This window comes from Paenibacillus glycinis, assembly GCF_009909185.1.
Classification (GTDB): Bacteria; Bacillota; Bacilli; order Paenibacillales; family Paenibacillaceae; genus Paenibacillus_Z; species Paenibacillus_Z glycinis.
Genome location: NZ_JAAAMV010000011.1, coordinates 1 through 57671, shown reverse-complemented (window position 1 = coordinate 57671; position 57671 = coordinate 1). Strand labels below are relative to the sequence as shown.

At 61.0% G+C, this 57671-nt stretch carries 44 protein-coding genes (1 of these 44 running past the window's edge); 15 read left to right on the top strand and 29 right to left on the bottom strand.

Going from position 1 to position 57671, the window contains the following annotated elements:
* Positions 1–905 carry the 3' portion of a FecCD family ABC transporter permease gene (locus GT019_RS15240; protein ID WP_161744052.1) on the top strand. The gene continues 106 nt to the left of window position 1, outside the view, so 905 of the gene's 1011 nt are visible here — the last part of the coding sequence; its start codon lies beyond the left edge, outside the window; the stop codon is at positions 903–905.
* A 478-nt stretch (positions 906–1383) separates the two neighbouring features.
* The gene (locus GT019_RS15235) at positions 1384–1908 is read left to right on the top strand and encodes a cytochrome c biogenesis protein CcdC (RefSeq protein WP_161744051.1); all 525 of its coding nucleotides are present in this window, start codon (positions 1384–1386) and stop codon (positions 1906–1908) included.
* Between the two features lie 339 nt (positions 1909–2247).
* Here the strand turns inward: GT019_RS15235 and GT019_RS15230 are convergent, their stop codons facing one another.
* The 8 genes from GT019_RS15230 to GT019_RS15195 all read right to left on the bottom strand — a co-directional run bounded on the left by GT019_RS15230 (position 2248) and on the right by GT019_RS15195 (position 9823).
* Positions 2248–2925 carry a glycosyltransferase gene (locus tag GT019_RS15230; protein ID WP_161744050.1) on the bottom strand — a complete coding sequence of 226 codons (678 nt, stop codon included), beginning with the start codon at positions 2923–2925 and terminating at the stop codon, positions 2248–2250.
* A 92-nt stretch (positions 2926–3017) separates the two neighbouring features.
* Complete coding sequence (locus GT019_RS15225) at positions 3018–3998, bottom strand: hypothetical protein (protein WP_161744049.1); 981 nt, start codon at positions 3996–3998, stop codon at positions 3018–3020.
* Between the two features lie 83 nt (positions 3999–4081).
* Complete coding sequence (locus tag GT019_RS15220; protein WP_161744048.1) at positions 4082–4741, bottom strand: HAD family hydrolase; 660 nt, start codon at positions 4739–4741, stop codon at positions 4082–4084.
* Positions 4742–4941: 200 nt separating this feature from the next.
* A complete protein-coding gene (locus GT019_RS15215; RefSeq protein WP_161744047.1) occupies positions 4942–5817 on the bottom strand; it encodes a M15 family metallopeptidase in 876 nt (291 codons plus the stop codon).
* Between the two features lie 257 nt (positions 5818–6074).
* Positions 6075–6896 carry an SDR family oxidoreductase gene (locus GT019_RS15210; protein WP_161744046.1) on the bottom strand — a complete coding sequence of 274 codons (822 nt, stop codon included), beginning with the start codon at positions 6894–6896 and terminating at the stop codon, positions 6075–6077.
* 224 nt (positions 6897–7120) lie between these two features.
* The gene (locus tag GT019_RS15205; RefSeq protein ID WP_161744045.1) at positions 7121–7717 is read right to left on the bottom strand and encodes a TetR/AcrR family transcriptional regulator; all 597 of its coding nucleotides are present in this window, start codon (positions 7715–7717) and stop codon (positions 7121–7123) included.
* 272 nt (positions 7718–7989) lie between these two features.
* Positions 7990–9138 carry a sensor histidine kinase gene (locus GT019_RS15200; RefSeq protein ID WP_161744044.1) on the bottom strand — a complete coding sequence of 383 codons (1149 nt, stop codon included), beginning with the start codon at positions 9136–9138 and terminating at the stop codon, positions 7990–7992.
* A complete protein-coding gene (locus GT019_RS15195) occupies positions 9131–9823 on the bottom strand; it encodes a response regulator transcription factor (protein ID WP_161744043.1) in 693 nt (230 codons plus the stop codon). Before GT019_RS15195 ends, GT019_RS15200 begins: the two co-directional genes overlap by 8 nt.
* 229 nt (positions 9824–10052) lie before the next feature.
* Here GT019_RS15195 and GT019_RS15190 point away from each other — a divergent pair, with 229 nt between their 5' ends.
* The 7 genes from GT019_RS15190 to GT019_RS15155 all read left to right on the top strand — a co-directional run bounded on the left by GT019_RS15190 (position 10053) and on the right by GT019_RS15155 (position 20779).
* Positions 10053–11804: a sensor histidine kinase gene (locus tag GT019_RS15190; protein ID WP_161744042.1), complete on the top strand. Its 1752-nt coding sequence runs from the start codon at positions 10053–10055 to the stop codon at positions 11802–11804.
* Positions 11797–13221, top strand: a complete 1425-nt coding sequence (locus GT019_RS15185) for a response regulator (protein ID WP_161744041.1) — start codon at positions 11797–11799, stop codon at positions 13219–13221. The genes GT019_RS15190 and GT019_RS15185 overlap by 8 nt, the downstream gene beginning before the upstream one ends.
* Before the next feature lie 127 nt (positions 13222–13348).
* On the top strand, positions 13349–15061 hold the full coding sequence (locus GT019_RS15180) for an extracellular solute-binding protein (RefSeq protein ID WP_161744040.1): 1713 nt from the start codon (positions 13349–13351) through the stop codon (positions 15059–15061).
* Positions 15062–15144: 83 nt separating this feature from the next.
* On the top strand, positions 15145–16035 hold the full coding sequence (locus tag GT019_RS15175) for an ABC transporter permease (RefSeq protein ID WP_161744039.1): 891 nt from the start codon (positions 15145–15147) through the stop codon (positions 16033–16035).
* Between the two features lie 20 nt (positions 16036–16055).
* Entirely contained in the window at positions 16056–16949 is an 894-nt protein-coding gene (locus GT019_RS15170) for a carbohydrate ABC transporter permease (protein ID WP_161744038.1), read from the top strand.
* 493 nt (positions 16950–17442) lie between these two features.
* Positions 17443–19476: a potassium-transporting ATPase subunit KdpB gene (gene kdpB / locus GT019_RS15160; RefSeq protein ID WP_161744036.1), complete on the top strand. Its 2034-nt coding sequence runs from the start codon at positions 17443–17445 to the stop codon at positions 19474–19476.
* 13 nt (positions 19477–19489) lie between these two features.
* On the top strand, positions 19490–20779 hold the full coding sequence (locus tag GT019_RS15155; protein ID WP_161744035.1) for a methyl-accepting chemotaxis protein: 1290 nt from the start codon (positions 19490–19492) through the stop codon (positions 20777–20779).
* Positions 20780–20852: 73 nt separating this feature from the next.
* Here GT019_RS15155 and GT019_RS15150 read toward each other — a convergent pair whose 3' ends face one another.
* The 12 genes from GT019_RS15150 to GT019_RS15095 form a co-directional block, all read right to left on the bottom strand.
* Positions 20853–21542, bottom strand: coding sequence for an NAD-dependent epimerase/dehydratase family protein (locus GT019_RS15150; RefSeq protein WP_161744034.1), 690 nt, complete (start codon positions 21540–21542; stop codon positions 20853–20855).
* 30 nt (positions 21543–21572) lie between these two features.
* Positions 21573–22043 (bottom strand): heme-degrading domain-containing protein, encoded by a 471-nt coding sequence (locus tag GT019_RS15145; protein ID WP_161744033.1) that lies wholly within the window; start codon positions 22041–22043, stop codon positions 21573–21575.
* Positions 22044–22119: 76 nt separating this feature from the next.
* On the bottom strand, positions 22120–22725 hold the full coding sequence (locus GT019_RS15140) for a pentapeptide repeat-containing protein (protein ID WP_161744032.1): 606 nt from the start codon (positions 22723–22725) through the stop codon (positions 22120–22122).
* 410 nt (positions 22726–23135) lie between these two features.
* Positions 23136–29516 carry a S8 family serine peptidase gene (locus GT019_RS15135; RefSeq protein WP_161744031.1) on the bottom strand — a complete coding sequence of 2127 codons (6381 nt, stop codon included), beginning with the start codon at positions 29514–29516 and terminating at the stop codon, positions 23136–23138.
* Between the two features lie 499 nt (positions 29517–30015).
* Positions 30016–30156 carry a hypothetical protein gene (locus tag GT019_RS15130; protein ID WP_161744030.1) on the bottom strand — a complete coding sequence of 47 codons (141 nt, stop codon included), beginning with the start codon at positions 30154–30156 and terminating at the stop codon, positions 30016–30018.
* 69 nt (positions 30157–30225) lie between these two features.
* Entirely contained in the window at positions 30226–31935 is a 1710-nt protein-coding gene (locus GT019_RS15125) for a M3 family oligoendopeptidase (RefSeq protein WP_161744029.1), read from the bottom strand.
* A gap of 202 nt (positions 31936–32137) precedes the next feature.
* Positions 32138–32776 (bottom strand): DUF2306 domain-containing protein, encoded by a 639-nt coding sequence (locus GT019_RS15120; RefSeq protein ID WP_161744028.1) that lies wholly within the window; start codon positions 32774–32776, stop codon positions 32138–32140.
* A gap of 35 nt (positions 32777–32811) precedes the next feature.
* Positions 32812–33765: a sensor histidine kinase gene (locus GT019_RS15115; RefSeq protein ID WP_161744027.1), complete on the bottom strand. Its 954-nt coding sequence runs from the start codon at positions 33763–33765 to the stop codon at positions 32812–32814.
* 65 nt (positions 33766–33830) lie between these two features.
* Positions 33831–34586, bottom strand: coding sequence for an ABC transporter permease (locus tag GT019_RS15110; RefSeq protein ID WP_161744026.1), 756 nt, complete (start codon positions 34584–34586; stop codon positions 33831–33833).
* Complete coding sequence (locus tag GT019_RS15105; RefSeq protein WP_161744025.1) at positions 34579–35502, bottom strand: ATP-binding cassette domain-containing protein; 924 nt, start codon at positions 35500–35502, stop codon at positions 34579–34581. The genes GT019_RS15110 and GT019_RS15105 overlap by 8 nt, the downstream gene beginning before the upstream one ends.
* A gap of 125 nt (positions 35503–35627) precedes the next feature.
* The gene (locus tag GT019_RS15100) at positions 35628–36320 is read right to left on the bottom strand and encodes a response regulator transcription factor (RefSeq protein WP_161744024.1); all 693 of its coding nucleotides are present in this window, start codon (positions 36318–36320) and stop codon (positions 35628–35630) included.
* 194 nt (positions 36321–36514) lie between these two features.
* A complete protein-coding gene (locus tag GT019_RS15095) occupies positions 36515–38038 on the bottom strand; it encodes an MDR family MFS transporter (protein WP_235948200.1) in 1524 nt (507 codons plus the stop codon).
* Positions 38039–38158: 120 nt separating this feature from the next.
* Here GT019_RS15095 and GT019_RS15090 point away from each other — a divergent pair, with 120 nt between their 5' ends.
* Positions 38159–38698 carry a PadR family transcriptional regulator gene (locus tag GT019_RS15090; protein ID WP_161744022.1) on the top strand — a complete coding sequence of 180 codons (540 nt, stop codon included), beginning with the start codon at positions 38159–38161 and terminating at the stop codon, positions 38696–38698.
* Between the two features lie 270 nt (positions 38699–38968).
* Here the strand turns inward: GT019_RS15090 and chrA are convergent, their stop codons facing one another.
* From chrA to GT019_RS15070, 4 genes are all read right to left on the bottom strand, one after another.
* The gene (gene chrA, locus GT019_RS15085; protein ID WP_161744021.1) at positions 38969–40180 is read right to left on the bottom strand and encodes a chromate efflux transporter; all 1212 of its coding nucleotides are present in this window, start codon (positions 40178–40180) and stop codon (positions 38969–38971) included.
* A gap of 180 nt (positions 40181–40360) precedes the next feature.
* The gene (locus tag GT019_RS15080; protein ID WP_161744020.1) at positions 40361–42292 is read right to left on the bottom strand and encodes an ABC transporter ATP-binding protein; all 1932 of its coding nucleotides are present in this window, start codon (positions 42290–42292) and stop codon (positions 40361–40363) included.
* 51 nt (positions 42293–42343) lie between these two features.
* Positions 42344–43153 (bottom strand): DeoR/GlpR family DNA-binding transcription regulator, encoded by an 810-nt coding sequence (locus GT019_RS15075; protein ID WP_161744019.1) that lies wholly within the window; start codon positions 43151–43153, stop codon positions 42344–42346.
* A gap of 401 nt (positions 43154–43554) precedes the next feature.
* Positions 43555–43944, bottom strand: a complete 390-nt coding sequence (locus GT019_RS15070; protein WP_161744018.1) for a winged helix-turn-helix transcriptional regulator — start codon at positions 43942–43944, stop codon at positions 43555–43557.
* A gap of 134 nt (positions 43945–44078) precedes the next feature.
* Here GT019_RS15070 and GT019_RS15065 point away from each other — a divergent pair, with 134 nt between their 5' ends.
* Positions 44079–45311, top strand: coding sequence for an MFS transporter (locus tag GT019_RS15065; RefSeq protein WP_161744017.1), 1233 nt, complete (start codon positions 44079–44081; stop codon positions 45309–45311).
* Positions 45312–45351: 40 nt separating this feature from the next.
* Complete coding sequence (locus tag GT019_RS15060; protein WP_161744016.1) at positions 45352–46194, top strand: aldo/keto reductase; 843 nt, start codon at positions 45352–45354, stop codon at positions 46192–46194.
* 140 nt (positions 46195–46334) lie between these two features.
* On the opposite strand, the gene GT019_RS15055 is transcribed toward GT019_RS15060, so the two are convergent.
* Entirely contained in the window at positions 46335–47165 is an 831-nt protein-coding gene (locus GT019_RS15055; protein ID WP_161744015.1) for an exosporium glycoprotein BclB-related protein, read from the bottom strand.
* Between the two features lie 203 nt (positions 47166–47368).
* Between GT019_RS15055 and GT019_RS15050 the strand changes: the two genes are divergently transcribed.
* Together GT019_RS15050 and GT019_RS15045 are read left to right on the top strand one after the other, a co-directional pair.
* Entirely contained in the window at positions 47369–48793 is a 1425-nt protein-coding gene (locus tag GT019_RS15050) for a YheC/YheD family endospore coat-associated protein (protein ID WP_161744014.1), read from the top strand.
* 141 nt (positions 48794–48934) lie between these two features.
* The gene (locus tag GT019_RS15045; RefSeq protein WP_161744013.1) at positions 48935–49504 is read left to right on the top strand and encodes a hypothetical protein; all 570 of its coding nucleotides are present in this window, start codon (positions 48935–48937) and stop codon (positions 49502–49504) included.
* Positions 49505–49517: 13 nt separating this feature from the next.
* Here the strand turns inward: GT019_RS15045 and GT019_RS15040 are convergent, their stop codons facing one another.
* The 4 genes from GT019_RS15040 to GT019_RS15025 form a co-directional block, all read right to left on the bottom strand.
* On the bottom strand, positions 49518–51161 hold the full coding sequence (locus GT019_RS15040; protein ID WP_161744012.1) for a thiamine pyrophosphate-binding protein: 1644 nt from the start codon (positions 51159–51161) through the stop codon (positions 49518–49520).
* 74 nt (positions 51162–51235) lie between these two features.
* The gene (locus GT019_RS15035; protein ID WP_201755398.1) at positions 51236–54019 is read right to left on the bottom strand and encodes a sensor domain-containing phosphodiesterase; all 2784 of its coding nucleotides are present in this window, start codon (positions 54017–54019) and stop codon (positions 51236–51238) included.
* A 311-nt stretch (positions 54020–54330) separates the two neighbouring features.
* Positions 54331–55068 (bottom strand): UMP kinase, encoded by a 738-nt coding sequence (gene pyrH, locus GT019_RS15030; RefSeq protein WP_201755401.1) that lies wholly within the window; start codon positions 55066–55068, stop codon positions 54331–54333.
* Between the two features lie 213 nt (positions 55069–55281).
* Positions 55282–56493 (bottom strand): MFS transporter, encoded by a 1212-nt coding sequence (locus GT019_RS15025; RefSeq protein WP_161744009.1) that lies wholly within the window; start codon positions 56491–56493, stop codon positions 55282–55284.
* A 132-nt stretch (positions 56494–56625) separates the two neighbouring features.
* On the opposite strand from GT019_RS15025, the gene GT019_RS15020 reads away from it, so the two are divergent.
* Positions 56626–57501, top strand: a complete 876-nt coding sequence (locus GT019_RS15020) for a LysR family transcriptional regulator (RefSeq protein WP_161744008.1) — start codon at positions 56626–56628, stop codon at positions 57499–57501.
* Positions 57502–57671: the final 170 nt, after the last annotated feature.

Genomic DNA, 57671 nt, shown 5'->3' with positions numbered 1-57671 from the left:
TCTCATACGGCCGCCTGCTGCCGACGCTCTTCGGGCACGGGACGTTCAAGGAGCACTTCGTCCTGTTCGACGTCCGCCTGCCGCGCATCATCATCACGCTGCTCGCGGGCATGGCGCTGGCGCTGGCCGGCTCCATCCTGCAGAGCGTAACGCGCAACGACCTGGCCGATCCCGGCATCATCGGCATCAACTCCGGCGCCGGCGTCGGGGTCGCCCTGTTCTTCCTGTTCATGCCGATCGACGCGGGCTCGTTCGCGTACGTGCTGCCGATGGTCGCGTTCGGCGGGGCGCTGCTCACGTCGGCGCTGATCTACCTCTTCGCCTACAAGCGGCATGCGGGCCTGCAGCCCGTGCGGCTCGTCCTGACCGGCGTCGGCTTCGCGATGGCGCTCGACGGCGTCATGATCGTGCTGATCTCGTCCGCCGATCGCGAGAAGGTCGACTTCATTTCGAAATGGCTGGCTGGCAGCATCTGGGGCACGGACTGGCCGTTCATCTGGGCGCTCGCGCCGTGGCTGGCCGTACTGATTCCGTTCGTGCTCTACAAGGCGAACAAGCTGAATCTGCTCGCCATGGACGATGCCGTCGCCGTCGGCGTCGGCGTCTCGCTGACGAAGGAACGCCTCGTGCTGCTGCTCGCGGCCGTCGCGCTGGCCGCCTCCGCCGTGTCCGTGGCGGGCAGCATCGCGTTCGTCGGACTGATGGCGCCGCATATCGCGAAGGCGCTCGTCGGGCCGCGCAATCAGCTGTTCATTCCCGTCGCCGTGCTGATCGGGGGCTGGCTGCTCGTATCGGCCGACACGATCGGCCGCAACGTGGTCGACCCAAGCGGGTTGCCAGCGGGTATCGTCGTCGCGCTGATCGGCGCGCCGTACTTCGTCTATCTGCTGCTGAAGAAAATATGAGCGGGTTCGCAGCGCGACCGGTATGCCGCGCTGCATGACCATGCGGCTCCGCCAGCCGAACAAGCACTTCGCCTCCGTGGCCGAAGTGCTTGTTCGCGTTTAAAGCGTTGCACGTCGGAGGCAGCAGGTTTAGTCCATCACAATCCGCAGGTGTCCGCTGACGCGCAAACGACGGCTGCCGGGGTGGGTTGAGGAGCCGGCATTGGTTCGCTTCGGCGCCCTACCAAGCGGCTTGCTCTTAACGGCCACTGGCAAGGATGTCCTCGCATCACCACCACTGGATCGTGGCGATACGCGTACCAAGCGGATTGCTCTGAACGGATCAACCGGCGAGCGTGTATCGCATCACCGCCGCCTTCGTCGCCCTGGCCGATACGTGCTGACCGTGCCCGAAAGAAACGCATTCCGGCTGTTCAAACGTCCGGTTATTCCATATCCTTGAAGGACTTGGACTTCACCGACAGGAGGTCGCGGAACCATGGAAGGATCTTCTTTTTATCTCTATATCGTGCTGATCGCGGCGCTCATTCTCTGGCGCCGGACGCGGGCGATGTACCGCCCGATCAAGGGGAACGGACTGCGGCTGCTGCTTCCGGCGGTCTACGTGGCGGCGATCAGCATTCCGATCGCGGCCGGTCCCAAAGTCGACGCCGCCGCCTGGGAGTTCGTCGTCGCGTTCCTCATCGGCGCCGTGCTCTCGATTCCGCTTATCTTGACCACGAACTACGAACGCCGCGAGGACGGACAGATCTACGCCGCGAAGAACCGCAGCTTCGTCATTGCGTTCCTGGCGATCTTCGTCGTGCGTTTCGCGCTTCGGGACTACTTCGCGTTCATCGGGCCCGAGACGGAAGCGGCGCTGTTCGTCATCGTGGCGGCCGGCTACGCGGTGCCATGGCGGATCGTGTCGTACATGAAATTCCGCAAGCTGCTCGCGGAACGCAGCGCCATAGACGCCGACAGACACCAGCGCATGGTGTCTTTTCTTGTTGTCGCATCCTGAGCCGCGCAGCCATCACTCTTAATGATCTCGGGTGTCCTCCGTACGCCAAAAATCCCGGCCTTCGTCCGGCCGGGCGTACTGCATCTCCATCTCCCATGCACTCCCGGGCGTGCTGCGTCTCCCGTCCGCCCGGACCGCCTTGCGCGCCGGGCGGGAACATGCGAGCCCCATAAATCGCGCGCGACGACAAGACCCTCGTATCCATTCTCCAATGGATGCACGAGGGTCTTGTCGCATTCCCTCTGCTTACATGCGTACGTCATCGTCATTCGAACGATTCGTCCGCTCCCGTCATCGCGATCCGCGAAGGGATGCCTCGTACGGATCGTATGCGCGGCTCTATTTGAACCGCCGCGGAAACTGCTTCACGATTCCGTCAGTCAGAAAATCGGCCAGGATGACGATATGGTTCTCGCCCTTGTCGAGCGCCGTCATGTCCCCTGCCCAGTCCTGTTTCAGGCGGGCCGTCAGCGCGTCGGCTACCATGCTCAAATGTCGATAGAACAAATCATGCAGCTCCTTCGCCGACAATTTCGGATTCGCCTTGGTCAGGAATGCCACGATGTCGTCCCCGTTACGGTACCACAGCTTGGTCTGCTTCTCCGCCTCGGCCGCGTCGCCGGCCTTGGAGGCGACCAAAATCTTGCCCGCGAGCTCGATATGCTCCTTCAGCAGCGCCGCCAGCTTATTGCCCGCCTCTTCGCCGTAGAACGGCTTGACGGCGTTGCCGATGTCCTGCTGGTTCTGCAACAACCGCGCCAGTATCGCCTCCTGATCGGGCGTGCCCGCGACGGCGCTGACGATATAATCGCGCGTCAGATTCACGTGATCGAGCCACAATCTGCGCATATCCCCCTGCAGCTTGACGGCTGCGGGACTGAGGCATGGCGCATGCGCCGCCGAATGGTCCAGCTGGCGAGCCTGATGTTCCGTGCCGGCAGCCCCTGCCGGCAGCGGCGCCGCGCCGAGCGCAAGGGTCAAGCCAAGCAAGCTCGCGTTCAGAAATCGACTTCTCATGATAGGTGCTAAGCTCCTTTTACTGCATGATGGTGGGAGAACATTCGTGCATTAGTGTAAACACTCCCGCCGAATTCATGCATGGAAGCCACCTAGCATCCTGCCGGGACGATATACCGGAAATTCTCGACCGCCGCATCCCGCGGAAAGTCGGCCGCGCGGCGCAAATGATCGTAGAAGCTGCAGGGGAATTTGAACGCATGACCGAAATCCCAATCGTCGGCCGCATGGTCCTCGGTCCAGTACGCTTCCTCCGTCGGCAGCCAGTCCGAGCGCGGCGCGAGGCGAAGCGGCAGGCGGTCCACCGGGGAGACGAGCTGCACGTCGCCGTCCATGTCCAGTTCGCGGCTCGCACGCAGCACCTTGACCATCGCCAGCAGCTGAGGCAGGCCGGCCCGGAACAGATCGCCGTAACCGCAATCATGCAGCAGGTTGAGCGCATGCGAGAACGTCAGCGTATGGCCGATCAAATCATGATGCGCTTCCGCCCGGTAGATGCGCTTGAATACGGCGAGCTCCGTCAACACGAGCCCCGAAAGCTGCGTCGGACTGCCGATTCCCTCCGTCTCGGAATCCGCTTCCCGCGCCAGTCGCTTCACCTCGGACACCCGAAAGCCGATCCAGGACCGACCGGGAATCGTGCCTTTGAACGACCGGACCAATGCCGCGATGCCGCCAACATCGTCCGCCGTCCCCCAAGTCCCGAGCTCGCGCAGCGCGGCAATGGCAAGCGCCGAGTAGATGAAGTTATGCCCGACCCAGTGAAGACCGTCCAGCGTACCGCCGAGCGCCTGCACGATCTCGCGCTCCGCGTCCCCGCGGGGCATCTCCCCGGCCGAACCCGTTATCGAGGCATGATCGTCCCCGCGCAGCGCATGCGCGGCGATCATCCTCTCCGTCTGGTTCGCGACGGCCGATTCCGCGGCGGCGGAAAGCCCATTATCGCGCCGGAACAGATAGCTCGCGATCGCGGCCGCGCCGTAATGCGCTTCCCAGATATCGCCCGTCCGCGCCTTGCAGGCGGCGATGATGCCAAGACCCGCCGACAAGTGGCGGGGATCCGGCTTCAACATCGGCTCTCCTCCTTTTCCTTGGATTCTCCAACTCCCTCTCGCTTCTCCGTCCAGCTTCCCGGTCTCTCGCGATCGCTGCCTGCTTACCCTTGAAGCCGCTCAATCAGCGCTTCCAAGCCGATGTCCGCCAATGACGAAAGCCGCAAATCCACGGCTTCGAACGCCAATTCGCGCGTGACGCCGTTTGGCACCGCGACGCAGTGGAGGCCGGCGGCTTTGGCCGCCTTCGCGCCGTTCGGCGAGTCCTCGAACGCGACCGCTTCCCGCGGCTCGATGCCGAAGGCTTGAATCACCTGCAGGTACAGCTCGGGGTCGGGCTTCACCAATTTGACGTCGTCGCTCACCCGGATGCACTCGAAGTACGGCAATAGGTTCAGCTTGGCCAGATGCCCCGTCACCCAAGCGCGGCTGGAGCTCGACGCCAGGCCGATGCGCAAGCCCAGCGTCCGGGCCGTCCGCAAATACGTCTCCACGCCCGGCCGGATCGTCTCCTCGGCCATCAGCCGCTCGAATTTGGCCTTGTGCAGCGCCCGCAGCTCCTCCCGGTCGACGGGCCTGCCCAGACACGACGCCAAATGATCGTACGGATCGAAGCCGCTGTTGTTGGTGCCGACGCACTGTCCCCAGATACCCAGCTCCAGCTCATACCCATGCTCGGCGAAGATTTCCCGGAATGCCGTATATTCGGGTACCTCTGTATCGTAGATCAAGCCGTCAAAATCGAAAATAATCGCTTTTATCAACGCTCGCTGCCTCCCGGAAATCGAATCTCGCTCCTTAACTACTTCTCGCTCCGGCTCCCCAACCCTTCCGAACGCCGCCCTGCCAAACGCGAAAACGGCAAACCCCGCAGGATCCGCCGTTCGCCTAAAGCCGTCCCCAAGTGCAGCGGTACCGGAGGATACGCGCATATAGCAGGCTGGCTTGTCCCGTCCCCGCTCGACTACGCACCGGTCGCCGTTCTCGTCTGAATCGTCACGATGATGCCGCCCCGATTATCGCCCGACACCATATAGGCGCCCGCCGCGGGTACGCGAATCGCCGTATCGCCCGCGGCCGAAGCCGCATAATACGTCACCTCGTACTCAACCCCGTCCATGGCGGTACTCATCGACTTGCGCTGCTTCAGCGCCTCCAGGTATTCTTCCAGCGTCCAGCCGTACCGGTGCATGAGCGCGCTGTGCGGCATGCCGACATAACGCAAATGCCACGGCTCGAACCGGATTCCCGTGACGGCGGTTTTCTCCTGGGGATAACGCAGGATGAATCCGTATTCCCAGGCATGCTTGCTCAGCCATCTTCCCTCCGGCGCCCGATTCATCTCCGCCGCGGCCGAGCCGACGTCGAAGGACAGCCCCAAGCTATGCTCGCCGAAGCCCGGCGGCAGCTCGTATAAAGACCCCTTCTCTTCGTAGAGCCGCGCCTGCTCCGCATCGTTCCGATAGCCGCTCATGATGAAGAAGCGATCGATTCCGTCCTCCCGCGCGGCGTCTGCCAGCAGCTGCCATTTATCCGCCGCCCGCTTCGACAGCGCTATCGCCGTATTCGCCAAGCCGTACCCGTTCCTCAGCTCCGGATGATCGAACAGACGGATGATATCGGTCTGCCTGCCGGCCTCGCGCACGGGATGCGCGCCGTCGATCAGCACCAGGTCCCCCCGGTACGGCTGATCCCGGCCCGCATGCACGGCATGCATCGCCGCCGGCGCGTTCGGCACCGGCACCGCAGCTTCGCGGCTCATCCACGCGTTCGCATGCCGACCGGCTTCCGCGACGATCAGCGCGAGCACGACGAGTCCCGCCAACCGCGCCTTCTTCATGCGCTCCATCCCCCCGCACCGCTTTGCTCTCAAGCGTAAGGCAAGGGGATAAAGAAGAACCGGCGAAATAGTAAACTTTTTCTTAAATCCCGGCCGAATCCGGCAAGAAGTCGCCCGGCACCGAAATGCGCCCGAAGCCAAGAATGTTGCCGCTCGCCCGAATCGATAAAGGCCCCCGATCGCGCCTTTCGGGGCGGAACGGAGGCCGATGAATATGAATGCAGAACTACCGGGCGTTACCGGGCAGAGGCTGCGGATTACTTATAATTGGACGCCATCGTTTCCAGATACTGCTCGATCGGAACCGATTTCCGAAGCGCCATCAAGCTATTCCCCGCCTCGCCGATGACGGTCCGGAATTGCTTGCTTTCCCCGGTCGCCTGCGCCGCGATGGCGTCCACGATCGTTTGCGGATCGTCGAGCTGGCTGGTATCCCGGCTTCCCATCAGCGCCGATAATTTGTTCATCAGATCGTCGTAGGCCGTAATGTTCTCGTCCTTGTTCCAGATGATGCTGTTCACGAAATTATTGCCCGCGGAGCCGCCTTGCTCGATGAGCCGAAGCTCGATGTTCAGCGGCTTGAGCTCGTAATAGAGTCCTTCGGTCAAGCCTTCCAAAGCAAACTTCGACATGTTATACAGCGAACCGAGCGGAACGGCCGTGGTGATGCCCATGAAGGAGCTGATGTTGATGAACATGCCGCCGCCTTCCGCTCTGAAATGAGGCAGGAATTTGCGGATCACGTTGATCGGACCGCGGGTATTCACGGCAAACTGCCAATCGATGGTATCCTCCTCGGCCAATTCCAGCGGTCCGTACGAGCCCATCCCCGCGTTGTTGACGACAACGTCGATTTTACCGAACGCCGCGATCGCATCGTCCACGGCCGTGGCGACCTCCGCCGGCTTCGTAACGTCCAGCTTGAAGATTTTAATGTTGTCGTAACCGGTAAGCTCCGTTTCTTTCTCCGGCGTGCGCATCGTCGCGGCTACGTTCCAGCCCAGCTTCGCGAAATGAATCGCCGTTAATTTTCCGAGTCCCGAGCTTGTGCCGGTAATAAAAATCGTCTTCGTTGCCATGATAGAAATCCCTCCAAAGTGTGGTGTAATGAGTTGTGCAATGGACGTTCTAACACCAACGTTCCGATTGAACGTTCATTCTGTAAATCGCAAATTTTCTATCCGGACAAGGGAACCAGCTTCATTCCTTGGTAGCTTGCCCATGCTTCACGACCGATACTCGCTATCTCGACCAACCTCAATCGAACGTTCGATCTAACTTTGGCAAAAGATTCGGGTCGAACCTACTCGTTCCAACCCTTTTCTTTGCTTACAGAGTTCCAACAGGCGAGAATCGCTTCGTCCTCAAGGTCCTCCGTCAGTTCCATGTAATGCTGCGCATGCCCCTTCAGTATATACACGATCGATCCGTAATGCATCTGCACCATGAATCGGGGCTCCATCCCGATGAACAAGCCCTGTTCGATCGCCTCTCCGTACAGCTTCGCGACCCGTCCGCACCAACCGCCTTTATAAGCCTCGAGCTTGGACTGTTCGTAGATATACGGCGAGAACGAATACTGCTCGATGAACCGAAATCCGTTGGGATACTTCTTGCCGAGCGCGATGACGTTCTTCCACGCCAGCCGAAAACGCGTCTGGATGCTGTCTCCTTCCCTCAAATCGCGGGTCACGAACTCCCCGTTGAACAGCACGATCGCTTTGTACAGCTCGTTGACGATATCTTCCTTGCTGCTGAAATAATGATAAATGTTGCCCGTCGACACGCCGGAGTTTTTGGCGATGAGCGACATGGACGCCGCCTGCAGCTCCTTGTCGACGATCAATTCCAGCGTCGTCTCCAATACGGCTTGCTGAACCTTATTGTACCGGTCGAACATGTGATTCTCGACCTCCTTTCCGCTGTGCCTTGTTTCGATCGAATGATCGTTCTAATCATAAAACAAAATGTTGTGCCCGTCAACCCGACCGCGAAAGCCGCATGTGCCAGCGGCGGGTTTACGCCTACGGGATTCGTCGCCAGGCGACGCCGGAACCGTACTTGACAGGTACGAGCGCGACCGCCCCTTCGCCGCCTTGATCGCTACCCTGGCCGACTTTTTGCCGACCGACGACGACGAACCCGGTCGGACCGTGCCGTGCCGGGTCGGGATTATTTCGCCGTATGGACGGAGTTTCTCGCCGAAGAAGATGCGAGCTCGCCGCTCCGCAGCGGCAGGCGCACCTCGAAGCAGGTCCGCACGACGTCGCTCTGCACCGCAATGGCGCCGCCGTGCTGCTCGACGATATTCCGGACGATGAACAGGCCGAGCCCGGTGCCGCCGCCCTGATGCGTCCGCGCCTTGTCGCCGGTGTAGAACATCTCGAACAAATGCGGCAGCTGCTCCTCCGGGATGGAATCGCCGTAGTTGGCGACCCGCACGACCGCTTCCTCGCCTTCCGCGCTGCAGTAGATATCGATGAAATGCCCGTCCCGCCCGTAGCGCACGGCATTGGTCAGCAGGTTCTCGAACACGCGGGCCAGCAGCTCGCCGTCCCCGAACAGATGCACCTGCGGCTCGACATGCAGGCGTACCGTCAGCTCGTTGTTCTCGAACAACGGGTACAATTCCTCGTGCAGCTGCACCAGCAGCTCGCTCAGGTCCAGATCCGCCGGATGGAGCGTCGCCATGCCGTAATTGACCCTCGTCACCTCGAACAGTTCGTCGATCAGCTTCTCGAGCCGCCGCGACTTCGTGAACGCGATGCGGGTATAGTGCTCGGCCTGTTCCTTGGACAAGCCCTCGTCCCGCAGGATAAAGTCCAAGTACCCCAGCACCGACGTGAGCGGCGTGCGCAGGTCATGGGCCAGATTCAGCACGAGCTGATGCTTGCTGTTCTCCTCGAAATCCCCCCGCTTCACCGCCTTCTGGAGGTTCTCCCCCGCCAGGTTGATGTCGTCGGCGATCTGCCCGAATTCGTCCTGCGAGCGAATGACGACGTTCCCGCTGAAGTCGCCGGCCGCCAGCCGGTGGATGCCCTTCGAGATATCGGAGAAGTACGCCGCGTACGGCTTGGTGAAGAGGTAGAAGAACAGGATCGTCAGCGGAATCATGAGCAGCATGGCGAATTTGAAATCGCCCACGCCGTTCGCGATGATATGCCGCAGCCGGAACAGCGGGTCGTCCGCGAAGCGCGCGTCGGCCATGTAGTAGGATTCCACGGCTTTGTACGCCAGGAAGATCGCAAGCCCGGAGAGCAGCATGCTGAGCCCGAGGAACAGGATCATCTTCAGCCTGAAGCTGATGGCCGGCCTAGCCATTGAACGTATACCCCACGCCCCACACCGTTTTGATCCATTTGTTCTTGTCGTCGCCGAGCTTCTTGCGCAGGGTGCGGATATGCACCATCACGGTGTTGCCGCTCTCGAAGTAGGCTTCGCCCCAGATGCTTTGAAACAGGTGCTCGGCGCTGAATACCTTCTTCGGGTGGCTGGCCAGCAGGTACAAGATGTCGAATTCCTTGGGCGTCAGCTCGACCGGGATGCCGAACTGCGTCACGCTGTGCCTGTCCGGATCGATCACGAGGCCGCCGGACTCCAGCACCGGCGCGGCGCTCGCCCCTCCCTGCTGATTGAATTGCAGCGCCCGCCGCAGCTGGGCGTTGACGCGGGCGACCAGCTCCATCGGATTGAACGGCTTGGTCATGTAATCGTCGGCGCCGATGACGAGCCCCGTGATTTTGTCGAGGTCGCTCGTCTTGGCGCTGAGGAAAATAATCGGCATGGCGGAATGCTCCCGGATCTGCCGGGTCACCTCGTAGCCGTCGAGCCCCGGCATCATGATATCGAGAATGGCCAGATCGACCGTTTGCGTCTGGACGGCCTGCATGGCTTCGAGGCCCGTCGCCGCCTTGATGCAGCGGTAGCCCTCCCTCGCCAGATGCAGCTCGACCAGGTCGGCGATCTCCGCCTCGTCGTCGGCGATCAGAATCGTCATGCGCTTCATCGTTCTCCAGCTCCCGATCGGGGCAAGGCCAGGCTTGCCCGTTTTTCTTTATTTTACCCCATGAAGGCCGGTTTACGGAAATCGGACCTTGGTCCGGCCGGGACTTTTTTGGGCGCCTGCGCCTCCGGACCCGATATCGCGCGCACCGATCTTTATCGCCCTTGCGCATATGCTATAATACGACCGATAACGACGGCAAAATTCGCCGCAGGAAGGAGCAACCCGAGGAATGAAGCGCCGCCTCTTCACGCGCAAGCCGCCCGCGTCCAAGTCCTTGCGACGCAGTCTGGTGATTTATCTGGTGATCGGCAGCCTCCTGCCGCTCGCGCTCGTTGGCGTCATGACGTACTACTCCATCTACTCCATTCTCACGAACAAGATCCAAAGCGGCATCATCGCCAGCCTCGACCAGGAAGCGGCCAGCCTGGAGAACACGATCAACAATCTCGATTTCGCCTCCAAGCAGTTCGCGCTCGACGGGCAGATCGTCGACGAGGTCGGCAGCTACCTGCGCGAGACGCAGGTGTACAAGAAGTCGCAGCTCATGGACAGCATCAACAAGAAAATCAACCTGGTCAATTTCACGAACCCCATTCTCGGGGTGACGGCTTATATCGAGCCCGGCCTGGAGGATCCGGTCCTGTTCACGAACTTCAGCTTGAGCCCGGACTTCGACGCGGACAAGCTGCCGCGCTTCATGAGCTATAACGGCGGAGCGTACTTCGGTCCGCACAAGACGATGAACGGCTCCAGCTCCAACATCGTCTTCTCGTCGCTGCGCGTGGTGCGCCTGCCCGAGGCCCAGAACGTGTACATCTACCTGGAGACGAACTACAACCTGTTCGCCAAGATCCTGAACGAACGCGCCTATGGCATGAAGGTATCCCATCTGCTGATCAACGAAGATGGCGCCGTCACGTACGTGGAAAACAAGGACATGCCCCGCGAGGCCGCGAACGTCGATTGGCGCAGCGACGCCCAGCTGCACGAGGTGAGCGGCGGCTATCATTTCTTCCGGTACAAGAGCCCGCAGGGCTGGCAGCTGGTCACGGCCGTCAAGCAGACCACCTTCAACAGCGAGATCTATACCTGGCTGCTCCGGCTGTTCTTCGTCGCGCTCGCGACGCTCGTGTTCTCCGTCCTGCTCGCCCTGTTCATCTGGAAGCAGGTGTACCGGCCGCTGCGCAAGGTGAATTCCGAGATCGTCCGGATGGCCGAGAACATCGAATCGCCGGTTGCCTATACGCGCGTCGAGGAGTTCGACCTGCTGCTGGGCAACTTCCAAGACATGAAGACGAAGATCAACGGCCTGCTGAACGAGGTCGAGCATAACGAGCAGCAGAAGAGCCGGCTCGAGATCGAGAAGCTGCTCAGCCAGATCAACCCCCATTTCCTGCACAATACCTTGAACACCGTCCAATGGCTCGCCCGGATGAACGGGCAGAAGGAAATCGACAAGCTCGTGACGCTGCTGGTCAAAGTCCTGCAGTACAATCTCGGGAAGAAAAGCATTATCGTGACGATTCAGGACGAAATCGACGCCTTGCAGAATTACATGGAGCTGCAGCGAATCCGCTACGACTATGAGTTCGACTACGTGGTCGACGTCGACGAGTCGGTCGTCGGCGCCGCGATTCCGCGGTTCCTGCTCCAGCCGCTCGTGGAGAACGCGATCTATCACGGCACGGGCGAACGCCACGGCAGGGTCGTGATCACGATTCGGCCCTTGCCGGGCGACGCGATCTCCCTGGAGGTCGCCGACAACGGGGACGGCATCGATCCCGAGACCGCGCACCGTCTGCTGAACGAGGATCCCGCCGGCGCGAGGCGCGGGCTCGGCATCGGGCTGTCGTACGTGAACCGGCTGCTGAAGCAGTTTTTCGGGGAGCAAATGCGGATCGCCATTGCCGGCACCCCCCATGTCGGCACGACGATCACGATTACGATTCCGCATAAAACGAAGGAGGACTTCGATGATTAAGGCAATGGTCGTGGATGACGAAAAGCTCGTGCGCAAAGGCTTCATTTCGATGATCGACTGGGCGGCCTACGGGATCGTGATTACCTCGGAGGCCGCGGACGGCAAGACGGCCATGGAGCAGCTGGCCGGCCAGGAGGTGGATCTGCTGTTCACGGACATCACCATGCCGGGCATGGACGGCTTCGAGCTGCTCGGCCACGTCCGCAAGCGGTTCCCCCGGATGAAATCCGTCGTGCTCACCTGCCACCACGAATTCGATTACGTGCAGGAAGCGCTGCGGCTGGGCGCGATCGATTACATCGTGAAGACGCTGCTCGACATGGAGAGCGTCGACGACGTCATGAACCGGATCGTCGACCGGATCCGGTGGGAAGAGAGCAGCCGCGCGGCCTACTCGCCCGGCTCGGGCACGGAGCAGGAGCGGGTCTCGGCCGGCACCGCCATCGTCTTCTTCCCGTACGACCCCGAACAGGACCCTTCCGAGCTGTTCCGGCTGCCGTTCGCCCAGCGCCACCCGATCATGGACCTGGGCGGCATCCGGATGGCGCCGCTTCCCAGCCTCGGCTGGTCGCCCGAGCTCCGGCGCGAGCTCGAAGGGCTGCATGCCGGCAAATGGCGGACCGCCTTGATCGCCGGCCTGCAGGATCAGCCCTTGGCCGAGGTGAAGCGCGCGCTCGCCGAACGGCTGGCGGGCCATCTATTCTACGCGCCCGAGCCGCCGGACGGCCAGCCGGTATCGATTCCATACGAGGCGCTCGGCGCCGGGCGGCCGAACGCGGACGCGGAGCTGGATGCGTTGTTCGACCGCTGGATGTCCCTGAAGTGGGCGCTCGGCGCGGGCGAATGGGATGCTTTCGCGCGGACGATAGCCGACCTGCGCCCGGCGCCCGGGCGGCTCGAACGCTTCGCCCTGGCGCTCGAGCGGGAGTGGACGGGCCTGCTGCTCGACGAAGAAGCGGTTCGCCGGCTGTACGGCGACCGCAGCCCTCGCCGCTCGTGGGCGCAGTGGCGGGACTGGTTCCGGCTGTTCTCCGACCTCGCGCAGCGCCGGATGCTCGAGCTCTCGCTTTCCCGGGAGGTCATGGCCAGCTTGATCCAAGCCATTCAATACATGCGCCAGCATGCGGGCGAGAAGATCAACCAATCCGACGTCGCCCTGCACATCAACATGAGCCGCAGTTATTTCAGCCAATGCTTCACGCGCTTCGCCGGACAGTCGTTCGGGGAGATGCTCCGCCGCCTGCGGATCGAGCGCGCCAAGACGCTGCTGCTGACATCCGACGCGCCCGTCTACGAGATCGCGTTCATGGCCGGCTTCGAGGACGACAAGTATTTCAGCCGCGTGTTCAAGGAGCGCGTGGGCCTCTTGCCGAGCGAGTTCCGCAGCGAAGGTGGGAAAACGGTCGGACGCCGGTAAGAAAACGGTTCGCCAACTGCGAACGTCCCCGCGGCATCTGCGGCCCGATTTCCCTCCGGGAAAACGGGTTCGCTCGGGTAGAATGAAAGCGTAAACACGAAGGAATCAAACAAACGGGGGGTTCTTTATGAAAGCGAAGCTTCTGCTGACGGCGCTAACGCTGTCCGTCGCCTTGACCGCATGCGGCGATAACGGCGGCAACGGGAATCAGTCTTCCGATTCGAATGCCGGCACCAGCAACGAACAGACATCGGGCGGCAACGCATCCGGAAATACGAAATCGGGCGATGACCTGGCTTACGAGAAAACGGCCGAGCCGGTCACGCTGAGCATCGGGTTCAAGATTCCCGACGACAAGCTGAAGAGCGGCGACACGAACGAGAACAACATCGCCTCGCGTTATTTCGAAGGCCTGACGAACATCAAGGTCGTCCACTCCTGGGAAGCCAAAGGCGACGACGCCTTCAAGCAAAAGGTCAACCTGGCGATCGCGAGCAACGACTTGCCGGACGCCATGGTCGTGGACCGCAACCAGCTCCGCAAGCTGATCGACAACGACATGATCGAGGATCTGTCGGACAGCTACGAGAAATACGGCTCCAAGCTGATCAAGGACATCTACGACACCACCGACGGCATGGCGCTCGCGGACGCGACCTCGGACGGCAAGCTCTACGGCCTGCCTAACGTGGGGATCGAGGCGGATGCGCCGTCGCTCCTGTGGATCCGCCAGGATTGGCTGGACAAGCTGAAGCTGCCGGCTCCGAAAACGATGGACGACCTGGAGAAAATCGCCAAGGCCTTCGTCGAGCAGGATCCCGACGGCAACGGCAAGGCGGATACGGTCGGACTCGAGGGCGACAAAGCGGTCGTCTACGGCCAGAAGCCGAACCCGAACGGCTTCGACGCGATCTTCGGCGCATTCCACGCCTTCCCGAAAAACTGGATCAAGGACGCGAGCGGCAACATCGTTTACGGTTCGACGACGCCGGAGAACAAAGAGGCGCTCGCCAAGCTCGCCGAATGGTACAAAAACGGCCTGATCGATAAACAATTCGCGCTCTACAAGGAAACGCAGGAGCCGATCGTGGCGAATAAAACCGGCCTGTTCTTCGGCCCCTGGTGGATGCCGTACTTCCCGCTGGCCGATTCGGTCACGAACGACACCAAGGCCGATTGGAAAGCCTACGCGGCGCCGCTCGACGCGGACGGCAAGTTCGTCACGCACATGGCGCCGGTCACGGACCGCTACATCGTCGTGCGCAAGGGCTACGACCATCCGGAAGCGGCCGTGAAAATGCTGAACGTCTTCACCCGCTACGAGCGGAGACAGGATCCGAACACCGAGGAAGTGAAGAAGCTGGACGATTATGCCGCCGAGACCGGCGTCCATATCCGCAACTTCTATCCGTTCGACCTGCTGCTCGACTACTCGGACGCCGTCGTCAAACGCTACAACGACGTGCAAAAGGCGATCAAGGGCGAGATCGATCCCGCGACGTTCGATCCCGATACCAAGCAGGTCTATGACTTCACGCTCGCCGAGAAGGAAAATCCGAAGAAGAACATGGACGCCTGGAAGCCGGCCAAGGCGTACGAGGTCGGCGGCGCGATCCTGGCCAATCAGCCGATGGAGAAGGTCTACAGCGTGTTCTACGGCATGACGCGCACCATGGAAACCAAATGGGCCACGCTCGAGAAATTGGAGATCGAAACGTTCCTGAAAATCATCGTCGGCGATCTGCCGGTCAGCGCCTTCGACGATTTCGTGGCGCAATGGAAGAAGCTCGGCGGCGACCAGATCACGAAGGAAGTCACCGAGGCCGTGAACGGCAAGTAAGCCCCTTCTGCAGCAGCGGGCTTCCGGATTTTCGCTCCGGGAGCCCTTCTTTACAAAAATTCAAGAAAAAGCGGTGAGAACCGATGCGCAGGAAAAAGAACGACCTTCACTACAACGTAATGGTTCTGCCGGGCATCGCCTTTCTGGCCTTGTTCAGCATCGTACCGATGTTCTACGCCATCATGGCTTTCCAGAACTTCAAGCCGGGACGCGGCATCTCGGGCTCGGAATGGATCGGCCTCGAGAACTTCACCTACCTGTTCCAACTGCCCGACAGCCGGCAGATCTTCTTCAACACCATCTTCCTCGCGGTCTTGAAAATCATCGCGAACCTGATCGTTCCGCTGTTGTTCGCCCTGCTCCTGAATGAAGTCCGGGTACGCTTCCTGCGGAAATGGATCCAAACCATCGTCTATCTGCCGCACTTTCTCTCGTGGGTGCTGCTTGCGACTATATTCTTCGACGTCTTCTCGCTCGACGGCATCGTGAACAAGCTGTTCGGCGTGTTCGGCATCGATCCCGTGCTGTTCTACGCCAGCAACAAGTGGTTCCCGGCGATCATCGTCGGCACGGACGTCTGGAAGGAATTCGGCTTCAACGCGATCGTCTACCTGGCCGCGCTCACCGGGATCAATCCGGTGCTGTACGAGGCGGCGGACATCGACGGCGCCAGCCGCTTCCGCCAGCTGTGGCACGTGACGCTTCCGGGCGTGCGGACGACGGTCGTCCTGCTCGGCACCTTGGCGCTCGGCAACGTGATGAACGCGAATTTCGACCAAATCTTCAACATGTACAACCCGCTCGTGTACCAATCCGCCGACATCATCGATACCTACGTCTACCGCGTCGGCTTGAACGACCTGCAGTACAGCCTGGCGACCGCGGTCGGCCTGTTCAAGTCGGTAATCAGCTTCATCCTCGTCGTCGTGTCCTACGTGCTGGCGAGCCGCTTCGCGAACTATCGCATCTTCTAACTCGAATGGGGTGATTACCAATGGTGGGAAGGGCCAATCTATCGAACCGGGTGCTGGATACGACGATCCTGATCGCGCTGATCGTCTTCTCGCTCGCCTGCCTCGTCCCGATCTTGCATACCGTCGCCGTCTCCTTCTCCGATAAGGCCGCGGCCGACGCCGGACGGGTACTGCTCACGCCGATCAACGCCACGACGGCCAGCTATACCAAAGTGCTCGACGACAGCCAATTCTTCCATGCGTTCTACATTTCGATCAAACGGGTCGTGCTCGGCGGCCTGCTGAACTTCGTGCTCACGGTCATGATGGCCTACGCGCTGTCGAAGGACAGCAAGCAGTTCGGAATGCGCAACGTCTACATGTGGTTTCTCGTGTTCACCATGCTGTTCAGCGGCGGCATCGTGCCGTGGTTCATGACGATCAAGTCGTACGGCCTGCTCGATTCGATGTGGGCGCTGGTCCTCCCGCACGCCGTGCAGGTGTTCAACGTCATCCTGCTCATGAACTTCTTCCGCAATTTGCCCAAGGAGCTGTCGGAAGCGGCCGAGATCGACGGCGCCGGCCCCTGGTACATCATGGCCCGCCTGTTCGTGCCGCTGTCGCTGCCGGCCATCGCCACCGTCACGCTGTTCAGCATCGTGTTCCACTGGAACTCGTTCTTCGACGGCCTGATCCTGATGAACACGCAGGACCATTATCCGCTGCAAACGTACATTCAGACGCTGGTCGCCCAGCTCAGCGCGCAAGCGATGACCGGCATGTCGCCGGATCAGCTGGCCGAGGCGATGGCGGTATCGAACCGGACGTTCAACGCCGCGAAAATCATCATCTCGATGATTCCGATCCTGCTCATTTACCCGTTCATCCAACGTTTCTTCGTTCACGGCATCACGCTCGGTTCGGTGAAAGAATAGACCGTTCCCGCAAGCGCCACTCCCAAATCGACAAGCCGACCCCGGAATTCCGGGGTCGGCTTGTTTCGTATTGGCGCGGGCGAGGGCGAGAAACGGTGCAACCCGCAGAATTATGCTGGAAAATGAAGGATACGCGAGGATGGGCGCGTTTTCAAGTCCGGTTTTCATCGATTTACACGAGGATAACCTCCGCCAACGGGTTTTACTTCGTCCGCGCGGCTGCCGTATGATTTAGCTCAGCACGCGGAAATGAACCGCCGCATCGCGAGAAAGCCCGAGATTACGCGTAACACAGACGTTCCTTTTGACTGTGGTCGAAGCCCGGGAGACGCGTATTTCCCTTTCCGGGCTTCTTTTCATTGCCGGGAAACGAGGGGGAACTGCATGGTCATCATTTGCGTATTCGCGGCGGCCTATCTCATCTATCTCGTCTATGCGCTGCTGAATAGCGAGAAATTTTAAATGGCCGGTCCGGCTTCTGGGGGGTACATGCATGGCGTCCAATGATTATCGCAATTCAATGACCGGCAAGCTGGTGCGCCGCGCGCTGCTGGACAGCGTACGCAAGCTGAATCCGGTGAGGATGATGAGCAATCCGGTGCTGTTCGTCGTCGAAGGCGCGGCCGTGCTGACGCTGCTTATCCTCGTATTTCCCGCTGCCTTTCACGCGTCCGGCAGGCAGGGCTACACGACGTCGGTCTTCCTCATTCTGCTCTTCACCATCCTGTTCGCCAATTTCGCGGAAGCCTTGGCCGAGGGCAGGGGCCAGGCGCAGGCCGATTTCCTGAGGAAATCGCAAACGGGCACGAAAGCGAAGCGGCTGCGAAAGGACGGCTCCGTGCAGCTCGTGCCGTCCTCGGAGCTTCGCCGCAAGGATCTGATCCTGATCGAGAAGGGCGATCTCGTCCCCGGGGACGGGGAAATCGTGGCGGGCGCCGCGGTCATCGACGAATCCGCCGTCACGGGCGAATCGACCCCGGTGCTCAAGCGGGCGCACGGCGATTCCAGCTCGGTGACCGGAGGCACCTTGGTCGTGAGCGACCGGATCACGGTGCGGATCACCGCCGACCCCGGCGAAAGCTTCCTCGACCGGATGATCCAGCTCGTCGAGGGCGCCAAGCGCCAGAAGTCCCCGAACGAGGTGGCGCTGAACAGCCTGCTCATCGTATTCACGATCATCTTCCTCATCGTCGTCGTCACCCTCGCCCCCATCGCCGGCTACGTCGGCGTGACGATCGAGACCTCTACGCTGATCGCGCTGCTCGTCTGTCTCATCCCGACCACGATCGGCGGCTTGCTGTCGGCGATCGGCATTGCCGGCATGAGCCGGGTGATGCGCTTCAACGTCTTGGCCATGTCGGGCAAGGCCGTGGAAACGGCCGGGGATATCGGCACCGTCATCCTGGACAAGACCGGCACGATTACGTACGGCAACCGCAGGGCGTACCGCTTCATTCCCGCTCCGGGCGCAACAGAGCGCGAGCTGGTTGCCGCAGCCGTCGCCGCGTCGCTTCACGACGAGACCCCGGAAGGCCGATCGGTGCTGGATTATGCCAAGAGCATCCCCTTCGAATGGAACGAGGCCGATTACGCCGGAGGTGCCGTCGTTCCCTTCTCCGCGGAGAACCGCATGAGCGGACTTCTGCTGGAGGACGCGTCCTATTACAAAGGCGCCGCGCAGGAGATCAAGGCGCATGTATTGAGATCGGGCGGGGATTATCCGGCGCTCGCCGACGCGATCGGCGAGGACATCGCGAAGGAAGGCGGCACGCCGCTCGCGGTGTGCCGCGACAACCGGCTGCTCGGGTTCATCTACTTGAAGGATACGATCAAGCCGGGCCTCAAAGAGAAGCTGGACGAATTGCGGCAGATGGGCATCAAGACGATCATGTGCACGGGGGACAACCGGTTGACCGCGGAGACGATCGCCCGGGAGGTCGGCGTCGACGAATGCATCGCCGAGTGCAAGCCGGAGGAGAAGATACGCGTGGTGCTCGCGGAGCAAGCGCAGGGCAAGATGGTCGCCATGACGGGAGACGGCACGAACGACGCGCCGGCGCTGGCCCAGGCCGATGTCGGCATCGCGATGAACAGCGGCACGACCGCGGCCAAGGAAGCGGCCAATATGGTCAATCTGGATTCCGATCCGGCCAAGCTCATCCAGGTTATCTTCACCGGCAAGCAGCTGCTCGTGACGCGCGGCGCCTTGACGGCGTTCAGCCTCGCCAACGACTTCTCCAAGTATTTCGCCATTCTGCCCGCGGCGCTGGCGGGCTTCATGCCGCAGATGGACGCGCTGAACGTCATGCGGCTGCATTCGCCGGAGTCGGCGGTGCTGTCCGCCTTGATCTTCAACGCCTTGATCATTCCGGCGCTCATCCCCGTCGCGATTCGGGGCGTGCGGTTCGCGCCGATGAGCGCGGACAAGCTGCTGCAGCGGAACCTGCTGATCTACGGCGTCGGCGGGATCTTCATCCCGTTCCTCGGCATCAAAGCCGTGGATATGGCGTTACGATTGTTCGATTAAAGGAGGCTTGCCGATGAGATACACCATCCGAACGAAGCTGATGATCGCCTTCACGTCGGCCGGCCTGCTGCTTGGGCTGAACGGGCAATTGTGGTACGGCTTTGCGGAGCGGCTCCATGACCGGCCGCCGGGCGACGCGGCATTCGAATCCGAGCTGCTGCGGCTGCTCGGGATCACCGTCGGCTGCTTCGCGCTTATTATCGGCATCGGGCTGCTGACCTCGCGCCTGGTCGCGAGACCGGCCGCCCGTATCGTGGAAAGGGTGGAAATCATGGCCTTGGGCGACTTGCAGGGCAGCGAGCTGCGGCTGACGCAGCGGGATGAATGGGGCGAGGCCGCCAAAGCGGTCAACCATATGGGCCGGAACCTTCGCGGCCTGATTCGAAGAGTGACCGACTCGTCCGCCGAGCTGATCGCGGGCGTCGACCGGCTGAACGAGACCGCCGAGACGACGGTCCGCGCGGCCAAGCAGATCGGCGAGGCGACGCGCTCCATCTCCATCGGCTCGGAGAAACAGGTCGACCGCGCGGCGGATGCGGCCTCCTCCTTCCAGGACATCGATCACGGGCTGCGGCGCATCGCCGAATATGCCGAGGACGTGAACGGCTCCGCGTCGAATGCCGTGAAGGAAGCCGAGGCGGGCGATGCCGTCATCGCCCGCAACGTCGAACAGATGCGGACGATTCAGCTCGCCTTCGGGCATTCCGGCGATATCGTGCGCAAGCTGGGCGAGCGCTCGCGGGAGATCGGCGAATTCGTCAGCACCATTCGCGCGATCGCCGAGACGACGAACCTGCTCGCGCTGAACGCGTCCATCGAAGCGGCCCGCGCCGGCGAGCACGGCCTTGGCTTCTCGGTCGTGGCGAGCGAAGTGAAGAAGCTCGCGGCCGAAGCCAAGCTGGCCTCCGACCGGATCGCCGCGCTGATCGATTCCGTCCGGTCGGAAGTCCGCCTGGCGATCGAGACGATGCGGGACAGCGGCGAAGAGGTCCAGACCGGCATGAATCTGATGGCGGAAGCCAGCCGGTCCTTCCGGCAAATCGTCCATGCCGTCTACGACGTCAGCCAGCGCGGCCGGCAGGTCCGGGTCATTACGGAGGACGCCACCGCGCAATCGGAACGCCTCGCGGCCATGACCGCGGAGCTGGAATTCATCGCGAAGCTGGCTTGGGCCAGCTCGGTCGAAGCCGCGAACTTCTCCTCCGAGCAGGCGGCCGCGATGGAAGGGCTGTTCCAAGCCGCCGAAACCTTGCAGAGCATGTCCCGCGAGATGAACGAGCTGGTGCAGCGATTCAAAATCTAGCCGAAGCCGCGACGAAAAGCCCGGTTATGCCCGCGATGGGCATAACCGGGCTTTTGCGCCGCCTCTCGGCGGATTAATCGCGCTGGCGGGCCAGCGCCTTGATTTCCTTGCTGCCCAGAATCGCCGGCTCGAACTCCGCCCTTGCGGCGTGGATCATGGCAAGCCCGAGCTCGCGCAGCGAGACGACGGCTCCCGGCAGCAGCGCGCGCGCGACCGGATACAGCCATGTCAGCGCGCGGTAAAACTTGTGCGCGTTCTTCAGCCCGCGCGTCGGGTGGATATAGCCGGGACGGAACATGTACGCGCGCTTGAAGGGCAGGAGAAGCAGCCCGTTCTCGGTCTTTCCTTTCACCCGCGCCCACATGCTTCTGCCCTTCTCGGTGCCGTCCGTGCCCGAGCCCGTGACGTAGCAGAACACCATGTCCGGGTTCGCGCGCGCGAGCAGCTCCGCGGCGTCCAGCGTCAAATCATGCGTGACGCGGGTGTAATTCGCTTCGCTCATGCCGACCGACGAGACGCCCAGGCAGAAATAGCAGGCGTTGTAGCCGGATACCTCCGCGGCGATCGGCGACCAATCGTAGAGATCCGGAAGCACGATCTCCCGCAGCTTGGCATGCGTCACGCCGCACGGCCTGCGGCCGATGACCAGCACCCGCTCCACGTCCGGATGCAGGAGGCATTCATGCAGCACGCCTTCGCCGACCATGCCGGTCGCGCCCGTCAGGATCGCGCGGATCGGATTCTTCGCTCCTTGTCGCGCCATCGTTCGTCCGTCCCCTCTCCCCCGCGCCGCTTATTCTTTGGCGTCCAGGAACTTGCGAATGCCGTCCACCGCCACTTGGTGATCCTCTTCGCCGGCCAGGCCCGATACGGTCACGGTGCCGACCTTGCCCTTGCCGCGCACGAGAATCGGGAACGAGCCGCCCTCGCCCTGGTATTCCTCGAGCGAGAGGCCGGAGGCGTCCTTGAACGTCGTTCCTTCCGCCTTGTACTTCTCGCCGACGTAGAGCGAGCTGTGCCCGTAATGGTGCACGACGTTCTTCTTCGCGTTGATCCAGTAGACGTTATCCTTGGACGTGCCCGTCATGTAGTGCGTGAACAGCGGGTATTCGCCGTTCTCGATATGTACCGCGATGCCTCTGCCGATCACGGCTCTGGCATGCTCGACGATGATGCGGCCCAGCTCGAAGGCATCCTCGTTCGTGAACGACTCGAATTGCAATTCTTCTTCTTGCGACAGCAGCGCTTTCAGGAATTCGCTCATGTAGGGTGGTCCCTCGCTTTCGTAGGTTGTTCCCCTCTATAGTACGACAAAACGGCCGCCAAATAAAATCGCCGCCTTAATCGACCTTCGCGCCGTGCGAGCGCAGGAACAACACGGCCTGCTCGGTATCCATCCGCACGCCCTTCACGTCCACGGACGGCCAATTGACCCCGTCCATCCCCGCGCCGCGGAGATCCGCCCCCTTCAGCTTCGTCTGCGACAGGTTGACCCGCGTCAGGTCGCAGCCCCGGAGGTCGGCCTTCTCGAGATTCGCGTTCGACAAGTCGGCCTCCTTGAAGCAGATGCCCCTCAGATCCTGTTTCGACAGGCGCGCATGCTTCAGGTTCGTGTAGGACCAGTCGCCTCCGACGGCGGTGAAGCCGTCCAGCTGCGCCTTGGAAAAGTCGGAGCCCATCATCTTGCAGCCGGTAAACGCGGAGACGAACAGATTGGCCTCGACGAAATTGCAGTTCAGAAACGCCGATTCGGCATGCGTCGACGCATTCAGCAGCGCCCCGCGAAAGTCGCATTCCACGAACCGGCAGCCGCTCGTGGCGAGCTCCTCCATGGAAGCGCCGACGAAGCTGCAGCGCTCGAACGTGCAGCGAATAAGCTCGCCGTCCCGCAGATCGCGGCCGCCGAAGCTGACGGCTTCGTAATGCTGATCGATGTATTGAAACACCGGATTCCCCCCTGTTCGCGCGGAAGCTTGTCCCGTATCCTGCGTTATCGCGCGTGAATATCCCGTTTATCGTAGCACACTCCCGCCGGCTCGCCTATCGTCCCGGCTCGGGAATCGCGTTCCCCGCGAGCGTCAGGGTTATTGCATAAGCTTTAAGCTCCTTGAGAAGGTTTGTCCAAGATATGCCCGCAATCTCGGCACCTTCCTGCCGCCAACCTTCGGACTTGCATCGATGTCCTATAATAAGGGTGATCACGCGCAAGAAGGAGATAAGCCGAGCTAACGGGAGGCTGTTATGGATGGCGAATTTCTACGCCGAAACAACGCGGTTAGGTGATGCACGGGAAAAGCCGCTCCGCATCCGATTAATCGGATGCGAAGCGGCCCTTTCGGCTAAAATCGTGTACGATTTATGAAAACAACCCGGCAAGCCGAAGCAAACCGTAAATTGCGACCGCCGCTTCTTCGCGCGTGGACGCGGCCTTTGGCAGGAAGAAGAGCTTGCCGCCTTTCTCCGCTCCGGCCATCATGCCGCTATCCGTAACGGCTTGGACGCTGTTTTTCGCATAGTCGGCAATGTCCTTGCCGTCCGCGTAGGTGACGTGGCTCGATACGGCATCCAGTTTCAGATGGAGCAGCGCGGCGGCCCTCTCCAGCATCATCGCCAAATCCTGATGCGTGATGATCCCGTCCGGATCGAATGTTCCGTTCCCCAGTCCATTGATCAGACCAGCCTGATACGCGGCCCCCACTTCGTCCGCATACCATTTATCTGACGGTACGTCACGGAACGGCTTCTCGGCGTTGTTCGGCAAGCCAAGCGCGCGGCTGAGCATCGCCGCGAATTGCGCGCGCGTCACCTGGACGGTTGGCGAGAACGCCGTAGTCGACGTTCCTTCGACCAAGAGCCTGTTCGCCAGGGCGAAAATCCGATCCTTCGCCGATCGGCCCGCCATGTCCTGGAACGCGACCGCTCTGGCCGCTACCGCGTAGGTAGCGTAGCCGGGACGAACGATCGTAACCGTGGTGGTGCCGTCGGCATTGCTCGTAAAGGCTGCGGGCGCAGGGTTAACCAGCTGATTCGCAAGGTAGAGCGCGCCGGCTGCCTTCGGATCGGCGTCCTTCGGAAGGACGAAGGACTGCTTCACCACATCCTTGCCCGAAAGCGGCAACGGCCGTACATCCGAGCCCGTTATGCTGCTCACGTCGAACGCGACCGGCGTTCCGATCACCGTGATGCCAGGCACAGCGCTTGAAAACGAAGCGCTTTGCGCGGCTGCGTTTGCCATCGCAATCAGCAGATCCGCGTTGGCCGGCGCCTTGGCGAGCGCCGCCGCCGGCAGCGCCAGAGCGGAGGCTCCGTTGGTGAACACGACGGAGTTGTCCGCGTTGGACTTGAGCAGCAGCGCGACTTGGCTTGCGGACAAGCGAAGCAGCGATTGCTGCGAAGCCGTTGCCGCGACCGCGACGACGACGGCTGCCGGAGCTTTGCTCAAGGCTTGCCGCAAGTCGGCATCGGCGATGACGGCCGTCACGCGGTTACCGTCCGTTTTCACCGTTGGCGTAACCGCTCGCTTCGTTTGTCCATGGCCGATGACGGCCTCCAATGCGTAATCCGCGCTTGGCGCAGACGGAGCGATAACAATGCCGCCTGTTCCTCCGCCATTTCCTCCTCCGCCGCTGGCATTGCCGACAAACAATTTGCCCTCCGCGGCTGCTTGCGATTCATTGCCGCTTTCATCCCAAGCGCGGACTACAATAAGGCCGCCATTAACAGGCGAAGAATCCGGTACCAAATAACTTCCTTCATAGTGCCCCGGAGTCGATGCGCTTTCCTTCATCGCGATCTCGCTTGCTTTCGCGCTGTTCAGTGCCATTGGATACTTGATCCAGAACGAAGCGTTCAGACCGGGATCGCTGTCGAAAGATACGCGCAGCGTGTCGCCAGGCTTCAAATTCAAATCCCTCGCCGGCTCAAGGCTTGCGATATCCGGCGCGTCCATATCCAAATGCACGTTGCGCGTGACCGTGGTTTCATTGCCCGCAAGGTCTTTCGCGGTGACGCGGATTACGTTATCGCCTTCATCCAGCAGACTGCGGTGCGTGAATGAGCCGTCGGAATCGACCTCTGCCGGTTCGCCGTTCACGGTTAATTCGTCGAAGTATTCGTCGCCGGTCGTTCCCGTGACGGTCAGCGCTTCTTTATTCGTTCTAAAATCGTCCACCGGCGCATCCAGCGACAGACTCGGGCCCGTAATGTCCAGGATGACATCCGCAGGTTCGGAGCGATCCGTTATTTTGCCGTTCATCGCGAACTCGGCGGTCAAACGGTTCAGTCCGGGAAGCAGCCGGGCGGTTAAGCTGAACTTGCCGTCCCGCGTCGTGCCGGTCGCGGCCAGATCCGCGCCGTTATACAAGTTGACAGTGGCTCCGTCGGCAGGCGCCAATCCCTCGACGTCAACGCTGTCCTTATTCGTATGGTAGTTTGCGGCGGGGGAATCGATAACGGGCGGATGCAACGGATCGTTCACAAGTGCCCGGATCATCCAATTGCCGTCCCCGAATACGCGCCACGTTCCATCGACCGTTTGCCAACTGCGGCCTGCCTGCGGTTCGTCGAGATCCACGGACATGCTGATTTGATTCGGATTGTCACCGACTTGAATGCCCGCGATATAGAAATCGTCGTGCATCATTATCGGCGTAGGCAGCGATACGCTGGTCCACTCCCCGTTCCTTAAGCCCGTTCCCGGGAATGGACCCGCCAACAGCTTGCCTGGAGAACCTCCCGGTCCGTGCGCGTCATAAATCGCATATTGAAACTGATCCGATCCGGGATCCGGCCAGTTCGCGTCCCAGAACCGGAACAGCGCGCCCGTCAGCAGCACGTTGTCCGATCCCGGCGTCATGCGAACCGCATAGCCGTTTCCGCCCTCGTAATAAGCGAATCCGTCTTCGCCCGTTCCGTCGTCGTAACCGATCGAATTGGGATAGCCGACGAAGGGTTTGAGCGCCACGTTTACTTCCGCCGTACCGCCCGGAGGGGCCTTTACGGTCACGCGTTTTAACTGATATTCCTCGGAAGAGACAGACAACGTGTAGTCGCCTTCGAGCACGTCCAGCTGGAAGGCTCCGTTCTCGTCCGTGCGGACGGGCGCGATATGGGCGTCCTCCATCGCCATGACGACCGCATCCGCGACCGGCTGCTTGGTTCGCTCATCGGTAACGACGCCGGCGATTCGACCTTGCGGTATGGCTTCCAAGTTGAAATCCACCTCGCTGGCCCCATCCTTCGCGATCGTCACGGGCTTTGTTTGCGGATAATAACCGTAGGCCTCCGCCAGCAGATGATAATTTCCGGCTAGATAATGGAACGCGTATTCGCCCGTTTGACGGTTCGTGGGGACGGAAAGACCGGTTTCAAGCAGCGTCACGGTTCCGTTGGCCGGCAAACCTTGCGGCTTGGCCATGACAGCCGGTACGGGCGCGTTTTCTTCCACCGTATCCGTCGCCGCTAAGGAGAATAACGGTTGCGCGGGAGCCGGCTGCGAAAGCTGCGTACCGGCATAGGCTTGATCGGCTTGCATGATGGCTTCAGGCGCATCGACGTCCAGCACGCGGAAATTATCGATATACCAGCCCGCAAAACTAACGCCCAAGTCGCTTTCCATGCGGAAACGGAATTGAACTTGTTGGTGCAGATAAGGAGCGAGATCGTAGCTGAACGTTTCCCAATGCTCGTCCGCGTTATTCCAATAGCCGTTGAAGGAGGCGATTTCCGTCCAGGTCGCACCCCCGTCGGCGGTAATTTCGAAACGGCCGAAATCATAATCGTCGATCTCGTAAAACTGGTGGAAAAGCACGGCCGGATGCTCGGCCTGTCCCAAGTCGATAACGGGCGAGACCAAGGAATAATCGCCTTGATTCGCGTATCTGCCGGCTAGGTTGGTTCCCCATACATTCGGGGGCGACATGGCGCTCTTAGGTCCGATCGAAGTCGGGATCCCCCGCGCCCAATCGTCGTTTTGTCCGCCGTGCGTCCAGCCGTTATCCGTCGATCCGTCGAAATTATCCTCGAACAAAGGGATAAAATGGGGAATCTCGACGGTATGCGCCTGCGATGGCTCGCCCGTATTCCCGCTGTAATCGAAAGCGGCGACTTGATAATGGGCGGTCGTATCGTGAACCGCGGCGAAGTCCGTAAATGCGGCCGATCCGGTCGTTCCGATCCTCTCGGGCGGTCCGTCTCCGGACGCGCGATACACATCGTATCCGGCCACGTCTTCGTCGGCCGGGGCTTCCCACGTCAAGCTTACGTTCCCGACGGCGTCGGATACTCCCGTTAGACCCGTAGGCGCGGCAGGCGGAAGGGAGTCCGGAGGCTGCACGGATAAATCGTCGATATACCAGCCTTCTTCCAATCCGCCATTTTCTGCAACGGCTAGATTAAACAGGAGATCGATTCGCTGACCGGCGTACGGCCGCAGGTCGATGAATTGCGTTCCCCAACCGCCGCTCTCCCCGGTGAATTTGGCCATTTCGTAGCTGCCGTTACCGGTTGTCACGTATACAATGCCGTAATCGTAATCCGGGACGACTTTATACCAGTTCTTAAAAGATAAAATGGCGCCTTCCGGACTCTCCGTCAAATCGATCGGCGGCGTCAACAGAAAGGAATTCGTTCCCACTTGATAAGGCGTCTCCAGATTGGAGGCGGCGGCTTTGCTTCCGGAATAAGCGGCTTTCGGTCCTAATTGAGGGGTGCCTATTCCCCACGTATTATTTTGGCCGCCCGTCATGTAGCCCGTGGTGTCTCCTTCGAAATCCTGCAGATAGCCCGGTTTGATGCCGTTCGAGACCTCCACGGAATATACGGGGGATTCGACGCGGTTGTCCCCGTAGTCGGTCGCCGCGATGTAATATTCCATGCCCGCTTCCGGCTTCATCTCTTCGACGGGGAGGGGGGATTCGTATTGACCGGATTTAAAATCGCCGGACACCCTGTTCAATGGCACTTCGATGTATTCGTCCGCATCTTTGCTTCTTACATAGGCTGTTACTTGCTCGACGCTGATATTGTCGGAGACTTGGGCAGACAGCTTCGCGTCTCGGCCCTTATAAACGACCGATACAGGCCGATGCTCGATGGCCGGGGCCAGTTCATCCTCGCCTCCCGTCAGAACCTTCCCGGACACGGCGCCCGTGCCGGAATCGCCAACGACCGAACGGACGGCCGCGTACGCGTTAATGATCCCGTATCCATACGCTTGGTTCGGGGTATCGGGATAGTCCCCGTCCGTTCGAGGCGTAGCCGTGTCCTCCAAGACTTGTTCGATTTGGTCGACCGTCAGGGAATGATTGGCCTGCATGAGCAATGCCGCGACGCCGGCCGTTAGCGGGGAAGCCATGGAAGTGCCATCCGCATACAGATACTGGCCGCCCGGAAAAGAGGAGCGGATGCTTACGCCAGGCGCGGAAACCTCCGGCTTCAGCTCGCCGTAGGGAGACGGGCCGCGCAAGGAGAAATAGGCAATCTCGCCATTGCTGTCGGTTGCGCCCGTGGCGAACGATTCCGGATAATTCCCCGGGCTCGTCACGGAGCCCGATCCGCCTGGATTGCTCGGCGTCATATTGCCCGCCGCAAATGCCGGAAATATGCCCGCGGCACGCCATGCCTGCACAATCGAACGATAGAACTCGTTCTTGCCGGCTTGCTCGTTGCCCCAAGAGTTGTTCACGACGTCCGGCGCCATCTCCGGGTGCAGCTCGCCACTGCTGTCCGTCGGCGCAAGCAGCCACTGGCCGGCGGCAAGTATAACGGCATCCGTCGACGAAGGATTGAATATCCGGACGGCTATCCATTTCGCGCCGGGCGCGGCGCCGATCCGGTTGCTTCCGTCTTCTTCCGAGCCTACCATGGTTCCCACCGTATGCGTACCATGGCCATCGTTGTCTTGCGGGAGCGGCGCGCCGCTGTGGGCATCATACCAGCTTAGCTCGGGATGGACGATTATGCCGTCCTCGTACGCGCGCCATTTCCGCTTCAATGCCGGGTGCGTATAATCCACGCCCGAATCGATGCTGGCTACGACGATCCCGGTGCCGTCGATGCCCATCTCCCATGCTTTAGGAGCTTGCACGTAGTCGATGTTCCACTCCACGTTATCCGCGGCGGGCGCTGCCGCTTCGGATGAAACGTCGGCCTCCGCGGCGTTCCCGGAGGCCGGTCCTTTTGCCTGCCGGGCATCGTCGAGAAAATATTCCTGATTGGGAAGGATGCTTGCAACCTCCGGCCGAGCGGCCAGCTGTTCCATCACCTTCTTGGTGGAGGTGACGGCCATGGCATTGACGATAAAGAAGCTCTTATAGTCTTTGACGCCGCCGTTGGCGGACTTGGCTTTATCCAAAACGGCTTCAATGGAACCCTGCGTCTTGAATGCCGTTTCCCGCAAAGAACCGATCACGGCATTGCGCACGGAAAGTTTGGCGGCGGCGGGGGTGATTTTCTTCTTAAGCGCTTGGTCTTGCGCAAGCCGGGACGCCTGGACAGCGTCCGCCTGCTCCTTCATTTTAATTAAGTAGGTAACGTATTCGGCCTCGCCGAACGCTTTGACCACTTGGGCATCGATTTTGGTAATCGCGGAGGAGGAGAACAGTGAACCGGAGTCCGTATGTACAGCTTCGTTATGTATAAGTTCGTCCGCGGCCGCCGACGTCGGAAGCGTGAGGGCGAGTACGAGAAGGGCAGCGACCCAGACGGATAGTTTTTGCTTCCAGGCTTTCCAAATCACAGTGCTTGTCAGCTCCTTGTCAAATGAAATAGAACCTTCGCATATGCATTTCTTGTTGGATTTTGCATGGATAATTTGACAGAAAGCCTCCTTCCCAGTCGAAAAACGAGCCTTTATAGAAGATTCCGGTAATGATACAAGGCCTATTATAGAGTCGAAGCCAAAAATAATAGTAGAGACTTCCTTAATGGGGAATTAGTGGCGTTAAGGTCACTAGCTTAGGTATTCGGATACATAATGGAGGTAAATGCTTCGGAAGCGGCGGTTATGTGATCAAAATAAGCCATTTTTCGACGCGATCGGACACCGGTTTCCGCCATTTTTCGCGTTAAAATAAATTTAAATTTTTAAACTTTTAACGAATTTCTAGTAAAAGCCGTTCCGCTTGCGCATCATATAGTTCGTATTGCGAGGTTATCAAGCCCTAAACGGCGAATTGCGCAAACGCAAAAAAACCGCAATCGGACACTTTAGCGAAGTGTGCCTCTTGCGGGTTCTTTTAACGGCTGCTGCCGACGCTTCCGTTGCGCTGGTCTTTTACTCGAGCAGCCTGGATAAACGGCAGCTGATTCACTCGGAGCACGTCCGAGCTGCCCGGCGCCTTGGCGTGATTGCGGTCGTCTTCTTCCGAGCCGGCCATCGTATGCGCGCCGTCTCTGCTTGCGGACTAGATTCGGCACACCGGATCGCCTGCCTCCGAAACCTCCGTTTACAGCTTCGTATCGTCCACGCCGTCCAGCCAAGCCTCGATTCCCTTGACCGTGGACGCGACGCCGCCCGGCTCGAACGGCGAGAGCAGGCCGGCATATTCGACGAGCTCGAGGAACGACCGGCTTCCCCCGGCGCGGCACAGCCGCAAATAACTGGCCCACGCCTCCTCGGCGTTCCCGTTCATCCGATTCCAATAGTCGAACGCGCACAGCTGCGCCAACGCGTAATCGATATAGTAGAACGGATAGTGATAGATATGAAGCTGGCGCTGCCAGAAGCCGCCCCGCTCCAAGAAATCGTTGCCCTCGTAATGGCGATGCGGCAAATACGTCCGTTCGATGTTCCGCCACATGCGCTTGCGCTCGGCCGGCGTCGCGTCCGGATTGGCGTACACCTCGTGCTGGAACTCGTCCACCGCCGCGATGTACGGAACGCCGAGCAGGGCGCTCGAGAGATGGTTAAAGCGGTATTTGTCCGCGTCTTCCTTGAAAAACCGCTCCATCCACGGCCAAGCGAAAAACTCCATGCTCATGGAATGGATCTCGCACGCCTCCGCGGTGGGGAAGAAATACTCCGGGATGCGCAGATGGCGGCTCTCGTAAGCCTGGAACGCGTGGCCGACCTCATGCGTCAGCACGTCGATGTCCCCCGCGGTGCCGTTGAAATTCGAGAAAATAAAGGGCGCTTCGTACGCGGGCAGGTACGTGCAGTAGCCGCCCCCTTGCTTGCCGGGCTTGCTCACCAGGTCCATTAATCCGCGTTCGGTCATGAAGCGGAAGAATTCGTCGGTCTCCGGGGACATCTCCCGGTACATGTCGGCGCCGTTCGCCACGATCCAATCCGGGTCGCCCTTGGGCGTCGGGTTGCCCGAGCGGAATTTATAATTCTCGTCGTAATACTCCAAGCGGTCGACCCCGATGCGGATCCGCTGGCGTTCTTTCATGCGGGTGGCCGCCGGCACGATGTGCGCCAGCACTTCCTGCCGGAAACGGCTTACCATTTCCTCGTTGTAATCCGTGCGGTTCATGCGCGCATAGCCGAGCGCGACGAAATTATCGAACCCCAGCGTTCGGGCGATTCGCGTGCGGACCTTCACCAGCTCGTCGAAGACGCGGTCCAGCTCTTCCTCGTGCTCCGCCATGAACGCGTAGCGGCTCTCCGCGGCGCGGCGCCGCGTGTCCCGGTCGGTCGACTGCTCGAAGGGGATCAGCTGCGGCAGCGTCCGCTCCTCGCCCTCGAACGGGATTTTGGCCGAAGCGATCAGCTGCGCGTACGCGGACACCAGCTTGTTCTCCTTCTGCAGGTCCTCGATGATTTCCGGCTTGAACGTGTCCAAGGCCGATTCGGCCAAACGGAACAGCTGGCTGCCGAAGCGCGCCTCCAGCTCCCGGCGGAAACGCGACTGGACGAGCGCCCGGTAGTAGTCGGTAACGTATTCCTGGATGATCGGCTTGATCTCGTCCATGTAATCCTGCTCGGACTTGTAAAACGCGTCGGCGGTGTCGACGGAGTGCCGGATCTCCACCAGCTGCGCCTGCGTCTCGAATTCGATGCGCAGCCGGTTGACGGCTTCCATCGCCTCGCTCTGCTCTTGCGCGTTCGGGGCTTCGTTAAACGAATGAATAAGTTCCTTGAACCGCAGCCCAAGCTCCTTCGCATCGGGCCGTTCATACGGGTACTGGCTGAATTTCAGATCCGGATTAACCATTCGATCACGCTCCATCGCTTTTTTTTGGAAATCTCTCGATCACCTTCGCGGGCTGTCGCCAGAAATAATTCCATGATTTCCCTGGGTCACCAATAATTTAAACCACCGGCGGCCAAGTTGCAATGCGTCTATCGTCAGGCACCCGTCAAGTTCTAGCTCGAGGGCAGGCCGAACGCCCGGTGATGGCTCCGCCCGCGCGCCATCAGCGCACGCCGCGCTTCGGCTTCAGCACCGCCCATTCCACGAGGATGAAATTCACGATCAAGCCCGCCCAGATGTTCACGTTCAAGACATCCGCGACCATCCCCTCGCGGCCGGCCGGAAGGGTAAAGCCGTGCAGCAGCGCGTACGTCAGCAGCAGCACCGGCACGAGCACGCGTCCGCTCACGGCGACCAACGTGATGCCGAAGCTGCGGACCATCCAGACGCGGTGGGCGGCGAAGTCCCTGCGCACGGCCGCGCGGTAGCCCTTCCAGGTGGCGAACAGCCATGCGAGCGACAGCGCGATAAACCCGGTTGCTTTCGCGAAATCGTCCATGTACCCTACGAGCGGCAGGGCCAGCAGCCCGCTGACCATCACGCCGAGGACGTAAATTCTGCCGAGCGCGCGGTGCAGCTTCGGCCGCTGCGTTCGAATGCGCGCGATAAACTGCGCGAAGCCCGTGACCAACGCCGCGAAGGCAAACAAAATATGCGTCGCCAATATCGGGAACTGCAGGCTCCCCGGTCTTACGTCGACGCGGCTGTTCGACGGATCGAAGGTCAGATACGGCGCGGAAAACCCGATCATGACGGCTAACGATACGATAACGAGCAGCCACCAGCTTTTGTTCATGTGCATCCTGCGACACGCTCCCCCATGAATCGGTCATGACGTTATTGAAGCTCATCCCCGCGGCCGGCTTGACCGTGCCTATCTTGTTCGCCCGGAGGCTCCGGCTGCCACTCGCAGATCATGACCAGCTTCCCGGCGACGAGCTCGGCGGACAAGCTGCCGTTCATCTTGGCCATGAGGCTCTTGGCGATGGACAAGCCGATTCCCGTTCCGCTGCCGCCCCGGGTCCGGTCGGCGGTATAGAACCGGTCGAACAAGTAGACGATGTCCTTCTCGCTCAGCCGCTCCGCGCGGTTCTCGATCGTCAACCTCACGGCCGCGGGCGTCTTAGCCAGCCGGATCGAGACGTCGCCGCTTGCGTGCTTGATCGCGTTCAGCAGGAGGTTCTCGATGACGCGCTTCACCGCCGACGGATCTGCCCTGACAAACAGGTCCTCCTCCGCGATCGCGATCGCCGGCTCCAGCCGCCGCTGCAGAAACGGCTCGTAGAAGCCCGCCAGCACCTCCAAGACGAGGTCGTTCATGCGAATCGGCTCCGCTTGGAGCGGGTAGTCGGGGGATTCGATCAGCGACAGCTCGAAAAAATCCTCCAGCAGCGCCTTCAGCCGCAGCGCCCCGTTCTTGACGGTCGCCGTGTATTCCGCCCGCCGTTCCGGCGCCAAAGCTTCCGATTCCAGAAACTGCACGTACCCGAGAATCGAGGTCATCGGCGTGCGAATATCATGCGAGATGTTGGCGACCGCGCGCTTCAGCTCGTTCTCCGAGCGGCGCCGGTCGGCATGCGCCTGCTTGGCATGGTCGATGAGCCGGTTGACGTGCTCGGCCAACAGCTCGAGCCTGCCGTCGTAGAACGCCAGGTCCAGCTTCTTCTCCGTATGTCCCAGGTTGAACGCTTCCAGCTGCCCGCTCGCTCTTCGAAGCTCCCGCCGCAGCAGCAGCAGGCGGACGAGCAGGAAGGCCGCCGCCAGCAATGCCGCTATCGCCACGTAAGCCATCTCACTCCCCCGCCTTCCGCCCCGCCGCCGCTTGATCTTTGGTTGCCCAACTCGTAGTCGGCCGGTTATTTGATTTCTTTCTTCCGGAACACGTACCCGCCCAAGCAGGCGAACGCCGCGTACGTCGCGACCGGCACGAGGATCAGCCGCGCCGTCATGCCGGATGCGGCGTCGGCCGCGGGAATTGCATCAAGCAGATGAAGCACGGAATATTCCTGCAGCGTCGCGATCCACGCGAACTTCTTGGCGAGCTCTGTCATGATGATGTCGAAGAGAATGAAGAAGAGGATCAAGAGTCCGATCGTCTTGCCGCTGTCGGTCAGGACGATGGCGCAGAGCGCCATGATGGAGGCGAAGGCCGCCGCGAAAAGCAGCGTCAACCCGAGCAGCCTCGACGCTTCGCCGACGCCCGGCATATCCCGGAAGCCGGTGACGAACGCGCAGATGCCGGTCGATAGGATCGGAAATACCGCCGCCAAGACCACCGTCCCCAAGGTAAATACGGTCAGCTTCGCCCAGAAGATCCGCAGGCGCCCGTTGCCGGAAGCCCCGATCGTCTTCATCGTGCCGATGGCGTACTCGCTGGAGATGAAGAACCCGGCGAACACGCAGGGCGCCATCCGCAAGACGTAGAAATCGCCGCCGATGGCCGGACCGGCGAACACGTCGCGCACCGACACCGCCGCCGCGCTGAACGTGCCGTCGTCATAGAAGATCAGCAGCGGGTACAGCAGGGAGATGACGCCGAGCACGGCCAGCAGCGTCCGGAACGACCTGTCCTTGCGCAGTTTGAACAACTCCGACCGAAGCAGGTTACTCATGGTCCGCACCCCCGATCCGGTTCATGAAGTACCGTTCCAGGTCTTCGCCCATCGGCATGAACTCCTCGATCACCAGTCCCGCCCGAACGAGCGCCGTCGAGACCTTGCCCGGGACGTCCATATACTTGTACAGCTTCACGACGCCGTCCGGCATGACGTCGAACTCGGTCGTGCCGAGTTCCGTCTCGATGACGGAAGCGGCCTTCGCGGGATCGTCCGTCTTGACGTGCAGGAACTGCCGGCATCTGGCATTCAGCTCCTCCACCGTCAATTGTTCGAGCAGCTCCCCCTTATGGATGATGCCGTAGTGCGTCGCAAGCAGATGCAGCTCGCTCAGAATATGGCTGGATATGAGGATCGTGATGCCGTGCTCGACGTTCAACCTGCGCAGCAGCTCCCGGATCTCCACGACGCCCATGGGATCCAATCCGTTGATCGGCTCGTCCAGAATGAGAAATTCGGGGTCGCCCAGCAGCGCGATGGCGAGACCGAGCCGCTGCTTCATCCCGAGCGAGAAGTTTTTGACCTTCTTCCTTCCCGCCGATTGCAGGCCGACGAGCGCGAGCATCCGCGCGACGCACGCTTTGCCCGGTATACCTTTGAGCAGCCGGTGCGCCTCGAGATTGTCCGCGGCGTTCATCTGCGGATACAGCGCGGGACCTTCGATAATGGTGCCGATCCGGCGCCGGGCCTCCGTCAACCTTTCCTCGCCGGCTTGGCCGAACAATTCCAACGAACCCGAAGTGGGATAGGCCAGACCCGCCGCCACCCGGATCAACGTGGATTTGCCCGCCCCGTTCTGTCCGATAAAGCCGTAGATGGCGCCTTTCTTGATAGCCAGGTCGACGTCTCGAAGAGCAAGCTGCTGCTTGTAACGCTTCGTCAACCGCGCGGTGCGAAGCACGTAATCGCTCATTTCTTGTACCTCCCTCGTATGATGACTCCAGTCTAGAAGGGAAATCATAAGAAAGGCTTAAGCGAATCCTTAAGAAGACCTTAAGTCGCTGCTTGCGCCTGCGGCCATGACGGTCGCCCTGCCGCCTATGGCTTCAACCGGTAGCCCATGCCCCAAACCGTCTCGATATAATCGCCGTCCGGATCGGCCTTCGCCAGCTTGCTTCTGATATTGCTCATATGCACGTTGATCGTATTCTCGTCGCCGTGGTACGGTTCCTTCCAGACGCTCGCGAAAAGGTTGGCTTTGGTGAACACCTTCCTCGGCGCGGACAACATCAGCGCGACGATCTCGTATTCGCGGGCGGTCAGGGGCACTTCGGTACCGTTCGCCCGCACGGATCTGGCCTCCAAATCGGCGGTCAAGTCTTTATGCGCGAGCGTATCGGCGACGGCAGCCCCGCTCATCCTCCGGTATCTGCGCAGATGGGAGTCGATGCGCGCGGACACCTCTTCGATATCGAACGGCTTCGTAATATAATCGTCCGCCCCCGACCGGAGGAGCTCGATCTTCGTGGCATTCTCCAGCTTGGCCGAGAGGATCAGCACGGGAGCCTGGCTGCGCGCGGCGACATGCGCCAATATCTCCTCGCCGTCCATGCCGGGCAGCATCAAATCGAGCAAAATCATGTCCCAAGCCTCCCGCTCCAAATGCAGCATCGCTTCGGTGCCGGAAAAAGCCGGCTGCGGCAGGTAACCGCTCCTGCGAACGATGTCGCACAGCAGCCGGTTAATGTCTCCGTCGTCTTCGACGACCAATATGCGAACGGGTTGCGGCACCGGGTTCACGCTCCTTCCATCGCCGGTCGATCGCGTCGTTTTCCCTATGAACTCCCGTACATTCTAGCACACGGCGCCAGACCGTCACAATCGCACCGCCGCGCGGCGCAAAGCCTGCGCGCAGCAAAAAAACCTTGAGCGGCAGGTGCCGCCCAAGGTCCGAGTCCCGGGTATCGCAAGATCAATCGATCCGCTTAAGCGTTGGCGTCGGCCGGCGCGGCAGCGCCCGCGCGACCGGCGTTCGCCGGCGCGGGAGCTGCCTGTTCCGCAGGCGTCTCTGCCGCGGCCGGCTTCGCTTTGCCGACGAACAAGGCCAGCGGCAGCGCCACGATCGCAATGATGGTGGCGATCATATACACGTCGTTGACGCTCATCGTGAAGGACATCATCCCGATATGCTGCTCGTTCGCGTCGCCGGCCTTCGCCAGCTCCGTCCCGTGCAGCACCGAGCGCGAAGCGAGCAGCGACGTGAAGATCGCGATCGCGAACGAACCGAACACGTTCCGCAGCCAGTTCGAGATCGAGGAGGCATGACCGGTCAGATGGCGCGGGATGCGCTCCATCGCCGCGTTGCTCGCCGGCATGATGACCATCGCGATGCCGAGGTTGCGCACGATCATCCACCACAGGATGTAGCTGTGGGAAATGTCGATGCTCGACCAGCTCAGCATCAGCGTGCCGAGCGCGAGCAGCGGAATACCGACCCCCATGAGCCAGCGGGGGCCGATCGACGTGTACAGCTTGCCGACGATCGGCATGACGAGCGCCATGACGAGCGAGGCCGGCAGCAGGATAAGCCCCGTATCCATCGTGGAGACGAGCTGGATGCGCTGGAGGAAGAGCGGCGTCAGCAGCGTTCCGGAGTAGAGGCTGATCGTCAGCACGATGGTGATGACCAGGTTGAGCAAGTACCGTCCGTTCTTCAGCACCCGCAGATTCAGCAGCGGGGTATCGGTCCGCAGCTCCTGCCAGACGAAGGCCGCCAGCATGACGGCGCCGAAGACGAACAGCGAGATGACCCGCGCGGAGCCCCAGCCCCAAGAACTGCCCTGGCCGAGCGCGAGCAGCAGCGAGACGCTGCCGAGCAGCACGGTCGCGAACCCGATGCCGTCGAATTTCTTCGGCACGCTGAGCCGATAATACGGAATATACGCGGCGACGAGCACGATGGCGATGAGGCCGATCGGAATGTTCATCCAGAACAGATACTGCCAGTCGAAGTTCTGCAGCAGCCAGCCGCTGAAGGTCGGCCCGATCGCCGGGGCCATCATCGAGGCCAGCGACCATAGCGCGATCGCCATCGCCTGCCGCTCCCGCGGGATGACTTGATAGACGATCGCCATCGAAGCCGGCAGGATCAGGCCGCTGAACGCGCCTTGCAGGATTCGGAACGCGATCAGCGAATACTCTTCCCAAGCGATCGCGCAGAGGAACGACGACAGCGTAAAGCCGATGAGCGCGAACAGGAACAGCCGTTTGTAGCTGAACTTCTCGCCCAGATAACCGACGATCGGCGCGAACGTCCCCATCGCCAGCATGAAGCCGGTCAGCGTCCATTGGATCGTGCTCAGGCTCGTGTGAAAATGATCCTGCAAAATCGGCAGCGCGATGTTGATCGTGCTGGACGCCAGCACGCACAAGAAAGACCCCACGAATATGGCGGTCATGATGGGCCAAAAGCTCGTTTTCGGCCCGGTTTGCTCCTCCTGTTGAACCATCGTCTCTCCCATCTCCCCGTATCATTTGCTCATATGTTAGTTTTTACATATAATGAATGCAGTATTATTATAAGCCCATGGCTGTCATATGTCAAAATTTACGTATAAAAAGGAGCCGCAATGAACACACTTTCCTACGGCCTGCTGAGCCTGCTCTCGCACGCCGCCGATTCCGGCTACGACCTGATGCTGAAGATCCAGCCGTTTTGGCCCGCCAAGCACAGCCAGATCTACCCGCTGCTCGCCCAGCTCGAAAGCGGCGGCTACGTCCAGCATAAGCTCGTCGTCCAGACCGACAAGCCGGACAAGAAGATCTATTCCATCACCGACAAAGGCTTGAACGCCCTGCGCAACTGGCTCACGCTGCCGACGGACGAGCCCGTGACCCGCGACGAGCTGGTGCTCAAGATCTTCTGCATGGAGCAGGGCGATACCGCCGATATCCTTCACATGCTCGAGACGCGCCTCGCCTATTACCAGGACCAGCTGCAGTGGCTCCAGTCCAAGAAGGAAACCTACGCCCAGCTCAATCCCTCTCCGTCGCTCGGCATTATCCTGCTCATGCAGAAGGGCGAATTCTCCGTCAAAGCCGACCTGGAATGGACGCAGTGGGCGATGCGGCAGGTCATCGCGCACGAGAAAGAGCCGAATCCCGATTGAACGGGATTCGGCTCTTTCTCTTTGAGCGCTGCCGGGGGCTGATGCCGGGCGGTGGGCTAATACCGGGCGGCGGGCCGATACCGGGGGTGGATCCGATGACCCCGCCTTCCATGAGGTCAGATCGTCCGCCTCAACTCTCCGACGCAACAAATCGCGCCTGCAGTAGATGCACGGCGGAATGGACTCTCCTTTGCGCCGGTCGTGCGCGAGAGGCGGGCGGCCGGCAAAACCGGGCAACGAACCGATGCCGGCTCCTTGCCCGTTCCGTGCTTACGCGATGATGCCGAGCAGCGTGCCGCCGGCCGCGCCGGCCAGCACGACCGACCAGGGCGGCAGCTTCCAGAAGGCCAGCATGCCGAATAACAGGACGGCCAGCGCGAAATCCCGCGCGTCCAAGATCGCGGAGGTCCACAAGGGATCGTAGAGCGCGGCCAGCAAGATGCCGACGACGGCGGCGTTGATTCCCGCAAGCGCCCCCTGCACGCTCGGCTGGCTTCGCAGCACGCTCCAGAACGGCAGCGCGCCGACGATGAGCAGGAACGCGGGCAGGAAGATCGCCGCCGTCGCGACGACCGCCCCTCCGATGCCGCCCGCCAGCGCGCCGAGATAGGCCGCGAACGTGAACAGCGGACCCGGAACGGCTTGCGCCGCTCCGTAGCCGGCCAGAAAATCCGGGCGGCTGACCCATCCCGGCGCGACGACCTCCCGCTCCAGCAGCGGCAGCACGACATGCCCCCCGCCGAATACGAGCGCGCCCGACCGGTAGAACCGGGCAAACCAATCCAGCCACTCGGCGCCGCTCCAGCGGGCAGCCAGCGGGAGCGCCAGCAGCAGCGCGACAAACAAGCCCAAGCAAATCAGACCGGCGGATCGGCTGACCGCGCCCGGGAACGCGGGCAGCCTGTCCCCTGCCTGCGTTCTGAATAATCGCGTGCCGATGAATGCCGCAGCGGCGATGATCAGCACTTGGCTCAAGGCCGTTTGCCAGCAGACGGCAACGGCCGCGGCGAGCAAGGCGATCGCCGTCCGGCTTCTGCCTGCCGCGAGCTTCTGCCCCATGCCGAGGACGGCATGCGCCACGACCGCCACGGCGACGATTTTCAGTCCGTGAATCCAGCCCGCGGTCGCGATGTCGAACCCGTGAAGCAGGAACGCGAAGGCGACGAGCGCGACAACGGAAGGCAGCGTAAAGCCAAGCCAGGCCACCGCGCCTCCGATCAGCCCGGCGCGCGCGATGCCGATCCCGATCCCGACCTGGCTGCTGGCCGGCCCGGGCAGAAACTGGCACAGCGCGACCAAGTCGGCGTAGCTCTGCTCGTCCATCCATTTGCGGCGTTTAACGTATTCGTGATGAAAATATCCCAAATGCGCGATCGGGCCGCCGAACGAGGTCACCCCGAGCTTCGCGGATACGGCCAGCACTTCCATTAATGAGGCGATGTTCCCCCGTTTGGCGGAGGAAGGCGAATACGGATGCTCCATGGAGGCCGCTAAACTCCCTTCAATTACGATTTGCCATCCCGAGTAGCGTACCACCGCATGATTATCCTTGTGTTAACGCTTCGTCCCGCTCCCGGCCCGGAACCCCTATTCGCGAAATAGGAACCTTCGCGCGGTCGGCGAAAGTCCCTTGTCGCATCGGAGGCAAGGGAAGCAGCTTGCCTATCCCTGCTGCCGCAGCCCGTCCTCGATATGAAACTGCGTCTCGTACAGCTGTTTGTACAGCGGATCGGATTCGACCAGTTCGGCGTGCGTGCCGATCGCGGCGATGCGGCCCTTCTCCATCACGACGATTTTGTCGGCCTTCAGAATCGTAGAGAGCCGGTGCGCGATCACGAGCGCGGTCCTGCCCTCGAGCAGGACGGCCAACGCATCCTGGATCTTGCGCTCGATCACGGTATCGAGCGCGCTCGTCGCCTCGTCGAGCAGGACGATCTTCGGCCCCTGCAGCAGGACGCGCGCGATGGCAAGGCGTTGGCGCTCGCCGCCGGAGAGGCGGTAGCCGCGCTCGCCGACGACCGTGTCGTAGCCCTCCGGGAGCGCCGCGATGGTGTCGTGGATCTGCGCCGCGCGGCATGCCGCCTCCATCTCTGCCCGCGTGGCGGTTTCCTTGGCCAGCTGCAGATTGTTCGCGACCGTGTCATGGAAGAAGAACGGATCTTGCGGGACGAGCCCCATCTGCGCGCGAAGCGCATGCAGCGTCAAGGTCCGGGTGTCCATGCCGTCTACCTCCAGCGCCCCTTCCGCCGGGTCGGAGAACCGCGGGATCAGGTTCAGCAGCGTCGTCTTGCCCGCGCCGCTCGGGCCTACGAGCGCGACGGTCTCGCCGGGTTCGATGGCGAGGTCGATGTTCCGGAGCGCCCAGCGCGCGACCGGCGGTTCCGCGGCGTCCCCGCCTTCCGGCCGGCCGCGGCCGGCATCCGGCTCCGCATCCTGCGCGGCCGGATGATACGAGAACGATACCTTGCTGAGCCGAATCCGGCCTTGCACGCTGTTGTCCGCAATGGTCCGCGTGCCGTCCTTCACTTCCGGCTCGACGTCCATGATGCCGAAGATGCGCCGGAACAGCGCGACCGAGGACAAGATGCTGACATGCAGCTGCGCGAGCTGGCTGAGCGGTCCGTAGAGCCGGGACAGCAGCGCCGTGAACGCCACGATCGTGCCGAGGCCGATCTCGCCCTGCAGCACGAGCCAGCCGCCGTACATCCAGAGCAGCGCCGGTCCGATGGACGAGAACATGTTCAGCCACATGAACAGCCAACGGCCGACGAGCGCCTGACGCACCTGCAGGTCGCGCAGCGTCCGGTTCGAATCGTCGAACTCCTTCTCCTCCGCTCCCTGCCGGTTGAAGATGCGGATAAGCAGCGCGCCGCTCACGCCGAGCGACTCGCTCAGCTGCACCGTCATCTTCGACAGCCATTGCTGGATCTGCCCCTGCAGCTTCTGGCGGGATTTCCCCACGCGCTGCGTCGGAATGACGAAGCCGGGCACGACGATCACGGCGAGAATGGCCAAGCGCCAATTCATGCTGAACATCAGGAACAGCGTCGCCGCGATGTTCAGCAGATTGCTGACGAAGCCGACGAGCGTCGTCGTCACCACGCTTTGGATGGCGGTGACGTCATTGGTCACCCGCGACACGAGGTCGCCCGCCTGCCGGGAAGCGAAGAACCCGACCGTCTGCCGCTGCAGATGGCGGAAGAGCGAGATCCGGTAATCCGCCATCACGTTCTGGGCGATCAGGTTGCTGAGCCAGGTCTGGAGCACGCCCAGCAAGCCCGTCGCGATCGAGATCAGGATGAGCGCCAGCGTATATTCGACGATCAAGGACATGCTCCGCCGCGCGATGCCGTCGTCGATGATCTTCTGCGTCAGCCACGCCGGCAGGACGCCGCCGAACGACGCGGCCAGGATGACGATCGTCACGATGATGGTGTACGGCCAGTACGGGATGAAGGCGCGCAGCGCCCGGCGAAAGATCGCCCAATCGAAATGTTCGTTCTGGGCGAGCTCCCGCATCCGCCAACGGTTGCCTCCGCCTCCGGGGCTACCGCCGCTTCCCGCGCCTAGATCCAATCCGCGAAAATCCTGCATATTGATCCCTCCTCGCCGGAGTCACTCCCGGATGTGCCGGGTCGTGCCGTATTATTCCCGTTCATGCGGGTCTTCCAATTGCGCCGCGACGACTTTCACGCCCAATGCCTGAATGCGCTCGATGGCCTCGGGATCCGCGTCCCAATCCGTAATCAGCAGGTCGAGGTCCTCGATCCCCCCCGCCCTCGCGAACCCGTCGTTGCCGAGGGAGCGGTGCGTCGTGACGCCGATCCGCCTGCGGGAAACGGCCGCGACCGCCCGCCCGAACGCCGCCACCTCCGGCGTGGAGACGAAAATGCCCTCTTCCGACATGCCGCCTCCGGTCACGAAGCTGATGTCGAATTTGAACTGCCGGATGAATTCGTTCGCGATGACGTCCGTAATGTTGCCGGAGCGCTTGACCCGGCCGCCGATCATGTACGTCTCGATCCATTCCCGTTCGCGCAGGGAATCGGCGACGCGCGTGCTGTTGGTCACCACCGTCAGCGGCAGTTGGTCGGGCAGATGCTTCAGCAGCACGTAAGCGAGCGACCCGCTGCCGATGAACACGGTGTCGTTCGCCCGCAAGTACGACACGGCCAGCTTCGCCACCGCGTTGCCCTGCGGGGAGCCTTCGCCGTAGCGCGCCTCGGGCGGCGGCGGGAGCTGCCTGACCTTGGTCGATGCGATGGCGCCCCCGTGCGTCTTGCGGAGCAGCCCCTGCTCCTGCATGATGGACAAGTCCCTGCGGATCGAATCGATGGAGATCTGAAACCGCTCGGCCAAATCCTTGGCAAGCACCCGCTTCTCTTGCTCGAGCAGCGCGAGTATCTGCTCCCTGCGTTCTTCGGCGAACATGCCCGCGGTATCCTGCGTGGTCATGCGCGATCCCTCCTGAATGATTAGGTTTCGATAGTCGATAATGCAATTATATTCGTGTTTATTCAGTTTTACAAATAATATTGCTTCACATACATGCCGTTATGTTCACTTTTTCTCCGAGAACGAAACATCGCCCTGAATCATAGCCGCTCCGTTCGCGTCTCCCGCTTTCCGTTTCTCCCGAAGGCCACGCCTAATAAAAAGCACTTCGCGGCGGACGATCCGCCTTGAAGTGCTTTCTTTATTAATGCTACTGATCCATCTTGCTCCAATCGGCCCGCTCGATGCTGGTCACGCTCTCCATAGCTGCCGACATGACGATCGACGGAACATCCCCGCTTCACGGCAAAAAAGCCCCTCGCCCATCCGGGGACAGCGCGCGAGGCCGGCGCAAGGAACGGTTATACTTTCTCCAAGCCATTGAAGATATTATCTTCCAGCACGGCGGATTTATCCCCGTATTCTTTGATGATGTGCTTCTCGCCCCAGTCGCACAGCGAATCCAGCACCGATTGCAGGCTCCAGCCGTAGGGACTGAGCTCGTACTCCACTTTCGGCGGGACCTGGTTATACACGTTCCGGGTAACGATGCCGTCCTCCTCGAGCTCGCGCAGCTGCTGGATCAGCATCTTCTGCGTAATGCCGGGCATCAGCCGCTTCAGATCGCTCGTCCGCTTCGTTCCCGTGGTCAGGTGGCAGAGGATGACGCACTTCCATTTGCCGCCGATCACTTCCAGCGTCGCTTCCACGGTCACCCTGTATTTCTTCTGTTCTCCGCCTTCGTTTGCCACGGCCGTTCCCCCTTGTCATACAAAAGTTACTTTTTGGTGACTATATTACTGCAAAGTACGTACTATCCGATCTTGCGCATAGCTCGTATAATAGCATTCACCGGCCGGGTACCGCAAGCTCAAAGGAGGAAATCATGACTTCACCGAACCGAAAAAGCACATTGGCTTTACTGGCATTGGCGATCAGCGCCTTCGCGATCGGCACGACGGAGTTCATCAGCGTCGGACTGCTTCCGCTCATCGCGGAGGACTTCCATATATCCATCACGGCCGCCGGATTGACCGTCACGCTCTATGCGCTCGGCGTTACCGTCGGGGCTCCCGTGCTGACGTCGCTGACCTCGCAGGTGTCGCGCAAGACGCTCCTCATGTGGATTATGATCGTGTTCATTGCGGGTAATCTATTAGCGGCGACGGCCGGCAGTATCGCCGTCCTGCTCGCCGCGCGGGTGATCGCGGCCTTCTCGCACGGCATCTTCATGTCCATCGGCTCCACGCTGGCAGCCGACCTCGTGCCCGAGAACCGGCGCGCGAGCGCGATCTCCATCATGTTCTCCGGGCTGACCGTCGCGACGGTAACGGGCGTTCCGATCGGCACGTTCATCGGCCAGCAGATCGGCTGGCGGGCCGCGTTCTTCGCCATCGCGGCGATCGGCATCGTTGCGTTCGTCGCCAACTTGGCCCTCGTGCCGTCCAACCTGCGCAAAGGGAGCCGCATCCGGCTCGGCGACCAGGTCAAGCTCGTCACGAACGGGCGGCTGCTGCTCGTGTTCCTGATGACGGCGCTCGGTTACGGAGGAACGTTCGTCGTCTTCACGTACCTGTCACCCCTGCTTCACGAGGTAACCGGCTTCCGCGAAAGCACGGCGGCCGTCATCCTGCTTATGTACGGCATCGCCATCGCCATCGGCAACATCATCGGAGGCAAAGCCGCGAACCGCAACCCGGCGACCGCTTTGTTCTATATGTTTGCCCTGCAGGCGATCGTTCTAATCGTTCTATGGTTCACCGCGCCTTATCAGCTCGCCGGGCTGATCACGATCTTCTTCATGGGCTTGTTCGCCTTCATGAACGTGCCCGGGCTGCAGGTCTACGTGGTCACCTTGGCCGAACGCTTCGCCCCGCAGGCGAAGGATGTCGCGTCCGCCGTCAATATCGCCGCTTTCAACGCAGGCATCGCCATCGGCGCTTATTTGGGCGGCGTCGTCACCGATTCGATCGGATTGCTCCACACGACGTGGGTAGGCGCTTTGATGGTCGCGGGAGCCGTCCTGCTGACCCTGTGGGCCAAGGGGCTCGAACGCAAGGACCGCGCAGCCGGGCCGACGGACGAGTCCGCCGCGGAGCCTGCTCTGCGGCAAGCTTAAGCTAACGCCGCCATTCATAATCATGAGAGGAAGATGCAAAATGTTGAACCATCTGCAAGATACCGTCACGCTTCATAACGGCGTTCAAATGCCGGGCTTCGGGCTCGGCGTGTTTAAAGTCCAAGAGGGGGACGAGCTGGTCCAAGCAGTGAAGGCCGCCATCAAGCACGGTTACCGCAGCATCGATACGGCCGCGATCTACGGCAACGAGCAAGGCGTCGGACAAGGCATCCGCGAAGCGCTTCAAGAGAACGGGCTGCGCCGCGAAGAACTGTTCGTGACCTCGAAGGTCTGGAATGCCGACCAGGGCTACGAATCGACGCTCGCCGCGTACGAGACCAGCCTGAAGAAGCTGGGCCTGGACAGCCTGGATCTGTATCTGATCCACTGGCCCGTGAAGGGGAAATTCAAAGAAACGTGGCGCGCCCTGGAGACCTTGTATCGGGAAGGGCGCGTGAAAGCGATCGGGGTCAGCAATTTTCAGGTGCATCACTTGGAAGAGCTCATGCGGGACGCAACGGTGAAGCCGATGGTGAACCAAGTGGAGTATCACCCCCGCCTGACGCAGAAGGAACTGCTTCGCTTCGCGAAGGAGCAGGGCATTCAGCTGGAGGCCTGGTCCCCGCTCATGCAAGGGGAGCTGCTGGACAACCCGGCGCTGCTCGGACTCGCTGCCAAATACGGCAAATCCGTGGCGCAAGTCATCCTTCGCTGGGATCTGCAGCATGGCGTCGTCACCATACCGAAGTCGACCAAGGCGCACCGCATCGCCGAGAACGCCGCGATCTACGACTTCGAGCTGACCGCCGAGGACATGGCGGCCATCGACGCGCTGAACGAAGATCGCCGCATCGGCCCGGACCCGGACAATTTCGATTTCTAAACCCGTCGTCAAACGCGGCCATCCTTGCGGGGATGGCTGTTTTGATGCGTTCGCGCAGCTGTCACGGCATCGAAGCCGAAGCTAAGACTCGCAAGGCTGCAGCCGTTGCGAGTCTTATTTTGTCCGCGTCCGGCGAGCGTTTAAGCGAACAGGACGCCCGCGCTTGCGTAGCCGGCGACCGTCGTGAGGACCTCGATGCCCGTTCCCGTGGCGGAGAATACCATCAAGAGGCGGGTTTGTGCCGTAACGGGAATTGACAAGCCCGTCGTGATGCCGTTCGAGATCGTGCCGAGCGCGATGATTCCGGTCAGCGGCGGCGCCAAGGTGACGATGGCGCCGGGGATCGGAGCGAAGACATTGTTCGGCGTCGGCGAGCTGTACAGCTGCGCCGTGATCGTGACGGAAGAGGCCAGCAGCGTAACGGCCAGCGTCGTGCTGAAATAAGCGGAAATCGCCGAGATCGTCGTATCCGTCGGCACCGAGAACGCCATATTGAGCAGCAAGCCCGCAGCTCCGGTAAGGTCGATATTCACGCCGGTCAACGCGACGCCTATGGCCGAGCTGCCGAAGCCGACCAGGCTCGTCGTGCCGACCACCCCTCCGAGAACCGTCGTCAATACCGCCGGCGTGCCCGACGCGAACGGAATGATCGCGCCCGAGCCGGTCGCGCCGGTTGCTCCGGTTCCCCCCGTTGCTCCTGTCGCGCCGGTTCCTCCGGTTGCCCCAGTGCCTCCGGTCGCCCCGGTTGCTCCGGTTGCTCCTGTCGCGCCGGTTGCCCCTGCTCCTGTCGGTCCTGTCGGTCCGATCGCGCCTAAGGCTCCCGCCGCGCCCGTTGCTCCCGTCGCGCCTCGCAATCCTGTTTCGCCTGTCGCGCCCGTCGCTCCGGTTGCCCCGGTCGAGCCCGGATCGCCCGTAGCCCCGGTCGCCCCTCTCGGCCCCGGAGGTCCTGGCGGCCCTGGATGTCTGCCCATGCGTAGCTTCCCCCTCGTGTTCGTCTTACGACATCATACAAACAGGGGCAAATGAATGCGCACTGCATTTACCCACATCGGCTAAAATAGGCGAGTTTTGCGGAACATTGGCTGATTTTGCGTCCTGGCATGCCATTGTCCCATGCCGTTCCGCAGCGATTGCATTACATTGTAGGAGGAACGTATGCCGAGGAGTGACATTCATGGAGAAACGCCGATTCATCGCGATCATGGTGCCGACCAGACGAGCGCGAAAACCGACCTTGCGCTTCTATCAGCGCTGCTGCGATCCGAATACGGCGATTTATGCCTTCTGTCCGGACGACATCATTTGGAGCGAGCGCCGCATTATCGGGCTGCGACGGTACAAGCGAAGCTACAGGCAGCGGGTCTTCCCGTTTCCCCTCGTCGTCTACAACCGGTGCTTCAACAAGAAAACGGAGACCGTGCAGCGCCTGGAAGACGCGATCGGACCCGGCAAATGCTTCAACGTCATCAACTTTTTCAACAAGTGGCTGCTGTATAACCTGCTGAAGCCGTCGGAGGCCGGACCGTACGTCCCGGATACGTACCTCTACGACAAAGAAGAGCTGCCGCGGCTGCTGGAAACGTACAAGTTGGTCTACATCAAGCCGCTCTACGGCTCGATGGGCAAATTCGTCTACCGCGTGGAGCTGCAAGATGACGGCGAGGTGCATCTGGCGCTCCACAGCCTCTCCGCGAGCTTGGTTTGCCGCGACATCGAGGATATGCAGCGAGTGCTGGGCAAGTATTTGGGAACGCAAAAATACCTCGTGCAGCAAGGCATCCGCACGACCCTGCTGGACCGCAGGCATTTCGACATCCGCGTGCTGATGCAGAAGAACGGGTCGGGCGAATGGGCCGTCTCCAATATGGCCTCCCGCGTGGCCTACAGGCAATACTTCAATACCGCCATCTGCGAAACGATTCGCGACGCGGCGGACGTGCTGCCCCGAATCTTCGAGCCGGACGAACGCGAGGGCATCCTCCGTGCGTTGACGGATATCAGCATCGTCGCTTCGGCGGAAGCCGAGGCCAACATGGGCTTGCTCGGCGAACTGAGCGTCGACTACGTCGTGGATACCGACAAACGGCTCTGGATCATCGAGATGAACGGCAAACCTCACAAAAGCATCTACGCGAGCCTGAAAGGCTACGCCTTCCGCAGGCGCATCTACCGGCGGCCGATGGAGTACGCCGCGTACCTCGCGCGACCCGAGCCGGCAGCATCGAATCCGGAGATGCCCGGCCCGGAGGCGCTCGAACCGGAGGCGCGGCATCCGAGCGAAGCCGATCCGCCCGCGTTCGGAGCGGAGCCGAACGAACGGAGGTTCCACCAAGCGAACGATGCCGAATCGAGAACTCCCGATTCGACGCCATTCCATCCAGCGGTCCATCCACCGAGGCATGCCGAATCGGGAACTCCCGGCTCGACGCCATTCCATCCAGCGGTCTATCCGACGAGGCATACCCGATCGAGAATTCCCGGCGCGACGCCATTCCATCCAGCGGTCCATCCGGCGAGGCATGCCCGATCGAGCCCTCCCGAGTCGACGCCGCTCGATCCGGCGCTCCACCTATCAAAGCCTGCCGGCGCTCCGGAATGAACGCCAAAAATCCCCGTCCCTCCTTGCGGAGCCGAACGGGGATTTTCGTCATTTTGACTGGAAACGATTGGATTGAAGCGCCAAACCGTTTACTATGTAGATAGCATGCGATGCTATGACAATCGACGGAGGTTTTGGCGAATGATGACGAAAGCAGAAACGATGGACAAGCTCATCGAAGAGAAAGGCGCGCTCGGCGGCGCGGAGGTCATCGCGATGATCCGCGAGCTCTTCGGCTGCGATCTGGCATCCGCGCCCATGGCGCCCGGCACCCCCGAACCGCTGGCGGCCATCGACGCGTTTCTCGGCGAGCGCGGCGGACGCGCGGCGGGAAGCGAGCTGCGCGGGATGATCAACGCGGCGTTCGGGATCAATCTGGATGCTTTGTCCGCCCTGGAAGGCAAGCGCATCTCCCTTTTCTCGAAGGGACAATGGATGCTGCAGGCGGACGACGACTTGTTCGTGGTGTACACCGGCGACGGGGACGTGGACGTGAAGATCTATCCGACGGGCTATCTCGCGGACCTCACCGGGTCGCGCGCGCTGCCGCCGGAATTGGCGGAGGCGCTCACCCGACTGGGGTATGCCGACGAAGGACCGGCCGGCTGCACGTACGCGGATCCGGCCGGCCAGGCCGTTCCCGACGCTTTCAAAGGCCAGACCATCATGACGCTGATGAACGCGATTCGCGCGTCCTACGCGAGCGCGTAAGACGGGCGGCCGTTTATTTGCCGAACGACGACAGGAACTTCACGCGATCGCCCATCGGCGGCGTGTTGTTGTCCTTGAGCGCGATTTCCAGCACGGCCGGTCCCTTCGAACGGAGCAAGCCTTGGATGGCATCCTCCCGGATGTCGTCCATCCCGTTCACCCGATAGCTCGGAATGCCCATGGCCGCGGCCATTTGCGAGATGTCGACGGGCTCCTGCTCGAAGGAGGCGTGGGCGCGCTTGAACTGCAGCGAATGGCCGTGGTAGACCATGCCCAGCCGGGCGTTGTTGACGATCACGAACAGGATCGGCAGCCCGTATTCCTTGGCCGTCAAAATTTCCATGCCGTGCATGAAGAAGCAGCCGTCGCCCGTGATGCTGACGACCGGGCGTTCGGGCTCGGCCAGCTTGGAGCCGATCGCCGAGCTGATTCCGCTTCCCATCGCGCCGAAATGGACGTTGATGTTGAAGGAATCCGTGTCCAGCACCTGCATGTGATGAATGACGTACGACATGAACTCGCCGATATCGACGGTATAGCGCGTATCGGTCGGCAGGTGGCTTTGCAAGCTCCGCAGCACGTTCGCCGTGTTGTATTCCCCTTCGTCCTTGACGGACGGCCGCGCGTCCCCGTAAATCAAATTCGACGTCCCCCGTGACAAGCCCAGCACCCGCAGCTCCTCGATCAGCATCAGCAGGCTCAAATGAATATCGCCGAGCACCGGAATATCGATTTTGTATTTGCGGTCGAACACCGTTTGGTCAAAGTCGAGCTGCACCGTGAACCGGCCTTTGTTCAAATTCGCGTTGTAGTTGTTCGTCGCGGTCTCGCCCAGGCTCGAACCGACGACGAGCAGCGATTGACGCGCGCCTTCGGCGATCAGGGTCGAGGCCGCCTCGTGCCCGGCAAAGCCGAACACGCCGACGAACAGCGGATGATCCTCCGGAATATAACCCTTGGCCTGCGGCGTCGCGACGATCGGCCAGTTCAGGATTTCCGCGAGCTCGATGAGGGACTCGACGGACCCTCTGACGCCCTGCCCGACCAAAATGCAGCCGTCCTCGTACTCCATCAGCGCTTTGGCCGCCGATTGGATCGTCTCCAGATCCGGAATCATCGGCTTGCGCTGCGGCAGCGCCGGAATGTCCGCGTTGCCGACCTCGGCGTGCTGCACGTCGATCGGAATCGCGACATGGACCGGACCGGGTACGCCGGAGACGGCGATCCGGCAGGCTTTAACGACCTCGGGCAGCACGTCCTTGGCGTCCTTCACGAGGACGCTGTATTTCGTGACGGGCCGGAACACCGGCGCGACGTCCAGCTCTTGCGACGCGTTCAGCCCCATCGTGCCGACGGGCACGGCGCCGGTCAGGAACAAGACGGGCAGATGCTCGCGCATCGCGTTGGCCGCGCCCGTCGCGAGGTTCGTCGCCCCCGGGCCGCTGCAGCCGATGGCCACGCTCAGGCTGCCGGCATACTTGGCATAGGCCGCCGCCATATACGATGCCGCGCCTTCATGCTTGGCCACGACCGGCTCGATCTCCGGCATGTCGTACAAGGCATCGAAAAACGCGTTGACCGACCCTGCCGGGATGCCGAATAGATGTTTGACGCCGTTTTTCTTCAAAAATTCCAATACCGCGCGAGCTGCTTTCATCGCCAATCCCCCCAAATCTAAAATCGCAGCTATCCGAGCTGCCATTAAAATCACGCTGCCCTGCCCGAAAGCCGTTATTGGATCAAAAACTTCTTCTCCAGGTCCTCCGCCTTCATGGGCCGGCTGAAGTAATAGCCCTGCATCAGGAAACAGTCGCGGGCCGACAGGAAGTCGACATGCTGCCGCGTCTCGACGCCCTCGGCGATGACGCTTAGGTTCAAATTCTGCGCGAGCGTGATGATGGTGTTGATGATCGCCGCGTTATCGTCGTCCTTCGTAATGTCCTGCAGGAACGACTTGTCGATCTTGAGCGTATCGATCGGCAGGCTTTTCAGATACCCGAGCGACGAATAGCCCGTTCCGAAATCGTCGATGGCGATCTGGATGCCAAGCCCCTTAAGCTCTTTCATCGTCTCGAACGTGAGGTCCCTGTTCTTGATGATCAGGTTCTCCGTCAGCTCCAGATGCAGGAAATCCGGGCACAGGTCGGCTTCCTCCAGCGCGTTCTTGACCATGGCGAACAAATTGTTCTGCTCGAACTGGCGGGCCGACAGGTTGACCGACATGCTGAACGTCGGATAGCCCTGCCGCTGCCAAGCCTTGAGCTGCTTGCACGCTTCCTTCAGCACCCATTCGCCGATCGGCACGATAAGCGCGGTCTCCTCCGCGATCGGAATGAACTGGTCCGGCCCGATCATGCCGCGCTTCGGATGATTCCAGCGCAGCAGCGCCTCCACGCCGACGAGCGAATTCGTCTTGTGGTTGATCTGCGGCTGATAGTAGAGCTCGAGCTCGTTCAGCTCCAGCGCCCGGTACAGCGCGTTCTCGAGCTTCACGCTCTCGAAGGTGCGGGTGTCCATGCCCTCGCTGAAGAAATGATAGCTGTTGCCCGAGATTTCCTTGGACTTGTACATCGCGGTGTCCGCGTTCTTGATGAGCGTGTCGGTCGTGTCGCCGTTATCGGGATACAGGCTGATGCCGATGCTCGCCTTGATGTAGATCTCGTTCTCCATGAGCTGGAACGGATCCCTGAGCGAATCGACCACGAGCTGCACGACCTTCAGCACTTCGGTCTCGTTCTTGATGTTGGGCAGGTAGATCGTGAATTCGTCTCCGCCCTGCCGCGATACGGTCGCGCCGAGCGGCACGCACTGGCTGAGCCGCTTGGCGACGTCGCGCAGCAGCAGATCGCCGAAGCTGTGCCCGAGCGAATCGTTGATGAACTTGAAGCGGTCGAGATCCAAGTAAAGCACGGCGAGCTTCTCGCCGTTGATCTGCGCCTGCATGAGCCCTTGGTTGAGCCTGTCCTTCAGCAGCACGCGGTTCGGCAGATCGGTCACGCTGTCGAAATACGCGTGGTACTTGATCTCGGCCTCCATCTGCTTCCGCTGCGTGATGTCCTTGAAGGTGACGACGTCGCCGACGATCTCGTCGCCTTCCCGGATGGAAGAGATGACGAACTCGACGGGAAAGCTGGAGCCGTCATGACGGTAGAACCGCTCGTCCTGCCCGTAGTTGTCCCAGTTCCCTTCGGCCGCCGCCGCCGCGTAGCTTGCGCTTTCATTTCTGCCATGCAATCCGTGGAAGATAATGCTGGACGGCAGTCCGATCAATTCGTTCTTCGACTCGTAGCCCAGCATGGAAGCCGCGGCCGGATTGCAGAACGTGATATTCCGGTCGAGATCCAATCCGAAGATGCCCTCGCCCGCCGAATTCAGGATCAGCTCCTTCTCCCTGCTGAGCTGCTGCAGCTCGGCCACGACGCGCTCCAGCTCCCGATTCTTGACCGTGATCTCCGAGGTCCGCTCTTCGATGATGTTCTCCTGTTTCTCCATGTAGAGCAGGTTCGACAAGGTCGAGGCCGTGGCGTCCACGATCGACTGCGCGAGCTCCATCTTGGCGACGGAGTAATGCAGATTGCCCTCGTCCAGCTGGACGACCGGGATCACGCCCAGCACCTCGCCCATGGACACGAGCGGCAGCATGAAGATGCTCCGGATGCCGAAGTTCCGGCACAGGTCGTGGTTCGGCCGTTCGTCCGCGAACACGTCCGGGATCAGGACGGCCTTTTTCGTGCGGATCACCTCTTGAAACACGCCGTCGTTGCTCTCGTCGATCCGGATTTTGCTGTGCGTGCGCATCCAATCTTCTTCCGTCCAATCGCTGTCCTTGCTCAGCTTGGCCGGCTTGATTTTGCTCTCCGTGATGGGGTCCAGCAGATGAACGCCGATATTGTAATTGCCCAGTACCTTCCCGAGGTAGAAGAAGCAGCTGTCGAGGCTCTCCTGCATCGTGGAGCACATGGCCAAATCGCTTGTCACGTCGAGCAGCAGTTGTTTCTCTGCGATGAGGTTCTCTTTATGCGTCAAGTTTCGTGCATTCTGTATCGCGACGGCCGCCATGTTGACGTAGGCCTCGACCGTCTGGATTTCGGACTCCGTCAGGTTCATCGGGATGCCATAATCGAAGAGAAACACCACGCCGAACAATTCCTGTTCGAACGAGATCGGTAACACCAGCAGCGACTTGATTTGGAAGCCTTCCACGGCTCTGGGGTCGGGTCTGGAGTCTTTCGAGGTATCCGGGATGTACACGGCCTTCTTGGTTTCGATGACTTCTTTCGCGAGCAGATCCGCTTCCAGGTCGATGACGTGCATGTCCAGCGTCAATCCGTTGATCACCTGCGGCTTGCCGACGTATCCCCTGAAGGTCCCATCCTCCTGCGGCAAATATATGCCCACGGAATTACATTGGACGATTTCTTCGGAGATCGCGGTAGTCACATGCTCCAGGACTTCTCGCAATTCCAGCTTGGTATTGATCAATTTGGTCAGATGCGCTAGGCGCGAATATCTCATTTGCTCTTTATACACCTTCAAGCCCCCGCTCCCGGATCAAGCTAAATTACCGATAACATACAAAGTTCTACAATAAAGGCGAATTTCCTCTTGCAAAAAAAATTAAATCTTGACAAAGATCATTCGTAAGCGAACGGTATTCGGCACGAATGCGGGATCGCGCGCGAACAGTAGAAGCCGCATGTCGAATAACCAAGGGCCGAGAGACCTATCCCGGCCGGAAACCAATGAAAAAAGCACCCGAAATCGGGTGCCCCGCGCGATGATCCGCGAGACGCGAAGGCGCCCCGCGATGGATGGAAACTCCCGGCTCAGTCCAGTTCCAGGACCGAATCGCCGCTTATGATCGTGCCGTGATCGATGCCCTGGCAAATCTCTCTCATCGAGCCCGGCCGGTCGAAATTGAATACGTGCATCGGCAGCTTGTAATCTCTCGCCAAGATGAACGCCGACTGGTCCATGACCAGCAAATCGCGCTGCAGGACATCGTTGTAATGCATGGCTTTGAATTTCCGCGCGCTGCCGTCCCGCTTCGGGTCGGCATTGAATACGCCGTCGACGCCCTGCTTGGCGACGAGGAGCGCATCGCAGTTCACTTCGATCGCCCGCTGCACCGAAGGATAATCGGTCGTCACGTACGGCTGCCCGTTGCCGCCGGCGAAGATGACGACGTAGCCCTTCTCCAGGTGGTGAATGGCCCGCAGCCGGATATACGGCTCGGCGACGGAAGTGGCCGGAATGGCCGTCATGACGCGGATTTCCCTGTCCGTCCGCGCTTTCAGCACGCCGCGGAGCATCAGGCTGTTGATGACCGTGGCGAGCGTGCCGATGTTGTCGGCTTCCGCCCGCTCGATGCCCCACGTCTCCGCCATGTTGCCGCGGAAGATGTTGCCGCCGCCGATCACGACCGAGACCTCGACGCCGAGATCGATGACGGACATGATTTCGCTCGCGATATGCTCCAGCCGCTCCGGCTCGAACCCGAATTCCGAACGGCCGGCGACCGCGCCGCCGCTAAGTTTGATGAGCACCCTTCTGTACCTGGTCAGCTTCAACACCTCCGAATAAAATAAAAACACTAAAGCAATGAATGCTTTAGTGTTTCGAAAGACGAAAATATGAAGACGCATGGGATAGCCTGTTGGAGCGTTTCCGTATCCGCCTCATCGTTTCGCCTCCTTTTGAATGCCGTGCCGTTCCTTAGTGTATCGTTGGCGCGGCCGTTTGGCAACGGGTATCCGGTACCAGGCCGCGACTCCGAATCAGCGCTGATGCTGCCTTCCGTAGGCATGAAGTCCCCGACCGGCAAGCATGGCCGCCAGGATGGCGGTCATGACGAGCAGCGCGCAGATCAGGCCGATGACGCCGGGCCATGCGTAAGCCGACAGGAACGAGCCGCCTGCCGTGCCGAGCAGGCTGGAGCCCAGGTAATAGAACAGTAGGTACAGCGAGGACGCGTACGCCTTGTACGGCGTAGGCGCGATCCTGCCCACCCATCCGCTCGCCACGGTATGGCCCGCGAAGAACCCGAACGCGAACAGGACGAGCCCGACGATCGTCATCGACAGGCTTCCGGCGAGCGTGAAGACCGCGCCGGTCAGCGACAAGACGACGCCCGCGCCGATCAGCCCGGCCCGCGAATGCCGGTCGGCCAGTTTGCCGAAGAAGAACGAGCTCCAGGACCCGACCAGTTGAAAGACGAACAGGCAGCCGATGACCGATTGGCTGAGGCCGTACGGCGGCTTGGCGAGCAGGTAGCCGATATAGTTGAACAGCGTGACGTAGCCGCCGAGCAGCAGGAAGCCGGTGGCGTAGAGCGGCAGCAGCCGTTTGTTCGAGAGTCCGCCCTTCAGCCCGTCGATCCACAGCCGGAGCGAGATGCCGGACGGGCGGAAATGCCGCGACTTCGGCAGGTACGCCCAGAAGAAGATGCTGCAGACCAAGCTGCATAAGCCTAATATCAGCAGGCCGACATGCCAGTCGAACAAATCCGCGAGCAAGCTGACGATAACCCGGCCGACGAAACCGCCGATCGCGGTGCCCCCGACGTAGACGCCCATGACCTTGCCGATGCTGGCGGGCTCGATCTCCTCGTTCAAGTACGTCATTGCGATCGCCGGGAAGCCGGACAAGCTGATGCCGAGCAGCAGGCGCAGGACCAGCAGCAGGTGGAAGCTGCCGCTGAAGGACGAGAGGATCGCCAGGACCGAAGTCGCGAACAACGACGCGACCATGATGTTTTTCCTGCCCCAGGCGTTCGAGAAGGCGGAGATGAACATCATGCAGACCGCGAGGCTCATGGTCGAGAACGAGATGACCATGCTGGCCGCGGACGGCGAGACATGGAACCGTTCGGAGAACTCCCCGAGCAGCGTCTGCGGGCTATAGAGAACGGCGAACGTCACGATGCTGCCGAGCAGCATGCTGAGCAGCGTACGGCGGTAAGCTTGGCTTCCTTTGGCGATGTGCGGCATGATGCAAGACCCCTTCGGCGTGTTTCGATTGAGTCTTAGTGTACGCCTCGACAATTCATAACGTCCAATTTATTATTGGTATACGAATAATGCCTTTTCGTTACAAATTTGACCGAAAGGAGGCCTTGAATCGTGGAATGGCAGCAGCTGGAGTATTTCCGCGTCGTCGCCAAGACCGAGCATTTCACCCGGGCGGCGGAGCAGCTGGCGATCTCGCAGCCCGCGCTCAGCCGGTCCATCACCCATCTGGAGGAGACGCTGAGCGTCTCCTTGTTCGACCGCGTCGGCCGTTCCGTGAAGCTCAACGCGTTCGGCACGCTGTTCCTGAAACGGGTCGAGAAAGCGCTGCAGGAAATTCAGGACGGCGTGAACGAGCTGCAGCAGCTGAAGGATCCGTACACCGGGACGGTGTCCCTCGCGTTCGTCATGACCTTCGGGCTCAGCTTCCTGCCGGACTTCATCAGCGAATTCAATCGACTCTATCCCCAGGTGAAGCTGCAGCTGTTCCAGAACACGACCGCCGCGATCTTCAGGCAGCTGCTGGACAGCGAAGCGGACCTCAGCATCGTGGGGGTGATCGATCACCGGAACCACCTGGAGTGGCATAAGCTGCTCGACGAAGACCTGTTCGTCTACGTTCCCGCGAACCACCGGCTGGCCGACCGGGAATCCGTGCGGCTGGAGGAGCTGGCGCGGGACCCGTTCATCAGCTTCAAGAAGGGCTACGGCATGCGCGCGCTCACGGACCAATTCTGCGCGCAGGCCGGCTTCGTGCCCCAGGTCGTCTTCGAAGGCGAGGACGTGGCCACCGTCTCGGTGCTGGTCTCCTCCGGCATCGGCGTCACGTTGATCCCGTCCTTCAGAGGCATCACGCCGAGCAAAATCAAGAAGCTCCGCGTGACGGAGCCGATATGCCGGCGCGAGATCGGGCTCGCCTGGCTGAAGGGTCGCGCGTTGTCCCCGTCGGCCGATTTGTTCCGCGGCTTTATCATGAGCCGGTTCGAATAGGCTCGCCGCGCTACGCGAAAGCGCCGCGCTACGCGAAAGCGCCGCGCTACGCGAAAGCGCCGCGCTACGCGAAAGCGCCGCGCTACGCGAAAGCGCCGCGCTACGCGAAAGCGCCGCGCTACGCGAAAGCGCCGCGCTACGCGAAAGCGCCGCGCTACGCGAAAGCGCCG

What these genes read in the sequence shown, in the direction of transcription:
- GT019_RS15050 (WP_161744014.1), top strand. Translation starts at nt 47,369, where the DNA reads ATGGAGAAACGCCGATTCATCGCGATCATGGTGCCGACCAGACGAGCG.
- GT019_RS15025 (WP_161744009.1), bottom strand. Translation starts at nt 56,493, where the DNA reads ATGCCGCACATCGCCAAAGGAAGCCAAGCTTACCGCCGTACGCTGCTC.
- GT019_RS15045 (WP_161744013.1), top strand. Translation starts at nt 48,935, where the DNA reads ATGATGACGAAAGCAGAAACGATGGACAAGCTCATCGAAGAGAAAGGC.
- GT019_RS15130 (WP_161744030.1), bottom strand. Translation starts at nt 30,156, where the DNA reads ATGGCCGGCTCGGAAGAAGACGACCGCAATCACGCCAAGGCGCCGGGC.
- GT019_RS15190 (WP_161744042.1), top strand. Translation starts at nt 10,053, where the DNA reads ATGAAGCGCCGCCTCTTCACGCGCAAGCCGCCCGCGTCCAAGTCCTTG.
- GT019_RS15110 (WP_161744026.1), bottom strand. Translation starts at nt 34,586, where the DNA reads ATGAGTAACCTGCTTCGGTCGGAGTTGTTCAAACTGCGCAAGGACAGG.
- GT019_RS15115 (WP_161744027.1), bottom strand. Translation starts at nt 33,765, where the DNA reads ATGGCTTACGTGGCGATAGCGGCATTGCTGGCGGCGGCCTTCCTGCTC.
- GT019_RS15235 (WP_161744051.1), top strand. Translation starts at nt 1,384, where the DNA reads ATGGAAGGATCTTCTTTTTATCTCTATATCGTGCTGATCGCGGCGCTC.
- GT019_RS15170 (WP_161744038.1), top strand. Translation starts at nt 16,056, where the DNA reads ATGGTGGGAAGGGCCAATCTATCGAACCGGGTGCTGGATACGACGATC.
- chrA (WP_161744021.1), bottom strand. Translation starts at nt 40,180, where the DNA reads ATGGAGCATCCGTATTCGCCTTCCTCCGCCAAACGGGGGAACATCGCC.
- GT019_RS15180 (WP_161744040.1), top strand. Translation starts at nt 13,349, where the DNA reads ATGAAAGCGAAGCTTCTGCTGACGGCGCTAACGCTGTCCGTCGCCTTG.
- GT019_RS15175 (WP_161744039.1), top strand. Translation starts at nt 15,145, where the DNA reads ATGCGCAGGAAAAAGAACGACCTTCACTACAACGTAATGGTTCTGCCG.
- GT019_RS15150 (WP_161744034.1), bottom strand. Translation starts at nt 21,542, where the DNA reads ATGGCGCGACAAGGAGCGAAGAATCCGATCCGCGCGATCCTGACGGGC.
- GT019_RS15125 (WP_161744029.1), bottom strand. Translation starts at nt 31,935, where the DNA reads ATGGTTAATCCGGATCTGAAATTCAGCCAGTACCCGTATGAACGGCCC.
- GT019_RS15040 (WP_161744012.1), bottom strand. Translation starts at nt 51,161, where the DNA reads ATGAAAGCAGCTCGCGCGGTATTGGAATTTTTGAAGAAAAACGGCGTC.
- GT019_RS15225 (WP_161744049.1), bottom strand. Translation starts at nt 3,998, where the DNA reads ATGTTGAAGCCGGATCCCCGCCACTTGTCGGCGGGTCTTGGCATCATC.
- GT019_RS15215 (WP_161744047.1), bottom strand. Translation starts at nt 5,817, where the DNA reads ATGAAGAAGGCGCGGTTGGCGGGACTCGTCGTGCTCGCGCTGATCGTC.
- GT019_RS15155 (WP_161744035.1), top strand. Translation starts at nt 19,490, where the DNA reads ATGAGATACACCATCCGAACGAAGCTGATGATCGCCTTCACGTCGGCC.
- GT019_RS15095 (WP_235948200.1), bottom strand. Translation starts at nt 38,038, where the DNA reads ATGGTTCAACAGGAGGAGCAAACCGGGCCGAAAACGAGCTTTTGGCCC.
- GT019_RS15200 (WP_161744044.1), bottom strand. Translation starts at nt 9,138, where the DNA reads ATGGCTAGGCCGGCCATCAGCTTCAGGCTGAAGATGATCCTGTTCCTC.
- GT019_RS15145 (WP_161744033.1), bottom strand. Translation starts at nt 22,043, where the DNA reads ATGAGCGAATTCCTGAAAGCGCTGCTGTCGCAAGAAGAAGAATTGCAA.
- GT019_RS15075 (WP_161744019.1), bottom strand. Translation starts at nt 43,153, where the DNA reads ATGACCACGCAGGATACCGCGGGCATGTTCGCCGAAGAACGCAGGGAG.
- GT019_RS15035 (WP_201755398.1), bottom strand. Translation starts at nt 54,019, where the DNA reads ATGAGATATTCGCGCCTAGCGCATCTGACCAAATTGATCAATACCAAG.
- GT019_RS15080 (WP_161744020.1), bottom strand. Translation starts at nt 42,292, where the DNA reads ATGCAGGATTTTCGCGGATTGGATCTAGGCGCGGGAAGCGGCGGTAGC.
- kdpB (WP_161744036.1), top strand. Translation starts at nt 17,443, where the DNA reads ATGGCGTCCAATGATTATCGCAATTCAATGACCGGCAAGCTGGTGCGC.
- GT019_RS15195 (WP_161744043.1), bottom strand. Translation starts at nt 9,823, where the DNA reads ATGAAGCGCATGACGATTCTGATCGCCGACGACGAGGCGGAGATCGCC.
- GT019_RS15185 (WP_161744041.1), top strand. Translation starts at nt 11,797, where the DNA reads ATGATTAAGGCAATGGTCGTGGATGACGAAAAGCTCGTGCGCAAAGGC.
- GT019_RS15090 (WP_161744022.1), top strand. Translation starts at nt 38,159, where the DNA reads ATGAACACACTTTCCTACGGCCTGCTGAGCCTGCTCTCGCACGCCGCC.
- GT019_RS15210 (WP_161744046.1), bottom strand. Translation starts at nt 6,896, where the DNA reads ATGGCAACGAAGACGATTTTTATTACCGGCACAAGCTCGGGACTCGGA.
- GT019_RS15065 (WP_161744017.1), top strand. Translation starts at nt 44,079, where the DNA reads ATGACTTCACCGAACCGAAAAAGCACATTGGCTTTACTGGCATTGGCG.
- GT019_RS15120 (WP_161744028.1), bottom strand. Translation starts at nt 32,776, where the DNA reads ATGCACATGAACAAAAGCTGGTGGCTGCTCGTTATCGTATCGTTAGCC.
- GT019_RS15055 (WP_161744015.1), bottom strand. Translation starts at nt 47,165, where the DNA reads ATGGGCAGACATCCAGGGCCGCCAGGACCTCCGGGGCCGAGAGGGGCG.
- GT019_RS15105 (WP_161744025.1), bottom strand. Translation starts at nt 35,502, where the DNA reads ATGAGCGATTACGTGCTTCGCACCGCGCGGTTGACGAAGCGTTACAAG.
- GT019_RS15230 (WP_161744050.1), bottom strand. Translation starts at nt 2,925, where the DNA reads ATGAGAAGTCGATTTCTGAACGCGAGCTTGCTTGGCTTGACCCTTGCG.
- GT019_RS15060 (WP_161744016.1), top strand. Translation starts at nt 45,352, where the DNA reads ATGTTGAACCATCTGCAAGATACCGTCACGCTTCATAACGGCGTTCAA.
- GT019_RS15205 (WP_161744045.1), bottom strand. Translation starts at nt 7,717, where the DNA reads ATGTTCGACCGGTACAATAAGGTTCAGCAAGCCGTATTGGAGACGACG.